Below are 57,671 nucleotides of genomic sequence, written 5' to 3'. Positions count from 1 at the left end.
AGGTTCTATAGTTAAGATAAGAAAGTCAATAGAGCCAGGTTCGGATGCATATCAAGGAGAAGGCATACCTTTTGTTAGAATCTCAAACTTGAATAAATTTGGAGTTTCTACTCCTGATATCTATCTGGATAAACAATTATTTGAAAATGTTATTCGTCCTAAAAAAAATACGATATTGCTTTCAAAAGATGGTTCAGTGGGTATAGCATATAAAATAGAAGAGGATGCAGACTATATAACTTCTGGGGCTATATTGCATTTAGAAGTGACTGATGTAAATATTTTGCCTGACTATTTAACTTTAGTATTGAATTCAATTGTCGTTAAAATGCAGTCTGAACGTGATGCAGGTGGCTCGATTATACAACACTGGAAACCTTCGGAAATAGAGCAGGCTATTATTCCTATAGTTGATCTTAATAAGCAGCAAGAAATCGTTGACCTAGTAAGGGAAAGCTTTAAATTACGAGCTAAAAGTGAGAATCTGTTGAAAGTAGCTATGCGAGCTGTAGAAATTGCTATAGAATACAATGAAGATAAGGCTATTGAGTATGTTGATGAGAATAATCAATGATTATGGCAGGTAATAGATTTAGAAATTGGCAAAATTCCGTAGATATAGATTATTTGTCATTATATATTAAGACTTGGTTCGCTTTTTTATCAACTGTTCATGAATTACATCCTGAAGCTATAAATGGTAGCGGCGATGGTAGTGCTATTTCAATTTATAAGATTAATGTAGGCATTCCTGAAAAATTTGTAGATGTAATGCTTCATCATATTCATAAGGTTTACACAATTGGGAATAATATAATACCTTTGGATATACCGAATAGCTATTACATCAACTACTATAATACAAATAAAGGCTATATCCTAGATAAAGAATGTCAGCTGTCAAAATTTAAGATGGTTAATGGGCAAAGGGTATATTATAAATCATATATAAAAGTAGAATATAAAGATAAGCTCAATGGCCAGACTGCCCCTAATTTACTAATTACTATTAAAAGTGATCAACCTAAATTTATAGAGAATCTTATTCGCCACCATCTTATAGTTAATATCGAACTGAGTAAATTTATTGATGAAACGGGTGTTGACGGTATTAATAATATTTTCAAATCAAAAGATGAATGTATTGAACTTATAGAGGCAAATTTGAAAAATTCATTATATGAGGTTGTTAATGAATTGGAGCTTGAAGATGATGAAAAAGAGGAACGTAAAGGGTACTGCAATGGGCTCCTTGTTCCTCTTGTTCAACTGCTACGACAATATTTTTCAAATGATGACCTGTTTATGCATTTGCCTGTAAAAGGTTTTCCTGATAATTATGATGTTAACCAAAATAAAATAAAGGTTTTGAATTGGTTTATATCTTTTAATTATCAGCTTAGAAACCTACTTTTTCATTCGTTAATTGATCCTTTTAATCCACAATGGTTAAAAATTTTTAAGCACGCATATTTGGCGTTAAAAGAACTGGTTGAACATAACATTGAAAAAATTGAAATACAAGTAGATAATTAGCTTTTAATCTTCGGCATATTGACATTTTATACAGTGTTTGTTTCACAAACCGGTTTCTTAATATTTTTATAGCTTGGCCAATCCAATTGGATATATATGAAAATTATACCCACTTGATTACCCGACTCGAGATAATTGGTTGCGGTTATTCGTGTTTGTTAATATATTATCTAATATTGTAACACTAACTTACTCATTTTGAGCGTCGGAAATTTCGTAATACTTTTGGTCGAAAAATTCACTCAAAGAATAACCGATTGCATTTAAATGTTTAATTAAAACCTTAAGTGTCATATTAGATGAGCCTGCTTCAATTTTACCGTATTGTGCTCTATCAAGGTTATAATCATAGGCGAAGCTTTCGTGACTTGAATATCCCATGCTTTTTCTTATCTGTTTGAAACGTATTCCAATTTTCTTTTGTTCAACATCAAGAATCAATAATCTATTGCTTTTTTGCTCCATTTGATAAAGAAACGGAAGCTGTTTGTAAAAAACCACTCCGTATAATAATACGTATTATTTGGAGTTATTTAATTCATTTATTATATTTGTATTGGTTAAATACAATTTCTGAATTTGATATTATAAAAAAATAAATAGTTAGGGTTAAATTAAAAATAGAATAACGAACTCTCGTAGCAGGATCTGGCGATAAATGTGATACGAAGGGTGAGTAATGCGTCTATTTGTCCTATCTTTGGTAAATATTCCTAGGATAGGATGACGCTTGCTTGATCTTTGGCATCGCCCATTATTAGTTTTAGTAATGGTACTGAAAGTTATTTCCTAGGGTAATGAGTAAAGGTTCCGCCAGAGCCTCTGCTGCTACGACAAGTGAGTAGTCATCCATTTTGACTGTTTCTTGAGTTCGTTTTAACTTACGAATTATGAGAAAGAAAATCAAAAAAGTAAAGTGCCAACCAACATTACGGAGATGTTACGTATTTGGTGCTTTTATGTTTTGGAAGCAAATTACCAAGAACATCATCACAGCCCCCGAGTAGCTCGGCTGGTTTGGCCAAATAAGATTTGGCTTCTCTTGCCATGGAACGCGTAATGCCAATATTATATACCTTGTGACCCCTCATTCAAACGCGTTCTGGCTCCCTTAATGAATTAATTATTACTAATGTGAACTAAGTAACATCAGGCTCCCAATAAAAAGCTGATTTCGATCGGAGAGGGGATGCTATGTACTTTCGGTTACAAAGATTTACTGAAAAATGAACAGGATTTTAGCGCTACAACTTGCTTTTGACTTGATAATTTTTGATGTCCATAAGGTCGATTATGATCCTATAAAGGAGATTGAATCTTTTTGGAATCACTATGCGCTAGAGACTATATCTGCTAATATATTGCAGCTGTTGAGCACGTATCTTGATGTTGGTTTAGAGGAAAATAAACCCCTTAAAGATGCTGATATGCAAGAATTTGCAACTGCTATATATCGTGTATTGATCGCATACTGTGTTGCCAATTATCGTCATATTGATCCTAGCAAAATGCAGCTTTCTGCTGAAACTAAAGTACGCATCAAAAGAGAGATCGAATTGAGTAGAGAAATCGCCGAGTTCTTCAGTAGGTTATCGAAGTAACCACTAACAAAAAAATTATGAATACCCTAAAATTACTAGCCTTTGTAAGGCTATATATAATCTATATATTTAAAGTACCTGTGAAACACTGCTTAAGTGCAGCTATAGCGCAATTTACGCAGCTGTTGCGTAAGCATGTTAGACTAAAAAAGCGCTGTAGCAGTGAAATTCAAAATCAAATTAAAACAGCCGTTTCCTCGGGCAGCCTTCGGCTTCTGTTTGAGGATCGTTCGACACTGCGTCGTATCAACGTCGACTCTTCTTCGGGAACGCTTCGACTGTTGTTCGACTGCGCTTCGACTCCTACCCGAAGCGCAGTCGAAGCCCTGCCGAAGCCGAGTCGAAGAAATGACAAGCCTGTCCCGAATATGTCCCGAATAAGTCTCGAAGCCGAGCCGAAGGCCAGCCGACCAGGGGGAGAGGTATCACCTTCTAGGGGCTTTTTCCTGACCAACTTCGCCCCGGCTTCTGCCTTTCATGCAATTGGCATCAAGTTTTCATTGGGATCTCATCGGACCACACCGATCAAAACCCGATGCCGACCCGATGAAAACTTGATGAAATGTAAAAATTCGGTAGGAATTGCTCAAAAGCTGGTCGACTATAGCTTGGCACAAGAAACACACAGGCTTGACTATAGCGCGACCCTAGGTTCACCCTTGCTAAGCCCTTGTTATACACAAGGACAACTAAACGATTGCACAAGACCCACACAACAAAAGCAAGCTTTTCAGCAGGTGGGAAATGACAGATTGACTTATAGAGTAGAATCTGAACGCTTTGTTTTAAGGTGTTTTAAGTCGATCTGTAAGGCTTTTGTGTTTCGAGTTAATACTTTGGCTGGATCAGTAGGTGTAGTCGTTCAGCGGGCTTTAAAATGCTTTTTATCTGTTGCAGATTATAAATGTGCCTATCGCATCATTTTGACATGCTTGTTTTTATGTTTAGTTTCTATGTTTAGTTTATCAGCTCAGACGCCCAGCAAGAACAGCGGGGCCGATGGGCTATCTGATCTCGTTGCACTAAAATCGGGCGATAAGATCCCGGATGCGGTATGGAACCAGTCGCTCGAACTCCACTATTTTAATGGTCAAAAGAAAACAATCAAATTCGCTGATCTGAAAGGAAAGCTGATCTTGTTAGACTTCTGGTCAACTGGCTGCCCTAGTTGCATTGAAGGAATTCCCGACATGGAATTGATCCAGCAGCGCTTTAAGGATAAGGTACAGGTTGTGATGGTCAATAGTAAACGAAATAGAGATACCCCAGAGCGTATAAAAAAGCGTTTTAAGAAATATAAAGAGGACTTTAATTACACGCCGGTATTACCAACAATATTGAATGACACGTTGTTTACGTCACTTTTTCCGCATAATACGTTGCCAACGATAGGGATTATTAATCCCGAAGGTGAATTTGTCCTCAATTCATACGCAAGTTCTATCACAGAGGATATTATCAAAGATTTTTTGAAAACTGGAGTGTCAAGCCGATTTATTGAAAAATCGGAAATCCAAAATACTGCCCGGATAAACACACGGCCTTTGGTCGATACAACGGGACTTCTATTTTGCTCGGTGATGTCGGGTTATCGAGAAAATTATCTCGGTGTGTATCCCGCTGTGTCCTATAGCGAAGGGAATTCACTGTTTCAGGTGGGGAATTACTTTCTGAATACCTGTTATCAGCTGGCTTTTCCAAATGCATTCAAAGGGGTACAATCGAACCTTTTCGTTTTTGATGATCAGATTAACAAGAAATTTATCAATCTCATATACGATTTTAAAACAACAAAAGGACAGTTTTGGTATCAGCTCTACCTGCGCGATAGTATCACACAGGAGTTAGCATTCGATTATTTTAGAAATGCTTTGATTGAACGGTTTCATGTTGCTGTTGAGCGAAAAAAAGGTACTGTTGCGGCATACGCACTTTCGCTGGATGGATCGCGTCCACTATGGAAAACCAAGGGCGGAATGTATATGAATAGTGTGGATAAAGGCAATGAATCTTTGATCATGCAAAATATGCCCCTAAATGGTGTGATTGGTTTTATCAGGTCTGTTTTGGACAAGCCGGTAATTTTTGAGGGTAAAAGTTCCGAACGGATTGATCTGCGTTTGCCGGGAAACTTTCTTGATCTGTCTATCAAAGAAAAGATAGCTGCGCTGGAACAGCATGGCATAAGGCTTACGCCAACACAATACAATGGTGAATATCCTTATTTCTACACCGTATCTACTAAACATACGAAGTAATGAAAGTGTTGTTGACAGCGCTTTTTACAAGCGTATTGTTTTTCATGGGCAAGGCTCAGGAAAAAATGTGGGTACAGGGTACAATTGTTTCAGCGAAAGATGGCAGGGAGCTAGTGGGGGCATCTATCCGGAACAAAACTTTGCATAATCAGGCTGCAAGTTCACTGAAAGGAAAATTTGCTATTCAGGTAGGTGATCATAAAGATTCTTTATTGATCAGTTGTATTGGTTATCTAGATAGGACAGTAGTAGCCGGATTTTTTGAGAAGAATAAGGTGTTAGCCCTTTCTGTCAAAGAGACTTATCTCGAAGAGGCTATTGTCAGTACCGGTTATCAGACATTGAAAGCCAATGAGGTGACAGGGGCCATTGATGTAGTCGATAATAAGATGCTCAGTCAGCAGGTGGGAACTAATATTCTGGATAGGCTCAATAATATGACAACAGCAATTCGTTTCGACAATCAGCCGATACAAAATGCTGACCTGCAGAAACTGAATATCTCTGTTCGAGGTTTGAGTACAATTAACGGAAATCTGGATCCGCTAATTGTGCTAGACGGCTTTATCTATGAGGGGGATATCAGTAATATTGATCCCAATAATATTGAAAGTGTCTCCATCCTGAAAGATGCTGCGGCGAGTGCCATATGGGGGGCGCGCGCCGGGAACGGTGTTATCGTCATGACTTCAAAAAAAGGTGCTTTTTCCAAAGAGCAGAAGACAAAAATAACATTGTCAAATACAGTGATTTTGAAGGAAAATAGCGATCTGAATAAAATTTATCAGCCCCAAAATGCGGATTTTATCGCACTCGAAAAATATCTTTTTGAAAAGGGGTATTACGATTCGGAATTGCTATACCAGCCGTATCTGGCACAGTCGCCAGTGATCGACCTATTGGATAGACGCAAGCGCAACCTGATTTCTCCGGCAGATTCGGCCAGCGGTATAGCTAAACTCTTGGTACAAAATGGAAGACAAAACTATATGGATGCTTTTTATAATGTTCCGTTTGTCAATCAGCACGCGCTGAATATCTCGGGCGGGGGGGCACGCAATTCGTATGGTTTTGGTATTGGGTATACGGGGAATAAATCCGAACTGGATGCTTTTGATAGAAAGATCAATATCCAGCTGTCCAATAGTTTCAGACCTACCGACAATTTACAGTTGGATCTCCAGGTGCTGTATACTAATCAGGATAGCAGAAAAGGCAAACCTGAATTCTCATCGTTAGGCTATAGCAGTATGCAGGCGCCATATCTTCAGTTTCTAAATGAGGATGGTGGTGAAATCCCATTTGAAAAGGAATATAGGGCCAGTTATCTGAAAGAAAACTATACAAGTGGTTATCTGCCATGGGAATACTATCCACTGTCGGAATACAAATATGCGAAAGACCGACGGCAGACTAATGAATGGTTTTCTAGCCTGAACCTGAAATATAAGGTATTGCCTTACCTACACCTGAATGTCGGTGGACAGATTCAGCAGCAGCGTACAGAAAATAACGAATTGAATACTTTGGAAAGTTATGAAGCACGTAAGTGGATCAATGAATTTACCATCATCGGTACTGGTAGCACAGCTACAAAATATAACATTCCACTTGGTGGTATAAAACGATACTCCGCTGCTGAGGGCAGGTCGTATACGCTACGTGGTCAAATTGATTTTAACAAATCCTTTGGTCGGCATCTACTGGTCGGTATTCTTGGTGGCGAGGCACGGGAGAATAGGTCGAACACCAATTCCTATACGGCCTATGGATACAATGAACTGCCGATGTCGAGCACTTCGGTAGACTTTGTAACTCGTTTTCCAACGCTGCCAGATGATGGGATACGACGGATACCGGGAGCGCCGCAATTTTTTAAAAATGTAAATCGATTTGTATCACTTTATACCAATATAAGCGACCGGTTTATGGACCGCTATGGCCTATCGATGAGTTTACGGAAAGACGGCGCTAATATCTTTGGCGCATCGACCAATGATAAATGGTCGCCGCTCTGGTCCGTAGGCGGATCTTGGGACATTTATAAGGAGGCTTTCTTTAAGCTGGCTCTGTTTGATTATCTAAAATTAAGGACAACCTATGGAACCAGTGGTAACGTCGATCTAAGACGGTCTCCAGATCCAATTGCCTACATCGGTTCGGCAACCTACACCAGCTATCCAATGTATCAGATAAGTACCTTAAACGATCCTTTGCTAAAATGGGAAAGAGTGGCAACTACTAACTTTGGTCTGGATTTTTCAGTAAGAAAGGGAAGATTGTCCGGACGTATTGACTATTATGTAAAAAAAGGTAAAGATCTATATGGATTGAGCGAATACGATTATACGGCGTGGGGCTTACAGGGTACAGTTGTCAAGAATTTGGCAGGAATGCGAGGGCAAGGTTTTGACATTGACTTAAATTTAAAGAATACAAGCGGAAAGGTCAACTGGGATACGCGAATGATATTAAGCCTGAATAGGAACAAAACAACGCAATATTATAACCTGCAAAACAGTGTCACATCCTTTCTATCGAGCGGAAATTCCATCACACCGATCGTCGGTAAACCGCTGAACGCATTGGCGGCTTATAAATGGATGGGGTTGAATGAATTTGGGGAAGCGCAGGGCCTGCTGGATGGGCAGCTAAGCACAAACTATACAGCCATACGTAATCAGGCCGATGCATTACCAGAAGGAAATGAGAGTATCGTGTATTTTGGATCCTCCAAACCGCAGTCCTTTGGGAATATAATCAACACACTGGCTTGGAAGTCTTTGATTTTTTCTATCAATGTCAGTTTTAAGGGGGACTATTACGTCAGGCGTCCCGTGACGTCCTATTTTTCATTGTTTGCCAACGGTACGGCCTACCCAGACTTTGATCAGCGATGGCAGCAGCCGGGGGATGAACAGCTTACGCAGGTTCCTGGTATGAAATTTCCCATAAAATCAATGTCGGATGCATTCTATCAATATGCTGATATCAATGTCTATAAAGGGGATCATTTGCGGCTGGAGTATGTTTCGTTGACCTGGCAAGGTAAGTATACCGTCGGAAATCGTGCATTTAATATGGGGGTGTCGGCAAACGCGGCCAATCTGGGGGTACTATGGCGTGCAAATAAGATTGGTATCGACCCAGAATTTCCGTACCGATTAAGTCCACCAAAGACATTTTCCATCGGATTAAAAATTGATTATTGATCTAATAACGTAAATGATGAAAAGATTTCTTAACATATTGTGGCTAGGGGTAGTTGTTTTCTCCTTGTCCGCCTGTCAAAAATATTTAGAGGTGCAGTCAAACTATGGTTTGGCTGTACCCAATAGCTTGGACGACTTACAAAAGCTACTGGATGATAGCCAGATCATGAATCTGAAGTTTCCTTCTTTTGGGGAAGCTTCGGCAGATAATTATTACCTGAGCCAATCCGCATATGATGCATTGCTTGACTATGGCCAGCAGACTTATATCTGGCAGAATGATCATATGAATTTCGGAAATGACTGGTCCTCCTCTTATAATACGATTTACAATAGCAATCTTGTGTTGGACCGTATAAAAAAGAGCAATCGAAATGAAAGTAATGCTAATCAGTATGATGCCATTTATGCTTCTGCTAAATTTTATCGGGCAAGCCAATATCTGGCTTTATTATGGACTTATTCAAAAGCCTATACCCAAGATTCAAAAACAGATATGGGTATTGTGCTGCGGAACAGTTCGGATTTTCATGAGCAATCGTATCGGTCATCCATAGCGGAGTGCTACGAAAATGTAATTACAGATCTGAAAGAATCTAGTCTTATGCTTCCTGAGAAAACCAGTCATGTCATGCGTCCCAATAAGTATGCGGCTTATGCTACATTGGCTCGTGCTTACCTATCGATGCAGGTCTACGATTCGGCCCATTATTATGTTGATCTAGCCCTAAAGTACAATGCTGACCTGCTCGATTTTAATAATTTATCGGAAGTAAAGATGACAGCGTCCTACCCATTTACGATTTTTAATAAAGAGACTTTATTTTATGCTGAATTATTAGTAAGTATCAATTTGACAAGTTCGCGCGCATTGACCGATACGCTCCTGTATCGTTCTTATGAAAGTAATGATCTGCGCAGGTCAGCATACTTTAAAGTAGCAGCCGATGGAACGACTACTTTCAAAGGCAGTTACGCAGGATCTTCTAAGATGTTTTCGGGAATAGCAATGGACGAGCTGTATCTTATGCGTGCGGAATGCAATGTGAGAATGGGGAATGTAGAGGCAGGAATGGCAGACTTAAACCATCTACTCGGGTATCGCTATAAAACGGGCACATTTATTCCTTATGTGATAAAAGACAAAAGAGAAGCACTGGCTTTAATCCTAAAAGAGCGAAGAAAGGAATTGCTGTATAGGGGGCTAAGATGGATGGACCTAAAGCGGTTGAATGCAGAAGGAGCGGAGATTTTAATAACAAGAAAACTAAATGGGCAACTGATTACTTTACAGCCAAACTCCAACGCTTATGCACTTCCTCTTCCTCAAGATATTATTAGATTGACGGGAATGCAACAAAATCCGAAATAAAGAAAATGTAGATACAAATAGGGAAGGGGCAGTCCGATCGATCTACCCCTTCCTTTCATTTATCCCCTATTGATTGGAGTAAATGTAGTTGAGCTGCTGCCACCGGTTCTAGATGGGATATAGTTTCCTCCAGAAGTTGCGGTAGCGCCAAGTTGAATCTTTGCTGGATTCAGTTGATCTGAAGAATTCAGATCAGATTCATCTACTACCTGAGAGCAAGCCATAACGTTTGCACTGTTACAGTCCTCATCATTGGGCGTGGTATTCCAACGCGAGGCATCTTTAACCTGATTCGCATCTTGAGGATTACCATGGAAGTAAATAGTCACAGGATCTAATTTTTTTCCTGCATAAGCTTCAGCACCTTTAAATGCTGAGAATCCGATAATCATGGCTCCGCCTAATATCATGTAGCCATAATTGTTTAAAAATTTGGTTAGCATAATGCTACCCTCCTTTCTGTATTGCAAGCCAATAATTGATAGTAAAGTTGTTGGCCTGCAAACTTTTGGTAAATAATTGTTTTCGGTACGGTTCTGTGTACCGATCGTATCTGTATGCCAGGCTGCCTACTATAGGCCTACTGACGCTGTCATATACTGGAGAATGGTGTATGCTGTCTGGTATAAACCAGAATTCATGTGTTGGTTTAAATGTTGCGTTTTTATAGCTTACAATTCCTGTTGCTAGAATAACCGTGAGAAAGAGGCCGACAGCGGTCTTATTGCTTAAGTTGTTTCGGCCGTGTAGCAAAACCTTACGATTGAGTATTTGTCCTGCTAGCGATAGGCCAAGAATAACGAGGTTAAAGAACAGATGCGCTGTCCAGGAAATATTACTGAGAAAGCTGGTACACATACAGGGTTTCTTTTCATATACATCGAGGACGCCAAGGGCAATATAAATCGAAAATAAGGTGACCATGATAGTCGATGCTATCCAGCCCCAATGCTGTAAGCGGCGGGCAGGCAACCCAAGCAAAGCTCCGATGCTAATTTCCACCAACGGAAGTAGCCAATAAAGCACTGGTGCCAGATAACTGATCAAGGGCTGCTGCTCAAGAGCGATCTTGAATGCCCCGAGCTGCCAGAGTTTCTCCATCCCCACATAGACCCAAAAAAGTATCATTGCTGCCCGGATGACTTTATATATGATGTGTCCAGTTTTATTCGCTTCCATAACTTTAATTATTTATATCAGGGCATTTATTATTTCCTATCGCTGTTTTTACTATTTTTCGTCGATTTAAAAACAGGGCGCCATACCTATGCCTCCATTGGATATAGCGGCCTGCTCGAGCGTCAGCTTCTACTTTCTCGTACGCTGTAAAACAAAGGTAGTACGGAAAATAGGCTGGCGTAGGTGTACTGAAATGCCTATTTCTACCGGTTGAGCGGCTTCTATTTATTCTAAATGAATTGTGGGGTGTAACGCAGATGTATTTTGCGGTAAAAAGCTGGAGAGGGAATTCTTGGTGAAACAGTCGGTTTTCGCTTCATCAGGACTGTTTTTGATGGGTAGAATGAACACGTTTAGGAGGTGTAGCGGTGGCATACCCCCTGTTTTTTTAACTTTTGTGTTTTATTTATTTAAGTCAGGAAACTGTCTATTCAGTTCGTCAAGCATCGTATTCAACACTTTGCGAATACGGAGCGCTGAATGAAACTCGGCGCTTTTGTCCATACGGATCAGGCTATGCGCTGAAAGTAAAGTGCCTTCACGTGTTTTGACGAGCCTGGAAAATACTTCGGCAACTTCTTTTTTCTCTGACGACCACATAATGTTCGCTTTAACAGATATATGCATCCAAAGTTTGAGCTCTTTGCCATTGAAATTGCTTTGAATAAATTGTTGGGGATAATCCTGCCCTGTTGCTGATGGAGAGTTTTTTTTATCCTCCATATACGCACGCATCAACTTCAGCAGGCTTCTACGGTTGCAATCATACGCAAAGTCTGGGATACAGGAGAAATGTTTGGGGAAGCGTAACAGGGCATCCATAAAGGATGGGGCCGAATTGTACAATTCTTTCCAGCGGTTGAAGAAGCCCATGTGATTAAAATTGAAGTTGACCATCAGAATCAAAAAGCGGTAATGCCAGTTTTTACTCTGGCGCTCGTCTTCAGCCAATTGGCAAAGTGATTCGATCATTTTGCGTAGGTAGTCCTGATGTCGGTATTGAATATAGGGAATCTTACCATTCTCAAATAGGCTGTCCATACCCGAAAGGATCTCGGTGAGATAGGCTTTCGGTATGTTTTTCTGAGCCAACCTATCCAGGATATAGGGCATATGTTCGTATACATAGTTATGCAGCCTCAGATAATAATGCTCCGGCAGCGGCGTACAGGGATCGAGATCTTTTTGAAAGAGCTGTTCGATACGCTCAAGTAATTCTTCTAGGGCAAATATCGCTGCAGAACGCACAATTTTACGCGCGTTACAGAAGCGATTTAACAAGGCGTGTAGCCTCAACAATTGAGTATGGTAGATTTGGATAGCCTGACGTGCATTATTTACCTGAATAATCTCCCGATGGGCTTGTAGTGCCAATGCAAAATTATCATTGCAGGCCTCGGCAATCTCACCCAAACGGTTTGGAATAGCTTTGTTATCAAGATAAACCAAGGCTTCTATAAGCATGGTCAGCTTGTGTAAACTTACGATCATCTGTACCTCCTTTTTATATTTTTATGGTACCATGGCCAGCCAAATCTCCCGGGATGCAGCTGGAGATTGAGCCTGCCGCCTTCTTTTGCTTCTTCATACAGTTTAGGATGCACATCCATTGGGATCTGATACTGCCGTTCTGCATAGGCAAAGGAAAGCAGTAACTCATGAATATCACAGCACACCGGACATTTTTGGACAACAATGGCAGGTATGCGTACAGCTTTTGCATTTGGGATGTTTTGGCAATTCGCCATGATCAGCAGCATGCGGATATACCAGGTACATGCAAGGGTCATGATGGGAAATTGAATTCCATAAAGTTTGACAATGTTTGTCTTTCTCCAGAAAAACAGATGTGCCATCGCGCAGATGATAAAGGCTGTCGGCACCCCTTTTTTTACAGCTGTCCAAAAAGGTTGCGAACTGATCAATAGCTGATAGGGGAGACGGTCAAATAAAGCAATACTACTCATCTGAATACAAACAAAAAAGATAACGAAGAACTGCATGACGCGTTGATGTCCCCGGATTTCCAAGAATGGGATAAGCAATACCAGAATACCTATACTATATACACGCTGATCATGTGTTCGCGCCAAGAAAATCCCATATAGTGTAACTAGCACAGCAATGGCAGTAAATACATAATTGCGGCTAAATGGCAGTTCTTCTTTTTTTATCGTCCTCATGATCTATCAATTAATAATCAGTGAAGTTTTACACTTTAAATTTATCCATAACGGCGCAAAATGATAGTGAATATCCGCTTAATTTCAACGAAGGCCAATTTTTTACAATAAGGGCTGGTTTCCTTACAACGAAAGTGCAATTTAAAACATCAAAGGAGCAAATTTCCATCCGGAAAGGGAATTATTTCATCCATTAAACGACGTAAAAGCATTGATTTAAATGGGTTGGACATTGTTTTAATAAATAATTGGCTAAATTTATATATAAAAATTTCTTCGACAGGGGAGTTTTTTACGCAAGTTCTCCAGCACTAGCCAGTCACGTAATGCCGGATAAACTTAATAGGTGAAAGCTATATAGGAAGAAAGTATAAATCTGATAAGTAGGTGAATTTTAATAGCGTTTTTAAAATGAGGTCTATACATGAAAAGTTTAAGCAAGAATGGATATCAGGATAATAGGAAATTGACCGTGCAGTATCCCGATGGGATCTGGCAGTTGATTGCATCCTTTATTTTTGGAGGGTTCTGTTGGTATCTGGGCTATCGCGGCGACTTGGCGGACTGGCTTTTAAACTGGCCTGTCACTTATAGCTATCTATTTTTTGTATTGATAGTAGCGATTATTTTCTTTTATATCCGATGGGTTATCGTGATATTGGACAAAAAGCACAACTGGCTGGTTCACCCGGAAAAACGCGCCGGTATGCAATTGTTTTTTTGCTGCATACTTCCGACACTTTTATTGTTCTGGATCATTGGCCCCGATCCACAGGCGAAGGATGAATGGCTGCTGTTTCCTTTAATGGTCATCTTTAGTGGCATTTTGGTCCTGAATATGTGCTATACAGTTTACTTCTACGTCGCTGTTTACCATAGGCAAATCATAGTGACTTTAGAACAAAAAGAAACTATCCTGGAGCAGGAATCAAGGATAAGAGATCTTCAGGGACAGATTGAGTTGCTCTCTTCGGGCATCGAACAGCCGAAGCAGATTCATGAACCCGCCGGGGAAGATAGAGATGGAGATCCCATGGATGAAATAGACTTAACCCTGTGCAGATCCATAGATCTGGAGCAGGAGGTATTCCTGCTCAATAATAAAATCATGGTCCAAAAAATACGCTATAAGGATATCGGGATCTTTACGTATAAAAATGGTATGGTCAGCCTTTATTTAAGAAATGCGATGGACGAAAATCTGACTTGTGGCGAGCAGCGCAGCTTAAAGGAAGTTGTTAATATCACTAAGGGATTTGTACAGAAGATTGACCGGGATAAAGCCATACCCTTGGATATGATCCAAGCTTGCCAGCAACTGAAACGGGGCCGGTTGCGTATCGAGCTCAAAATACCTTTCGAGGAACGGCACTATTTTGAGGTGTCAGACAAGATTGCAAAGCATATCAGGGAATGGGTCATGTTGCAGGTGCCGATAGAAAAGGAGCAATGAAATAGAATAGGTAAACTTTAATAGATAGGTTATGGAAAAAGTAAGGGACAATACCTGGAAATGCCGAGCTACTGGTAAAGTTGCATTTCCTTCTTTAATTGAGGCGCGATGGGCAATGCTTCATTTCAAGTTCAGATCTCGGTTGAGGAACAAACTGGATGGTAAACGTATCAAACACAGGATGGGTAAAAACGCCTGCAAAAGGGCTTATTATTGTAAGTTCTGTAAAGGTTACCATATGACCACCTGGGAAAAGGGTCACTTTAATGATTATAAGGCCATAGCCAAAACATGGGAGATACCAAAAGTATTAGGAAATTGGAATTTTTCGATAGAATAATTCTGTCTTCTATTTTATGTGATATATTAAAGAAGGCCATAGCCAAACACTTCTGTAGAAGCCATTAGGATGGCTATTAGAAACCGAAGTGTCGAAGATGGCCTTATCTTCCATTCAGACAGACTTAATGCTCAAACGTTGGTAATATGCATTGAGATTAATATAAGCATTAATGTTCTCCTTGTATCGAAAATTGTTTGTCTTGTCATAATCTTGGCTCGTACTCACCGACCGTTACAAAGAAATATTCAGCTGTGTTCCCTGTTTTTGTACAGTTGGTTTTTACCCCTGTGGAAATCAGAATTTTCTCTGTTAACGGATTCCTATAGTCGGCCTTTATTGAATAGATGTTGATATCAGATTCCAGATCGAACACGAATACCTCAACCACTGGTAGCCTGTCGTTGCATCACTGATGTGATCAGTCCGCATAGCCCATCGAATGATTTGCGCATACTACAGTGGTTTTCGTAAAGGTAAAACCGGTGTGATGAACCCAGCGAAAAGATTATTAAAGCTGTATCAGTTGAGAAACAAGGGCTAGATCGTGCGCTACCTTAATGCATGCTCCGGTGGGATAAATAACTTCAACTTCATGTTTACTGCTGATCTTATCGATGGCTATAAAACTACCGCTGGCTGTTTCTTCCCCTTTGCTGCGCGAAAACCAATAATAAAAAGTGGTTTCGTTAATACCGTTTTCAGCGCAATAAGTCTTCTTGCTCTTGCCGCTAGCTCGCCAGCCTGATATCATAGATAGCATGACAGCTCTTTTTTCTTGCATATTCATAATGTAAGTACACCAAGAGGTAGACAAAGACTTTTAAGGGTTCATATCAATTATGATCATGCTTTTTTATGCTATATTATCTATAGCGTCTGTGTATAGATGGATAGACTAAGCTATTTTACATTTAAAACGGCTCTATATATTTTACTTATTTAATGAGAGCAGTAATAAGACCTACTAATCGTTTTTTGAATTGACTTTGATTTACTTCTTCAATTGAAAGAAAAACTAAGAAGCCTTTCATTACTTGATATATCCGATTGGCTCAGCTGTCACGAACCTTTGACCAAGCTTATCTAGCTCTAATCAACAAATCTGAAATATTCTTAAGAAAAACCAATTGGCAAACCTAGCATGATCATTATGGAAAATATCGTTAGATAGAATACTATACCAGTAAGTTTTTCAAAATCAAGCCTTCTTCGTACAAAAAAACTACCGACCACAACTATTATAGATAGAAAATATAGTATGGCGATCCCCTTATTTATCATTCCTGCAGATTCAACAGATATTCCCCAAATATCTGCTACTTCCTGATTTGGAGTTTCTGAATACATATTTCCATAAAACCCTACTGACGTAATTTTACGGATGATACCACCGATTCCGACGTATGGCAAACATAACCATCCTATCAATTGGGTGACGCAGATTGCAAAACATATATTATAGTATGACTTCATATGGCAAATTAAAGTAAATTATATTTAATTGAAAAACAGACTAATCACAATCAGTCGATAGTGTGCTTAGAGGAGCCTCCCCATTCAATACTTTTTTTACCAAACTCCAATCAGGTCGATGCTTTTGTGAAGCCTTGATAGTTGCACTTCCTCCCCTTTGATTAACAAATGATGTAACTTTACCTTGAAAGGATGCCCATAATGCATCAGCTTGGCTAAACGGCACATCGGCAAGCGACTGTAAGAACGTAGCATCCCAATTTGTAATTCGATCTACTCCCCTCGTATAAAAAGTGTGAGAACCATCTGAATTCACTTCATATCCAAATTTTCTATTTCCGCTGACTGGATGATCATGATATTTGGGGTCATTGATGGTAGTAAAGGTCCATTCTGTAGGTGAGCTGTCCGATACAATTACAGATCCGTTATCTGGCCCCGGAATATCTATACCTATAATTGCACCTGTGGGATTTGAAGAATTCCATAAATAAGTGTCATTCACAGTATAATAATTATATGGTTCAAATATTGAAAGATTGTTATTTACAAACTGATTTAAATTTAATCTTATATATTCTAAAAATGCAGATGGCGTCATCCTTGTTCCGTTTAAAACAGGTAATTGGTCAACGCGTATCGAGAAATCATCCATATTGACGACGGAGCTATAAGCATTATTGATCGACTGGATCCTTGCTTTAATAGGTCCATTTAACCCCGGCACGATATGAGGTGTAGCGAGTAACTCATCTAATTTATTGAAGACATCATTATTTGGAACAAAATCAGCAATTTCTACCCATTTTTCAACAACAGCACACTCTATATTTGGAATAAGGATAAAAGGCTTTTGCGTTATAAAACTTAAGAAATTTGAAAAAGGCATTTGAGTATTATTTGATCCGCCACCACCGTTCTCAGAACCAAGTTCCGAATTACCAGAGCATTGAGAATCGAATGACGTTATCCTAACGTTTATATTTCTGTTTCCAAGACATGGAAAAGGTCTTATCACATATGATCGTATCCATTCTTCAATTAGACTTTTAGTCGAACTTTGGAGTCTGAAATATCCCAAGGGATGTTCAATAGGATGCGTTGTATTCCCGCCTAAACTTACATACGGGGGGGTATAACTTACTCTAGTAATCTGCCCCCCAATTTCTTGGATGTGACTATTTAAATAAAATTTAAGCTCATTAAAAAAATCATACCTAAATGAGCTGAGAGCCATCCACTCATCCTGTTGATCACAATGGGAAACAAACGTGAATTGAACAGCAAAATTCACTGCACATGAGACAATAGTGGATGATCCATTAGCGCGTTTTTTGAGGTTTGGCTTAACGTTAGATTTGAAAAATGATGAACTATCGGCGACATTCGGTTTTTTTTTAATCGCCTTTGCTTTTTTAATATTGGTTATAATGTCAGGTGTAAACTCATATTTATACTCTTTAAATACCTCTATATAGTATTCATAAGTGTCTAATTGTGCTACCGACATATCTTGATCAAGAGCGTATAAAGTCTCTTCAATTATCTCATTTTTTTTATTAAATTTTAAACTTAATATACCCTTAATAACAGTTTTCTCTTTAAAATAAATAGGCGCTAAAACACCTATATAAGTTGTATCTATTAATGATGCAAATTTCACGAGAGGTTTATCAAATAACGTTGCATTAGAAGCTTTTCTTTTATTTAATCCTAATTTAATCTTATTTTTAACATCAGACAACTCTGCATCAGTAATTCTTTCTACGTTTTCATTCCTCAAATTTTCTTTCGAACAGTTAATTAATACAAATAAAATTAAAAATAAGGCAAAGAAACAAATACCTCTTTTAAATAGGTTATATTTCATAAAATCAGTTAATAAATATTATTTTTCAAAATCTAAAGCAGAGATAATATTTATGTAATTGAATAAAAAATAAATCAAAAATAAATCAAAAATTATATTACGTTATTAGCAGAAATAATGATAAACACTGAATTACTTGTATCCTAAAGAAATTTTAGAGGTTTTTTTGTGTTTTTCAAACATAGATTTTTGCCTCATTTGAATTTTGATCCTACTATTCATTCCGGGAAGATGTGCAACTGTCAACTTTTTCCTTTGACCCGAAGCCTGACTGACAAACGGATCATCTATCCATTGCCAGATATTTATTTTCACGAAGATATTCATTCTGATGAATGCCACCAGATTGAAGAGTCTCCAATCATATTTGGCCTTCTTTTGGATATATTTTAACTGTAAGTAATATGCTCATTAGCGAAACAATTCAAACGTATGTCCATTGTTAATATATGAAGCAATCCAAAGTTTTTCTAAGTTTGAAAGACGACCTCCTTTCCAAAAACTCCGAATGATATTGTTGTTCATATTTTTTTATGTATTTAGGGTCTGCTGAAAGTATCCGTCCTATGAAATACGGGCGCTTTGATTTTCTACTACTTTCTTGAAGTTTTGGGGGTAAAGATCCGTTATATTTTTATGATTTATGGATGCTATATTCATTAGCGTATGCTTTAACCACTGAAAAGGATTAACCTCATGTTTTTTACAAATGGCGAAGAAAGAATATATTATTGCTGCACGCTGTGCTGCCTCATGGCTACCTGCGAACAACCAATTTTTTCTCCCTAGGGCAACCGGGCGAATGGCGTTCTCGATAAGGTTATTGTCAATCTGCAGATTTCCATCGCGTAAATATTCCGATAGCATATCCCAGCGTGCGTATGCATAGGACATAGCCTTTCCTATCTGGCTTTTGGGTAATGTGTTTTTTATCTCTTCAAAGATCCATTTTCCCATATCGTTGATGACTGGAAGAGACTCTTTGAGGCGTAACTCCTTGATCTTATCAGGCGATAGCTTTTCTTCTTTGGCTTTTTGCTCGACAGCATATAATTGCTGTATCATCAGTAATGCCTTTTTGGCTCTTTGCGGATCATTCTGTAAGGCTTTCTCAAATTCACGGCGCGCGTGTGCCCAACAGGCCAGATGGGTGATGCTTTTCTTTTTGCCAAACTTTTCGTAGGCTGCATATCCGTCCGTCTGCAGATATCCCTTGAAGTTATCCAGCATGGATTTAGGTACATGACTAGCACGGGAAGGATTATAATCAAACAGCACCGTTTTATCCAACGGCGAATGGTATACCCAAAGATAACCTTGATGGGCAGCACCTTTTTTATCACTGTCCAGTACTTTTATTACCGTTTCGTCTACCTGTAAGTAACCTTGTGCTTTGGTGTCGAAGACCAACTGTTTGTACAAGGGTTCGAGTTTTTCCAGGGCCTGTCTGGTCCATCCGTCGATGGTTGAGGAGGGTATCTGTATATTTTCTCTGGCAAAGATCTGTTTCTGTCGGTATAGAGGGAGATGATCCATGTACTTAGCCGTCAGGATCATCGCCAGTAAGCTCGGCAATGGCTACGGTCGATTTATCTTTAGCCGGATATTTATAACGGATGTAACGTTTGATATAGAACTTGGCAGGCTCGCACTCCAGTTCCTTGCTGATTTCCCTACCGATATATACCATTTCAGACAGATCACCTTCAGGATAGATCTCGATTTCTTCTACAGGAAGGTGTGCCGGTAATTTAGCACGTCCTTTATGATTAGGTCGTTTGCGGATATACTCGATCTTTTCTTTGATTTCATCCTGTTGCTGCTCTACTTCAGCAGGCTCTACTTCAAAGGGGAGCATGGTCTGGTTGGGATCGCCTTCGAAGCGCTCACGCTTCTGTCCGAGCTGCATCCGTCGAAGCATTTCAACCTGAGATTTTAACTGATCGCGTTCCTGAGTAAGGTGTTCTATCCTTTGATTTTTTTCTGAAAAAGCTTGCTCGCGACTGGAAATAACCTTGATAAGATCTTCTTTTGAGAGGTTTTCCAGCGCTGTTTCCATAGTGTAAATATACGAAAAAAGCGGCTTTTATACTACAATAAACCGCTTTTAAGTCAAAGAAAAACGTCTTTTTTGAATACTTTTTACCACCTGTATACCTTCAACCATCAGTACCAGGTCACCCCAAGATAGTTCACCGTTTTTCACTCCCGGCGCCAGAAAAGTTCCCCTCCCCAAACGCTTATAATACAACACAAAGCCTCCCTTCTCCCAATGCAACAGCTAATCGAATGCTGTCTACTACCAAGGCAGGCTGTATGAACGTATCGTTATAAAACACAAAGAGGCAAGATCCTCTCATATGTATTTGAAGTTATAATTTAAGATAACTAATTGGAATTCAAAAAATGAGTATTTTTCTGTAATTTTTAGCATGATTGAAAAGTAAATAAATCAATATGTACCTCTTGTTTGTGCTAAACAAGAGGTACAAATTGTTTATCAACGTGTTATAGAACCGTTAAATAGTTAGTTGTTGAAAAAAAAAGATAAATAAAGTTTTGTAATACAGTGTTTTATATTGAAAAATCAGAGGGTTACCGACATTGATGTCGGTAACCCTCCCATATATACAAGGAAACTGATGTCAAAAAAAGATTTAACAACTTCTATAATTGATAGAAAAAATGTTCTCAATAACAACTTGGCAATTCCGAAGATTTATAAGGCTATCGGTTTTGAGGGAGTAATGTTTGAGAAGAAATTTAGGTTTACGAAGGGGCAACTGGAGTACTTTTATGAAGTCGATTCTAGAACAATTGAGCGGCTATTAGCACAAAATGAAGATGAATTAAGCGCCAGCGGTTACGAGGTGGTGACTGGTGACCGTCTAAGAGCATTTAAGCAAGTTATACAGGGTAGCACATATTCAACTTTATCTAAAAAGGATAAAGAGAGCATCAATACATCCCCTTCATTGAGATTATTCACCTTTAAAGCTTTTCTCAATATAGGAATGCTACTAACCGATTCTCAACGCGCTCCCAATCAACATACAAGATTACCGATTCTGGGAAAAGGTATTTAGAGTTTGTGCAACCGAGAAATTAGCTAATAAAGTTGCCAAAGATAAATAAGACGCCGATTATTCGCTATCCTTCTTAACAGGTTTCGCAGAATGGTTTTTTCGGTATTGTTTATAATTTCCATGTTTTTCATATTCCAAGGTTCCTTCCTCACAGTAACCGCTGAGATAAACAGAGAATTTATTGCTTTGGTCTTTGTTGGCATTCAGCTGTTGGATGATATCAGAAACACGACGGGGTATCTCAAAGAAGTTGGAATTATAAACAAGGTCATCCAGTTCTTTAGTTAGTTCGATACGGCGTTTTGACTCTGGTGGGATATTGTAGAGCGGCGTTAAATCAATCTCTTTTTTGAATATCTTATGTGGTTGGATTTTCAGCGCACGGCAGATCAGAATAAAGTTGTTCAAAGAAGAACCTTTTCCTTTTTCAATAGCTGCAATCGTATTGGTAGTCAATCCGGTCATATTCGCCACATCTTTCAGGGTATAGTATATTTTTTCCCGTTGAATGCGCAATTCCTCACCGATTTCAACCAGTATCTTCTCGTTAATATCTGCCATATACAAATGGAAGACTTATTTGCGCATAATTTGAATAATAATATTTGTATTTTATTTGCGCAAATAATTATTCTTATGTATATTTGTTTCAACGAAAGCCGATAAACTAAATGTGAACTGTGAACCGTACCAATAATTGTGGACTCATAGTGCAAAACTATTATTGTACGATTAAAATGCAAATAATGAGAAAATTAAGTATTAAAAATATAGTAAAGTCACCGGAATAAAACTCATGACTATTTTGTAGATTTGTATCTCGTATCCTATGTTGATAACCCCTATTATTGACGTGTACTGCCATTCAAAGCATAGGGTTAAGAAAAATAAAATTATTTGAATCGTTAAAATAGACTCGGTATTGAGTTTGTTCAAAAGCTGTGTTTGCGCAAAAATAAAGTAATTATTTTGCGTTAAGGATGTTCTTTGACTTATTGGTATTGAAAGGGAGAATATAAAAATTTAGGCTGATCGGATGTTTTGCTGATCGGTTTGATTAGAATAGGAGGCATCTTGTTATGCCGTAGGGTGAGCGCAATGGCGACTCACTAAATGCCCTTTTTAAGAAAATGTTGGGTTACATCCTGTGCTATGTTCTTGATTATTATTACTATAATATGTGGTAGGATGTTAACGATCTCAAAAGGTAGGTTATATACAACAATGTGTTAAGCATTTGTATTATTCGCATAGATGTTAACGATCTCAAAAGGTAGGTTATATACAACTCTTTGTTTAGAACACATAGCGACAACTAGGATGTTAATGGTCTCAAGATGTCGGTTAGTAACAACTTTACAACGCGTAACTTTTTTCAAAGAGAGATGTTAACGATCTCAAAAAGTTGGGTACACAACATTGCTCTATTCAAGCGCTCACAACTTAAGATGTTGATGACCTTAAGATGTATGGTATATTCAACAACGTGAAAAAATCGCAATTGGGGAAACTATTATGTTGATGTTTCTAAAATGTAGGGTATACATAACGGCTCGATAGGGATTGTTTTATCCTTTTGATGTTAATGATCTAAAATAAAGGGTATATACAACTGGACCGCGTAACGACATTATCTTCCATTCAATACCAATAAGTTTTATAACCAGATAACAATTTACACTTACCCAGCTTCGGTTTTCATAAAATCCGTCAAATTCCGCCGGAGCTGCGGTAAATGATTTTCGCTTTAACCAAGAAAGGACGAATTATGAAACTACTTTTACGAAAACAAGAGACCATACGCGCATTAGAAAACCTCCGCCAAGGGGAAGAAAGGGGGCTTAAATTCTTCTACCAAAAATTCTATAAACATTTCCTTTTTCGTGCACACCGCGCAACGGATGACGAATGTACAGGCGAAAGCATTGCCCAAGAGGCCTTTCTACGGCTTTGGCTGTTCCGAGAAAATGTACATTCCGAAACTGAAATCTTCGACTTTCTGAAAGTTCAGGTGAAGTCTGCCATTAAAGCTTTTTACAAAAAATCAAAAAATAAATTTCAGCGAAGCTTGCTGCGGCTCGATAGCATAGAGGATTATCAGGAGTTTATGCTGGGCTATGAACTGGAAGAGGAAAACGAAGACGATGTGCTCTATATCGAGCAACTGGAATTGGAAAAGAAGAAGAGAATGGACCAGCTTAATGCTATTCTTCCAAACCTCAACCGCGATCAACAACTTTTTATTCGTCTCTGCCTCAAATATAGTTTTAACTATGAACGTATCGCGTACTATATGGGGAACATATCAGATTATGAGGTTAGTCTACAAATTGAAAATGCAATCGAATACCTACGTGCCATCGTTCATAGTGAGGAGAAAATGCAGCTTGTAGCCAAGCCGGTCGAATTTAAGTTAAATGGTGAAATGACCGAAGAGGAAGCTGAAGTATTTCGCATGCGCTACGAATTGCAGTATTCCTTCGACAAAATTTCGGAAGCATTGCAGCTGGATGGGGGACAGGTAAGGACGTTGTTTATTAATGCGCACGCAAAAATTAAATCAAAAAAAATAGCATAAAAAAAATAAAAGCAATATGGCAGCTGATACAATGGTGTTGACCCGGAAAATACAGGTGTTCGTGGATTGTGACGATAAAGAAAAACGGTCGGAATATTTTAAAAAACTCTTTGAATGGCAGGATCTCGTATTCCGTGCCGCTAATATGGTCATCACCCACCAATATGTGCAGGAAAATCTGAAAGACCTGATTTATTTGCAAGATGATGTTAAAATTAAACTGGCCGATCAGGCAAAGGATCCGGAAGGTGTATTGAATACTTCACGCATGAACACTACTTACCGCGTGCTATCTAATTATTTTAAGGGTCGAATTCCTACGGATATTCTATCACAGATAAATACGGTTTTAATCAAATATTTTCAGGCAGATCGTCTCTCCTATTGGAAGGGCGAAAAATCACTTCGTAATTACAAAAAGGATATGCCCATTCCCTTTCCTGGTAGGCAAATTAATTTGAGTAAAGATGAGAATACTAGAGATTTTAAATTCACATTATTCAAAATACCGTTTCGAACCTACCTCGGTAAAGACCGGTCGGATAAGCGGGTTCTTCTTCAGCGCGCATTGGTTGGGCAAATCAAAGTCTGCAGCAGCGCAATCAAAATTGTTAAAGGCAAGATCTTTCTGCTGTTGGCCCTCGAGCTCCCAAAGAAAATCCAAGAATTGAAAGATAACATTATCGCCGAAGCGTCGCTTTCAATCGAACATCCCATAGCAGTGACCATCGGAAAGGAGTCCTTTCAGATCGGTAATAAAGAAGAGTTTACTTACCGACGTATGGCCATCCAAGCCGCGCGGCATCGCTTGCAAAAAGCTGCAGCATTTGATAAAGGTGGGCGTGGTCGTAAGCGGAAAATGAAAAGCTTGGAACACTATAACGAAAAGGAGAAAAATTATGTAGACACCAAACTCCATCTCTATAGCCGCCGGTTAATTGAACTTTGTGTGAAAGCACAGGCAGGCACCCTCTTGTTGGTCAACCAATCCAATAAGGAGGAAATTGCCAAAGGCGATAAATTCTTACTGCGAAACTGGAGCTACTACGGTCTTATCGAAAAAATTAAATACAAAGCTAAAATGGTCGGGATCAACATTATCATCGAATAGATCAATCCAATTTTTTCCCTTTATAAAACTTGCTCCATGCATCCCCGGCATAGCCGTTATCCAAATATTCAAAGGTTGAAGCACTCGCTCCTTTCAACTCCTGGCCGCGATAGAAGACCGTCCAGGAGTCTTTTGCATACCCTCCCCCAAGTGCTTTAAAGGTGGATGCCGAAGCGCCGTTAACTTTTATTCCCTGATAATAGACTGCCCAGGGGTCTACGGCATAGCCATTTCCGATTGATTTGAAAGAGTTGGGGCTGCCGCCCTCGACTTTAATTCCACGGTAAAAAAGATTCCAGGCGTCTTTGGCATAGCCATCATCAAGGTATTCAAACGTTGAAGCAGAAGCCCCTTCCACTTTCTGATTTTTATAAAAAACAGACCAATTGTCCTTGGAATATTGACCACCAAGAGGCTGTGTGGTAGGACCAGCAAATCTCTCGTTCTTTTCGCCCCTATAATAGCTGTTCCAATGATCTTTCGCATACCCCCGACCGAGATTTTCAAAGCTCGAAGCGTTTGCCCCATTAATTTCCTTGCCTAAATAGTAGACTTTCCACGTATCTTTGCTGTAACCATTTCCCAGTGTCTTAAAGGTGGAAGTTGTTGCGTCCAACAATGGCTTGCCATAAAAATAAACTCTCCAAGCATCACTAGCATAACCGTCGCAAAGAAATTGGAAAGTAGATGGGCTGGCATCAGTTAGAATTGACCCCCGAAAATAGACTTTCCAGGTGTCTTTTGCATAACCATCACCTAAAAACTGAAAAGAACCGGCATTGGCATTGACAATTTCTTTACCACGATAGTAAATACGACCGCCAATTTTGGCATAGCCGTCTCCCAACTGGTCTTGATGGATATAGGCACTGCTATTTTCGTATTTGCTATTATCAACATAGACATCGCTGGCAGAGCCAAGCAGAAGAAGGGCGAGCATGGTTTTGAAGGAAATAGCTAGTATCATATCGCGTTTGGACTAAAATAGAAGAATTCTTGTTTGTGTACGTGTTAATGAGACCGCAATATAAGGTAAAAGTTTAGTTGTCGATTGATTTTTTGCAGATAATACGCAGTGTTTTTTCCTGCGTTCTTTGGTATTTCTTTGCCTATTCTTTGGTACTTCTTCGCTCCTGCTAGGAGATTGGCTTGGCATTGGTTTGCTCTTTCTCTGCTTATTCCTTGCTGTTTCTTTGCCGTTTCTCTGCTGTTTCTTTGCCGTTTCTCTGCTGTTTCTCTGCTGTTTCTTTGCCGTTTCTCTGCTGTTTGATTGGTGTTTTTTAGCTGTTTCTCTGCTAAAATGGTAACTAAATAGCAACCAGTCGGCAAAGAATAGGCAAACAAGGGGGCTAGTAAGCCCCTAGGATACCTTAAGCGAATACGACCAATCACCCTAGAGAAGGCAAATGCGATCGCAAAAATGCGGTCTATGGGATACAAGGTTGAATAGGTAACACTTATTTTGTTTGCTGCAAATGTATTTCAGGAAAGGAGTAGGTTGAATCCTGTATGGTGGTAAAAAGAGAATAATCGGTGTAATCCGGAACGGCTATCCTTAGAAGATAGCTCCCCTTTTTTAACACCTTGATCTTAAATTCGCCATTGCTATTCCTAACGGTATCCCGACCTAATAAGGCCAAGGGCTCCCTTTCCGTATTGGATACAAAGGTTTCAATTATGAAATAACCAACCGGATTGTACTGGTGGTCAACTAAACGGCCAGTAATACGGTATGCGGGGTTAGTAAGTAGCCCATAAAGTGAACAACAGAATAGTAGTGCTTTTAGCATATTTTTTCAAGTGTGATGCTCGATAACATAAACGTATCCAGCTGATGAATCTTAAAACGGTGACCGTCATCTGATGAATGCAACGACGATCTATGCAAAGATAGCCCCGCTTTGTCAATGGATAGCTATCACAAGTTTATGAAAAACTATCATTTTGCATTTTCTGCTTATAGGCGTAAGGAGATATGCCCGTTAGTTTTTTAAAAAATCTGGAAAGATTATTAGGATCGCTGAAATGAAGTTCAACGGCAATTTGGGCGATAGACTGCTCGTCCAGGAGAAGCCGCTGTTTGATTTCTTGAACTTTTCGGCGTTGGATTAGGTGGATTGGACTGTGGCCCGTATAAGCTTTAATTTGACGATTCAGCTCATTGCGATGTATTTTCAGTAAGTCCGCGTATTGATTGCAGTTCAGGTTGGAGTTGACATGCTCTTCCATGAGCATTTTAAATCGCGTCAGCAAATTATTGTTCGAGCCTTCATTGGCTATATGGTGAAATGCGCGAAATAGCCGATCCAGCCGCAGTAAAATACTGGCAAGGAATGCGCGAATCATATTGGGACTGTCGGATCGAAATGTTCCGATCTCAAAAACAATTTCGGAAAGCAGGATTTTAAATACCTCGAAATCATGAGTTGCTGCGACAATATAGGGCGAAAATGAATAGTTGTAAAAATAGGGTAGTTTATATACAAGTGTCTTATCCTGAAAGAACGATTCCAAAAACTCAGGTTTGAAGATTAAATGGAATCCTTTGACGCTATTTTTATCAAATTCATATTGCTTGATCTGATTGGGAAAAGCGAATAAAATGGTTCCTGGGCATAGATCAATACGTTTTTCATTGGTATATGCCACCCCGCTTCCCTGTTCAAAAAACATGATCTCAAAAAAGTTGATGGTGTGTGGTTCGGCTTCAAAAATCAGGTCGGTATTGTCCTCAAACCGATGGGCATCCATCGCTAAGGGAAAGCCGTATTTACTGTTTTCAAAATCAAAATATCGCATACTCATGTATTCAACTAAATTGCAACCGTTTAAGCGCTCAGGCTGCGGTGATAAAGATAACAGTTTTTATGAAATTGTCGACCCCGACGAAAAAGCGATTATCCTGTCAAATCTTTGTCAATACGTACGGTAAAACTCGGAATATTTGGTCAAGTCGTATTTCTTTTGTATATTGCTGGTTATGAGTTTTAAAGAAAAATTAGAGAACTGGCGCACGTCAATCAATCGCGCCGGTAGTGGTGAGGAATTGTATATTTTGCTTTTGAACTACAAAAAGTTTATCAATAAAAATTGGATGGACGATTTTGGCGATCCGGGCAACTGGAAATCGGAATTAAATCAGGTCATCAGCAAAGTAAGAACGAAAGTGGATGTGGCAGAAATTCAAAATTGCGACGATCTCTCGTCCTACAAAGACGACGCTCGGCAAACAGCCCATTCGCTCAATCATACATTAAGATATCATCACTCATTGACGAAAGAGTAGGCTAGGCCTACTCTTTTTTTGTTTATAGGGCATTACTGTAAAGGAATCAGGACATTCTGTTCCAAGCGTACAGGTACCTGCTTCACCGAGGTGAAACCGTCTTCCTTGGAAATAATATTAGAAAGATCAAGTCCCCTTTTTGAAAACGTACTGATCAAAGCTGTCCTGAAGGTAGCTTTCGATGATCCCCAGCCTTGTCCTAAAATGGTGTCGTTGTTGAGCTGGATCAGTTCATCTGTGGAGTAATAACTGAATTTTTCCAGTAAATGTTGGTAAAGATTTGTTGTAGTAGCCATACAATTTAAAAATTTAAAGGATTAAACCATAAACTGTATCCAGATCTTATTGGGAAAATAATCGTTCTGCGACGTTTATTTTGGTCGAAACCCGTATTAATTTACCACCGCGGTGCCTCCACTCGGTTGGTATTGCATCATGCAATTCTGAATACTCTACAAATATAGTAGATTATTTTTTATAATGAAATTTTTTTTTGTTTTTAAGGTTAAATGGGCGTTAGCTACAGAAATAGGGAGGTCAAAGCGAGGCGGGGTGTTGGCTGTGATTTGGTTATAAAGCGGTTAGCTGGATGGGAAATTTATCATGTTACTGTAATCTCATCGAAAATACTTTAAAAAGCAGAGATAACACAATACTTTTGCGCCATGAATAGAATTGCGGAAATTAACGAATACATTGCTGCTGAACGCGAAGTATTATTGCAACACCCTTTATACCGTAAAGTCAAAACGATCAAAAATTTACGTTCTTTTACCGAAGGGCATGTGTATGCTGTATGGGATTTTATGTCTTTATTAAAAGCTTTACAGATCAAATTAACCTGTACCACACTTCCATGGTTCGCCAGTGAACATCCTTCAACGCGCTATTTGATTAATGAAATTGTATTGGCAGAAGAGTCGGATGAATATATCGATGGACGTCGATTAAGCCATTTTGAGATGTATCTCGACGCCATGTCTGCTATGGGGGCCGATCTCCATTTGATCAATAAATTTATTGCCAATGCCAAAAAATCGGATAATATATTCGATGTTATAGCAATGACAACATTGGATAAGCGAATCAAAGATTTTCTGAATTTTACATTTGAAGTGATTGCCGAGGGCGAGGTGCATAAAATTGCGGCGGTGTTTACCTTTGGACGTGAAGACCTCATCCCCGGAATGTTTACGTCTATTTTAGAAGAAATTAAAGCGAATTTCCCCACAGCCAATTTAGACAGTTTTATTTATTATTTTCAGCGGCATATTGATTTAGATGGTGACGAACACGGTCCATTGGCGATGCAGATGATTACAGATCTTGCGAAGGACGATGAGGTTAAATGGACGGAAATGAAGGAAATTAGTAAAGTTGCGCTGCAAAAAAGAATTCAACTGTGGAATGCAATTGAAGATTCCTTATATGGATAATACGCTAAGCAGATGTTGGAGAAATGCCTTTCAAATCAGCATTTGAAAGGCATTTCTGTATACTGTATAACAAGTCTTATTTATCCGTTATCTTGCAATATCATGCACGAGCTGTTTATTGAAGTCGCGTTCTTTCGAAAGCCAGTCGATTACTTCAAAAAGTCTGGCGATTGATAGGCTGGATTGGGATAGGTATAAAACCCTTCCCCGGTAGCGACGCCTAATTTGTTCTTGTCTATAAAATGTTCTTTGAGATAGGCTACAGTTTTTATCTTTATGGGATCATTGGTTGCCTCGGCACTCATTTTGTTAATATTATAGGCTGTTGTGATGCCAACGATATCGAGTATGCCAAAGGGGCCTGTTGGCGCTCCCGTGGCAACCATCCAAGTCTTGTCGATCGTTTGGGCATCGGCTACTTCGTTGACCAAAAGATCCGTTGCTGCCGAAAGTAATGGGACAAGTAAGGAGTTTACAATATAGCCAGGCTGCTCCTTATGCAGCGGTAGGGCAACCATGCCAATGGATTTTGCAAAGTTTACAACCTGCTCAAATACCGTTTTGTCTGTACCCGGATGGCCCATAATTTCTGCTGTATTGTGCTTCCAGATTTCATTGGCAAAATGTAGCGCCAGGAACTTCTCTGGACGGCCAGTTTCTTGGGCAAACTGACTTGGTAGTAGGGTGGAGGAGTTTGTCGCAAAAATGGTTTTCTCTGGAGCGACTTTCGCTAACTCCTGATAGAAACCAATTTTAATGGCAGGGTTTTCGGGAACAGCTTCGATCAGAAAATCTGCGTTTGCTACTGCCGAAGCAAGGTTTGAATCGTAACTGAGTCTGTCGAAGGTTGAAGCCAGTTGTTCCTGACTGGCATGAAGATCTTTCTCAAATGCCTGCGCCATAAGATCAAATTTAGCTTTTGCTTTTTCAAGTACCTCATCGTTGATGTCATATACGGTAACATCATAGCCATGAAAAGCAGTTTGGAAAGCGATCTGATAACCTAAAACACCGCTTCCTGCAATTGTTATATTTTTAAAGTCCATCTTATTATTATTATTATTATTATTATTATTATTATTATTATTATTTAAAATCATTGCTGTTCTTTTCTGATTTTTATCCTTATCCTTTGATTCCCTTTAACCAATCTTTGAATTTGCTGATCTGCTCTGTGAGAAAGGATTCATGCTCTTCCTCGTCCGCGGAACCAAGTGGCAGGATATGTTCAAAGTAAGTTCCTTTAAATAGTTTACGCAGTAAACCTTCTCCTATAAACGGTTTGTCGTCATTTAACGTTTTGGCTGCTTTTAAGAGATGACGGATGTCGTATTGAAGGGGATTGATATCTGGAACCTGTTTATTTAAGTTTAAAAGTTCATATACGGCAATCCGAGCTGTGCGTACTGAGCTTTCCATGGTAAAAACCACATCGTTATTAGTTTCGACAAACTGACCGACCAAGCCAAGATTTTTGCAGCCCTCAGGGACAACTCTTGGACGGTCACCCTTTGCTCTAGGCATAAACATAGACGTAATGTAAGGCATAAACGCCGTACGTACAATGGTATTTGTGATAACATTCTCCAGTTGATCAATGATGCCTAGATGGTGGCATAACTCGGCTAGAATTTCATCTCCGGTACATTCGGGCATGGGCTTTTTGATGTAATTTCCTTCTTTATCCATAAATAAGGCATATACCCATAAGACAAGAACATCATCCGGTTGTCCAGGGAAATGTGGCTGTCTATTACAGGTGAAACTCATCAACCAATCGGAATCGGTAATGGTGATGATACCGCCAGTAACTGTTTTACCCGAATAGGGGTCATTGACCGCATATGCTTTGAGTTTTTCAACCAAAGCCGAAGGCTTACAAGTCAGTGTTGCAGACTCCCATGCTGATTTTTCGATGTTACTGCAGAACTTTTCGGGTTTACCAAATATGGCTGACTTGGCGGCGAGGTTTTTCCAGAGCTTCCAGCCCGCGCTTTGACCGCTGCTGCTGTTGTCGATACCGATAATCGGCGCGTTTTTATTGTCCCCGTAGAAGGTATCTTCTGTCATTGATCCAGTTGTCATAATGACGAAATCGTCTTTCCCGATTGGAATTTTTACTTCTTTGCCATCTTGTTTTGTAATTAGGGCCTCCACAACTTTTCCATCAGTATTGCTTTGGATGTCCAGATCTTTGACCAATACATTGAATCGAATGTTTACACCTTTGCTTTGAAGTACTTTACGCAAAGGGGTCACAAAAGTGTCGTATTGGTTGTATTTTGGGAATACAAGTGATGAAAGATCATTCAATCCGTCTATCGCATGTAAAAAGCGGTGCATGTACAATTTCAGCTCAAGTAAACTATGCCAGTTTTCGAAAGCGAACATGGTACGCCAGAAATTCCAGAAATTGCTGGATAAAAATGATTCGCTGAAGTAGTCTTCGATGGTTAAGTCATCTAGATCTTCTTTATTTTTAAGGAGCAATCGAATGATGGCCAGCTGATCCATTTTGCCCAGCCCAAACTTGCTGAAGTCTTTTATCTCGCCCAGTTTATGAATGAGACGGGCTTTCGAGTAATTGGAATCATTATCATTGATCAAACGGTACTCGTCCAACACACTGTAAGGGGCAGGCATCTCCAATGCAGGGATATCCTGAAACATATCCCAAAGATTTTCGTAGGTCATATCCATTTCCCTGCCACCGCGGATGATATAACCATCGGTAGCATTACCCGCCCCATCTAACGAGCCACCTTCCACATGGAGCTGTTCGAGAAATGTGATGTTCTCCGCAGGAACATGTCCATCGCGGATAAAATAATAAGCAGCAGACATCCCTGCTATACCACTTCCGACGATGTAGATTTTACTGTCTTTATATGATTTTGGGGGAATGCCTTTATTGCGCTGATAATTACCGATCTGATCAGAAAAAGGCATCGATTTCTTTGGTGTATTACGTTGTTGTTCTTTGCTTGAATCAGGTTCATGATTTACATTTCCATATTCAGCAGATGTATTTAATACTTTGTCGAATTTTGAGGTGATTTCTTTCATGATTCTGATGTTTTTTAATCCTTGACTAAAGTTACTAAGACAACCTTAATCATTTGTGCCCTCAAATTCGCTATTGTTCTACCGAATTTCCGCTATCTACATATTTTGTCGCTTTCGGTACTCTGATGGCGATAAAGTAGCGTATTTTTTGAAAAAACGACCAAATGCTGAGATGGAATTAAATCCGATTTCATAAGAAATTTCTGAGATAGTCTTTTCGGGATTTCCGAGCAGCACATAGGCTTCTTTAAGTACATGCTCATCAATAATTTCATGTGGTGTTTTACCTGATGCTCTTTTAACAACCTGAATGAGGTATTTGTTTGAAATAAATAACTGGTCGGCGTAATATTGTACGTCTTTGTATTGGTTGCTATGTCGCTGTACCAGATCTGTAAACTTATAGAACAAGTTGTTGGTCTCCTGTACACTCTCCATTGGATCTTGGTCTTTAGATGCCAGTTCGTCGGCAATTTCTAACAGGAGATTAAAAATAACCGTGCGGATGATATCTGCTGTAAAATGCGTTGTTCTTAAAGAAACTTCTTTGAGGTAGTCTATTAATTTTAAGAGCTTGTCAATTTGTTTGTCTTGGGAAATGACTATGGTAAAAGTCGAGTTCTTAAAAAATCCCAGTTGCTCAATAAAAAATGGATTGACAATATGTTTGAGAAGAAATGCTTTGTCAAAGAAGATCAGCTTCATTCTAAAGTTGGCACTGACTTGTGAGAATTTGATAATTGTTGTCGGTGCCGATACGAGAATCCTATTTTTTGAAAAATGGTATTCCTGATTATCGATTTCAATCGTGATATCTCCTGCGGTACAGATACAGATCGCATAGAAGTCGATACGAAAAGCATTGCTTGGGTATTCAAAAATGGGATTACCGGAAGAAATGTAATAGGGGCGGTGGCAATTTACGCCAAAGAATGATAAGGTATCTTGAAGACTTTCGTGTGTGTAACAGTTTTTCTTCACCTTAAGCTTCATGGATTTTTTGTTTGACTCGGACATGGGCTGAGAAGATTATTTCTAATAAACAAATGGGCTTTGCTTATTCGGATACTGTTCGTTTAAGGATAAGCTTCTCGGTCGCTAAAGCATCCTCTAACCCAACGAAGAAACTTTTGAATCCGAACTTGTTCAGTAGTCGTTTCGATGCGGTGTTATCGGGATCAATAATACCGATCACATCTTTATCTGGATTTAATGTTGTGGCAAGGGCAAGCATCGACTCGCAAATCTGTGTTCCCAGCCCCTTCCCCCAATGTTCTTTGCGGAGCAAATAACCAATTTCGAATACACTTGGATCTTTTTTGTAATTAACAAGCTTACAGTCGCCCAAAAGCTTTAGCGTATCCGCTTCGATTACTTTAAAATAACCTAAATCAGGATCCTGGTTGATTTCTAGAATCGAATCGAATTTTTTCCGGGCCTGTTCTTTGGGCAATCCTTTACCGGTAATGTATTTCATGACATCATCCGATTTAACCAAGTCGTGGAAAGCGTCAAAATCTTCCGGGAGATATTTTTTGAATAGAAGTGTATTATACATGGCCAATGCGTTTACTTACAAGATAAGGTTGTTTTCTCTGAAATCAAATTATCGGAACCTAAATCATCATCTTTCTGTCTTATTAAGCTTTTTTTATGGATTCAGTTCTGCAATTGAGTTAAATTGCCTTTCTGTAAAGCGGAAGGGAAGCTTTTATAAGAATGCTATCCCGTAGCGATATGGTGTAAATAAGAATTTTTAGAGGGAGATAATAGGTATGGAAATAAGAGCGGCAAGTGAAGCGGACTATGCGGCAATCCTGCGCATATGGGAAAATTCGGTTCGGGCAACACATGATTTTTTGAAGGAGGAGGATCTTCAGTTGTATAAGAGACTGATCCCAACCGAGTATTTACCACAATTAAAGGTATATGTAATGGATGACGATGGACAGCCTGCCGCTTTTTTCGCTGTCTCTGATGATAATCTGGAAATGTTATTTGTGGATTCAGCCTACAGGGGAAAAGGTATTGGGACTGTGGCACTGCAGCATGTACTCGATAAGCTGGAGGTGTATAAAGTTGATGTCAATGAGCAAAATCAGCAGGCTGTTAATTTTTATCTGAAAAAAGGATATCAGCTTATGGGGCGCTCAGCTGTAGATGGTATGGGCAAACCCTACCCGATCTTGCATTTACATCACGAGAGCACTATCAATGGATCGAAATAATTTTAAAATGAAATAACTTATGATACAAGGTTTATACGAAACGCATATTCAGGTGCGTGATTTAGCTAAATCTGTCGCATTTTATACAGAGGTATTGGGATTACGAGTGGCGCATCGCGATCCGACACGTCCCATTGTTTTTTTATGGATTGGATCCGGGAAAGAATATATGTTGGGGTTGTGGCAGGAAGAAACAAACTTTCAACCGAGACATTTTGCTTTTAGAGCGGATAAAGAAGATATCTTAAACTATGCCGTGGACTATCTGAAAACTCGTGACCTGACACCTTATAATTTTTTAAAAGATGGGATCGAAGCACCGATGGTCTTTGCATGGATGCCGGCATTGGCCATTTACTTTAATGATCCGGATGGCAACCAATTGGAGTTTATCGCAGTTTTGGAAGGGGAAGGTAGGCCCGAACTAGGCGTTCTGTCTTACGCGGATTGGATCGATCGTACAACACAATAAGTCGCTTTTTCGCGACTTATTGTGTTGAATTCCATTCTTCGGCAAGGATAGCAAAGACCACGTCATCTTCCCATCGACCGTTATGGAAATAGCTTTTTACAAAATGAGCTTCCTTTCGGAATCCCAAGCTTGTTAAAAGCTGTATGGATGCCTTATTTTCTGGGGCTACCGAGGCCGTGATCCGATGTTTATGATACTGACGGAACAGGGCCTCCATAACTGTTTTCAGTCCTTCTTTCGCATATCCCTGTTGCTGGAATTCTTTTTTTATGGTACAGCCCAATTCCACCTGTAGATGTTCAGCACCGAAGAAATGCACACCAATATCACCGATTACAGTATTTGCACTTTTGTCGGTCATAACAAGCTGAAACCACGACTCTGGAAGATTGAATGTACCCGGATTTTTTGCAATAAATGCATCGACTTCTGCCAAGGATTTTGGAATCCAGCCCTGGTATTTATTGGTTTCTTTATCCGAGCGGTAACTCAATACGGCCTGACTATCCTCCGCCATAATGGGCCGAATCGCTAATCTTTCTGATTCAATATGCATGGTTTAACGTTTTGAAAATCTGGCTATCGCTTCTTCACGCGTACCTACAAAATTGATTTTCTTTGATTTATTGCTTTCGTAGATAAAATCGTTTAGACTTTTGCTGTTGTATCTGGAGAAATCGCCAACGATGGCAATGTCAAACCCATACTGCGTATATTTCTGAAGAATTTCACCGGCAAGTTTTGTTTTAAGTTCGAAGAAATCGTCTGTGATGTTCTCTTGATAAATAATTGCTTTGTATGCTTCTTGCGCGCCACAGTCGACCATAATCTGTAGACCATCATCGAGATTATGGATAAAGACGCCTGAACTTTTAACTTCAGCAATGTTTTCGTCACCTAGCTGAATAATAGTGATTTCCATTTTTTTTTGTTGTGTCGTTTTAAAAATAAATTTGTGGGACCATACTCCATGATTCAGTGCTCTACGTTGGGATACCCTTTCCCTCCATTAAAGCAAAATGAAGACTATGGTTGCCTACATTGCTCATGGTATCCCTGAGCTGTGCTTTTACGGCCAACCCGGGGAGTGTCAGTAGGAGGAAAACGGATAAAAGGAGATTATATTTTAGCCCGTACATCGTTCATTTTAAGTGTCATGCTTGTCGCTTCTATTTCTATCCATCTTGTATATTCCTCAATAGCCTGCAAGCGAAGTTCGTCAGTAATATAACCTTCGATGACCATTTGTCGCGACTGGGCCACTTTGTTCCAGATGGCTAAGTTTACTCCAAAATTGTCTTCTCCTCTTTTATAAACTTGATCAGCATTGATCACCTGAATTGCATTGAACCCTGCTTCCTGTAGAAGTGCGGCTACTGTATCGGCAACTCGATTATTCATGCCTGCATTTTCTCGCCATCTAAGGAAAGTACGATAAAATTCAAGCATGCTCTCTGGTGAGCGGGATTCCACTCGATCGTGGTATGGTTGTAATCTAAAATAGAAATTTGCCCAGCAGGCTTTAGCCAGGATTTGAAAAGATCCAGTGCTTTAGGAATATCGCTTAACCACTGCATGGTGCGCGCTGTAATAATCAAGTCAAACTCATGTGGCGGCTGGTAGTCGAAAATATTACAGCAGACAAGACTTAAATTTCTAGTGCTAGCATACAGCTCCTTTCCACTGTCTATAAAAGCGCCAGTGTTATCCAGACCGATTATTGTCCCGTCACCGATATGTGCCGCAACCTCATTGGTCAGTGTACCTGTACCGCAGCCTACATCCAATATTTTCATTCCCGGAGACAGTAAGGGAATAATCGTTCTATAATCGGAAGATAATGTCCTTCTTTCAAATATCTTATTGGCCTGTTGATCCTTTCTGTCGATAAATTTCTCTTTAATGAACATGGGTTTAGGTTTTTGTAAATATAGCTTTTGCATTCGTTTTAAAAAAGTCGCTATGCATCACTAAAATTCCATGATTTCTAAGCAATAGTAAAAGCACCCTATTATTTACTTGATACCAAAGCTATACCAATACCTACATTAACCGTGATATAACACGAAGACTACGCGGGGATAGCAGGGGGTTAACAGGAATATACCCCTGTTAACCCCCTGCTATCCCCCTGTTAACCCCCTATAAATACCTGGTTAGTTTGCCAGTTGGTATTGTTTTAGTATTAATTGGTGCACAACACAATAGCATCCCTATTAATACAGAAAAATGTCCTTTTAAGAGAGAAATAATCAGATTTTTTTATATTATTTCACTGTATTCTTTAGAATAATTTTTATATTGTTGGACAACGATTCTATAACCGTTATAGTTGCACTAAAATATCCTGATGTTATGCGAAAAGTATTTAAAATGCTCATGCCAATTTATTGTGCTGTTTTTCTTTCAGCCTGTTCTTCTAATTACCTCATGACATTCAACGGCGAGAATGTAAAGAAAGATGAAGACAAAGGAACATTTTCTTTTGATAATGATACGCTACAAATCGATTATTCCTTTGCCGACCGAGATGGTCGAATTTATCTGCGGATAGAAAACAAAATTGATAAGCCGATCTTATGGGATCTTAAAAGTTCGGCCTTGGTTATTAACGGTAAAGCGGTAGGCTATTCAGCCGAAAAAGCCGATTTTAACGGAAAGGTGAACGCCTCTGTTTCCAATATAGATACTCGAAATACAACGTTATTCAACGACGCATGGGTTAATGGTTATATTACGGGATCGGTAAGTTTACCTAAAGATGTGGTACTTATCCCACCACATGCCTATGTGGATGGGCATTATTTTGATTTTAAAAATGATGTTAAAGCCATTGTACGATCATCTCGAAAAGAGAAAGTGTATATGTATGATATGAATGGGGAGAGTTATGCAGTGAAACTTGCGCGATTTGAAGGTGCTGAATCACCATACAGTTTAAGGAGCTATCTAAGTTATTCTATTTTGGAAGATGGTAAAGCAGTTCCTAAAACTACGGAGCAAAGATTTTATGCTGCCCAGCTTTGGCAGACGGGTGCTGTAGCGCTTAACAATATAATTGAATTATATAATAGGCGTGGGGATGTGGTGGCTGTTAAAGAGAAAAAAGGACAAGGAGCGATGATTGTTGGGGGAGCCTTGGCGCTCACTGCAGTGGCTGCCGCAATTGACCCGAAAGAAGGGCAATAGCATCCAGACTTAACCATGAAAGCTAGATTGACCAATAATAAAGGCACTCCGATTTGTTGAATTCGTATAGCCATTTCAATGTATGGAACTTTAGGAAATTTTAAGAACCGAACCCGTCTCAATCGGGTTCGGTTTTTGTTAGTTATGAGAACTTCAAATTCATGAGCGTCTTAGTTGACCGACGTACCATCTATAATCTCTTCATCTGCTTTGCTGACCAGCGTAACGCCCCCCTTTAAGTCACCAAAAATTTCGGTCTGACCATTTATGCTGCGCCCTTTCTGAACCGGGAGACGTTGTGTTTTGCCAGCAACGACAGCAATTACAAAACTCCCTTCACCGGATGTAAATACCGCTGATTTCGGCACAACGAAAGTGCTGTCTTGGGAAGTCAAAGGCAATTCGACCTCGGCGACCATACCGGGCAATAGCTTGTTGTCTGTATTGATAATATCAATTTCTACCCGTTCAGCTCTTAACCGGCTGTCCAATGCCCCCGATTTACGTGCGATCTTACCGGAGAATGTTTGTCCAGGCAATGATTTGACCGTAAATTGTAAGGGCTGGTTTTCCGCTAAAAAACCGGAGTATTGTTCAGGAACAGCAACGGCTAACCGGAGTTTACGTTGTTGTTGAATGGTCATGATCGGCATTTCCGAACCACGGCCAGCTGGACCAACATAGGCGCCCTGATTGACATTTCTTGTTGCGATGACACCGTCGAAGGGCGCCCTGATTTCCAAATAATTCAAGAGGTTTTGTACTTCTGCATAGGCTGATTTAGCGGCTTGGTACTGGGCAAAATCAGCATTCTTTTTTGACTCAGCAACCTCAAGATCGAGTTTAGCCACCGTTCCCTCGACTTTACTGGTTTCAAAGAGTCTGTCGTAAGTGCTTTTGGTCGCCATATAGATGGCCTCCTGGGATTTGAAACGTGATTTTGCGGCTGATAGTTGTGAACTTAATTCGGGAGCCTCCAATACAGCTAATAGCTGACCGGCATGCACTTGACTTCCGATGTCCACATTGAGGCTCTTGACATAACTGCTTGTCGGTATTACTTTCCGTCGGGAATTGCAGGAGCGGCTAGCGAATAAATAGCGCCAAGCTAATGGTGATCTTATCGCTATGAACGAGTCAGTTGACTACCATTTCTCCTTTAATAGCGTTTCCAATTGACCGATTTCTTCCTGGTACATGGTTTTCTTTCTCGTTCCGAAGTAAAGGATATTTTCGACAGGCGATGTCCCTTCCCAGATTAGTTTTATTTTCCCGGAAGCAAGTGCTTCAGCACATAGGAAATCGGGAACGATGGAAAAGCCAGTATTGTTGCTTAAGCAGCGTATGATGGAGCTAATATTAGGAACGATATAATTGGGGCTAAAGTCTGGATGCTCGCCAAAGTGTGTTGACCAGTAGTTTTTTAAATGATCCATATCGGCAGCCGTGCTATACCATAATTGTTTTTTAAGGAGTTGAGCTGCTTCTTTAATTTTATTGTCGCTCAGCAGTGCTTCCAGTGTGGATGTGTCGGTCTGACACCCCGCAATCAAGACAATGCGTTCTTTTGAGAACGCTTCGTATTGCAGGTTCTGCTGGTTTCCTTTTTGAGGCGTAATAATAAGGTCCAATAGGCCATTATCAAGATCCTGCTGCATCTGCGAGTATTCTCCAAATTTGATAATTAAATTGAAGGGGAGCTGGGCAATATGTTCTTCCAGGGTGTACTGAAAAGTCTCAAAACACATTCCGATACTGATCGTTATACGTTCGTCCAATGCACGTTTGTGAAAATGCTGTTCACCAGTTTCTAGTTTTTTAAGCGGATCAATCACATAGTTGTACAAGATTTTCCCCTTTTCGGTCGGCACCATTCTTCGCGCAGAGCGATCAAAAAGCTTGTGCCCCGTAAACGCTTCCAGGGAATTCAGATGTAGGCTGACACCAGGTTGGGAAATAAACAATTCCTGTGCAGCTGCAGATAATGTTCCGGTTTCATAGATTGCCTTAAACGTACGAAGCCATTCTAAGTTCCATTTCATGGTTATTATTTTTATGATACAAATATATAATTTAAATTATTTTTATGATATATAAAAATGATAGAAATTTGTATTATCAATAAGAAAACTTATAGAAATGAACATATTTATTATTAATGGCGGACAGAAATTCGCACACTCGGGAGGCTCTTTTAATACGACGATAACAAATTGGACCCTTGAAACATTGGGTGATAATGGATTTGAAACAAGGGTTACCAATATCAACGATGATTTTGATCCAATGGTTGAAGTTGAAAATTTTAAATGGGCAGACATTATCATTTACCATTTTCCTGTATGGTGGTTTCAGGTTCCGAATCGTCTGAAGCTTTATATCGATGAGGTTTTTACGGCGGGTCACAACAATGGTATCTATAAACATGATGGTCGTTCACGTAACAATCCGGCCATTAACTATGGTACCGGTGGTTTGATGCAGGGTAAAAAATACCTGGTGACTTCGAGCTGGAATGCTCCTGAGACAGCCTTTACAATGGAAAATGAGTTTTTTGATCAGCATTCCGTTGATGCCGGTGTTTTATTCGGTTTTCACAAGATGAATCAGTTTGCCGGATTGGAACATCTGGGAAGTTTCCATTTTCATGATATGGAGAAAGGTGCGTCTCAAGAACGTATTGACAATTACGAAAAGGAATATAAACAATATTTGGAAGAGGTGTTCCATTTGGAAACCACGATGAACTAAAATTTATTGATCGATATATCGCTTTATCCGTGGCAGTATTGTGATGAGAAAAGATGGTAAAAAATAGCTTGTATTGTAGGCCGTGCGCAGGAGGAAGGTATTAACTAGAATTGAGGTATTGCGGTGGGTGCCAAAATCATTTGTGTTGCCTTGAATAAGCTTGTTTTATTCTGATTTAGTGACACGAATGATTTTGTTGGTACCTTGCTGAACAGCGACATCAACTTTATTTCGTTGCGTGTAGCTCTGTTGCAGGAGTTTTAATTTTTTGGTCAGTTGACCATCCTGATTATCTAACCAGAAGGTAACTGCCATAATACCAATTTGAACTCTATAACTGGAGTCCGTTTCTAGAACAAGCTGCTCGATAACCTGATGTTGATAACAAGTGATGTTTTTGTTTTCTTTTTGGGAAACACAGGCGTGTAAAAGAAATGCCAGAAGGGCTAGATAGCCGATTTTTAAAAGTTGACTGTGTATTAGGTTCATCACTAGTTTTTTTGTGTTGCACCAAATCTACTATTTTTGCCCAAATAATGAATTAACGTTGTGAGTTTTTACGCTCCCATTTAGACAGATACGCTTCATGTATTGACTAGGCTTTTCGCGTATGCGCCTTCAAGTAAATCTAAAAATGTATGAAGTTTGCTGTTCATTTCGCTGTAATCATAAGCCTGAATTTCGTCAGGTGATTGCACAAACTGGAGCGATTGGCTTTGAAGAAAGAGATCTTCTTCTGCAGCGATCAAAAGCCGGACGACTTCAGGTGTGAGTTCCATATGGCATTGAAATCCGTAGACGAGATTTGTATAGCGAACAATTTGCCGAGGGCAGCCGACGCTGCTTGCTAAGATTTTACTTTCTGGACGAAGTCCAGGCATATCGCTGTGCCAATGTCCGACCGGTATCGGGCTGCCAAAATGAGCTATTTTGCTGTCTTGAATTCCTTCTGCTGTGAGCATGATCGGGAAAACTCCAATTTCTTTTTGCGGACTGTGTTCGTATGTTGCCGACAGCGCTTCGCCAATCAATTGTGCGCCCAGGCATATACCGACAACAGCCTTGCCTGCATTGATACATCGGCGGATAAAAGCGATTTCGGCTTTAGCGTCGAAATAAGGATATTCGATTTGGGATGAATCTGGACTTTGCGGTCCGCCCATAATGATCAACACATCGATGGAATCGATTTGTTCTGGCAAATGGTCATGTCTATAGACGTGGGAAAAGGTGACCTCATGCTGTTTTTTTTCTGCCCAGGCTAAATAAGCTCCGGGTGCTTCGAAAACTTCGTGTTGTATAAAATGTATCCGCATTGCTTTTTATCTTATAGATTCTCATTCCAGTAATAACTATCTGGAGTAGGGCGCTGTCCAAAAATTGCCGTTCCTACCCTGACAATCGTCGCGCCTTCCGCTATCGCTATTTCTAAATCCCCGCTCATGCCCATCGACAGTTCTTTCATCGATACATCAGGAATAGCTAGGGCTATAATTTGTTGTTGAATATGTTTAAGCAATTTGAAACAGGCTCTTACCTGTTCGGCCTTGGCACTCAATAGACCTATCGTCATCAGTCCTTTAATTTTTAGTGTGCTAAATGTGGCTATTTGCTGAACCAGATCGATGACTTTCTCTGGAGCAGCGCCATATTTGCTCTCTTCGAAGGAAGTGTTTACCTGGATGAGCACTTCCATGGTTTTATTTTCTTTTAAAAGGCGCTGATGCAATTTTTCGGCAAGATCTACACGATCTATTGAATGTATGCAGGATACATTGTATTTGAGCAGATCCTTGATTTTATTGGTTTGCAGGTGACCAATAAAATGATTAACATGGGGAATAGCTTTTAAATACTCAAATTTGTCTTTCAGTTCCTGCACTTTATTTTCGGCAATTAAAGTTTGACCAGTTTGCAATGCAATTTCGATACGTTTGGCAGGGACAGTTTTGGTTGCCAGCAATAATTTTACTTCTCGGGGATCGCGCTGGTTTGCTTTGCACGCTTTGTCGATACGCTGTTGTATGATGCGTATATTTTCTGTTATAAACTCATCCATGTTGCGGTTGTATTACTTTTTATTGCAGTCAAAATTACAGCTAATTATTAGGAAAAAGCTAGTCCAATTGAGCTAATACAAACTGGTCCAGCACAAACGTCTATACACGGGTGCTTTTAGGTAAACTGCTCGATAGGCAGAGCGGCTATTGCTGAGGTTAGTCTTCTTGCGTCTTGCCAGGTTTATTTGGATTATATTGCTGTACATGTTCTGCCTTAGCATAGATATGAGGTCCATTCATATCGATTCCTGCGGCTAAAAAGTCGTCAAGAATGAACTGAAAAATTTCAGATTTTGCAAATTCAATTTCCGCAGATCTTTCAATAAAGACATTCAGCTCATAGAGTACATAAAAATCATCTAATTTTTTTTGTAGCACAAATGGTGCGGGATTAAGTTTAACTCTTTTTACGCGCGGTGGTATGTTTAAAAGCAACTCATGGATCCGTTGCCAAGGCTCTTCATAACCGACCGTTAATTCCACCTGAAAACAGATTCCATCTGCCGAAAAGGTCGAGTAATTCACTGTATTTCCAGAAAGAACAGAGGAATTGGGGATTGTAATCTCTTCATTCTTTATGGTTCGAAGCCTCGTTACCAAAGGTGATTTTTCGATAACAACACCTGTTTTGTCAGCAATGGTGATGCGGTCTCCGATCCGGAAAGGACGCATATACGTGATCACAAGACCTGCAATGATATTGGAAATCGCAGAAGATGACCCCAAAGAGAACAGGATACCAATAAATACGGATATTCCTTTAAAGATATCTGAATTGGCTCCGGGCAAGTAGGGGAATATGAGTACCAGCGTAAATGCTTGCAGCAGGAAGCGGACGATGGTAAAGGTTGGCATGGCAAAATCACGGTGAAAGCCATTGATTTCTAATTTGCCCTTGTCAATTTCGCTGAAAATATATTTTATAAATCGAATCGCATAGCGCATGACGGCAAGTATCACTAAAATGGTGATCAGATTTGGAATATAATGCCATATGGCCAACACAGCCGTTTTAAGTGGTTTTGTGAAAAGTCCGATCAGATTGGACGCCCAGCTCTGTGTAAATGGAAAAACACTGAAAACAATAGGCAGCACGATAAAGGCGATTAGGATGATCAATCCCCAACGTAAAATATTAATCGCATGAATAAACATCCGTGTTTTCTGTACCGAAGTAACGAGTACGTAATTTTTGATTTTAATGTCTTTAATCCGCTGCGTTCGTTCCGTTAGTATGCGTCGTGTACCGTATGCTTTTAACCTATTTATTAATAGGATCAAAATAGAAAAAACAATGAGAATAAGAAGTACGAGTCCAATTCGGGTAAGAAGTTTTGTGATGCTGTTCGCTTCACGTTCAGCTGTAATGCTATCTTGAATCTTTTTTAGATAGTTTGCCGCAATTTCTTCTTTACTTTTCCCTTCAAGAAGTGCATCAAGTTCGGTGATAGAGGTAATCACCAGATCTTTATAAACAATGTCAGCACTGATTTCGTTGTTTTCGATTTTAAATGAATCTACTTTCACAAAATCATCTTCATAGAGATTGTGGATTCTGCTCACAACGTTGAAAGCGCGATCTTTGGCTAACGATGATCCAAGCTTATTGTAGATATAGAATAAAGTGTCTTGAAACGGCGCGACCGCGTATCTTTTTGTGTTTTTTTTTATGGAGTCTACTTTGACTTTCAGTTGCTGCTGCCGAATAGTATTTTCTTCATCAAACTCATTGAGCTGCTGTTTTAAGTTCTCCTTTTTGGGGCTATTTTGACTTTTAAGGTCGGCAATTTCATGCTGAAGCTTTACCCGTTCCAGCGAATCATTGATTTGCTGTTGCCTGATTCCATTTAGTAGGGAACTCAGATCCAGCTCTTTTTTATTGACCGAATCCATTTCTTGTGCATAGAGCTGTAAGCTTGTTGACAAAAGATAAGATAGGGTTATGAAGAAATAAATAGAAATACTTCTCATTGTGTTGTTGGTAAAATTGAATGCCGATGTTTATTAGGTCATTGTGCACAAAACGATCGGGCGGGTTCTCAAAGATAATAATTATCTTGATTAGATGGCAGATTGTCAAATATGATATAAATTGAAGGTAAAATGATACGATGCGACAGCTGAATCCCAATTATTCCAACTTTCTTTGTTAAAACGATTGGGCAAATGCTCAATAGGGAAAACTGTATAGCTAATTTTATCCAAAAAATATGATTAAACCTTTTCAAAAATCTATTTATGCAATGAACAAACTTGGGAAGATAGGTCTCTGTATTATTGTGGCCTGCGTTTCCGCTGTTTTAGATGGGCAAGCCCAAGAACGCAAAGCTCCAGCTTATCCATTGATTACACACAACCCCAATTTCAGTATATGGTCCATGACGGACCAGCTTCATTCTTCGACAACGAAACACTGGACAGACGCTGATCATTCACTGTTGGGTTTAATTGATGTTGATGGCAATACTTATCGTTTTCTTGGCAAAGAAGAGCCTAGTTATGCGGTCATTCTACCGACTTCGGAAGATAAATCTTATACGGTACAGTATACTGAATCAAAGCCTCAAGGCGGCTGGGAGTCTTCCACTTATCATACGGATACGTGGAAATCGGGACGTGCACCCATCGGTGATGATGCGCAGCAGGTAAAGACACTTTGGAAATCAGACGATATCTGGGTGAGACGTGAGTTTTCCGTTGCGGATCTGAAGGGTATCAATGAGCTGTTTCTAAAACTCAATCATGATGATAATATCGAAGTATTTTTGAATGGGAAGAAGGTGTACGAAAAGGTAGGTTGGACCAACAGCTTTCAATATTTGCCGATTGACAAGGCGAATTTAAAGGTCGGGCAAAATCATATTGCCATCCATTTGAAGAATACTGCTGGCGGTCGTTACCTGGATTTTGGATTGGTTGACAGGCTTAAAGAGCGTGGGCCACGGATTCAGGAAGCGGTGCAAAAAGATGTGGAAATAACAGCGACGCGTACGGTCTATAATTTTCAGGCCGGTAAGGTGGATCTAAAATTAACCTTTACGTCGCCTTTGCTGATGGATGATCTGAATGTATTGGCTCGCCCCGTAAGCTATATCACATACAACGTAAAAGCAAATGATGGCAAGCAGCATGCGGTGAAAGTTTTTCTAAGTGCATCCGCTAATATTGCGGTGTATAAACCTTCACAGGAAGTAACCGCCGAAAAATATGAGACAGAAAAATTGTCTGTCCTAAAAACGGGAACGGTCGAACAACCCATTTTGCAGAAAGGGGCCGATGATATGCGGATAGACTGGGGGTATTTTTACGTTGCTTCGCCGAAGCGGGATAAAACGCAACAGTTTATTAGTCCGAGGGCCGGAGCTGTAGATGCCTTTAGAAAGGGAACGACGACCGCTGCAAAAACCGTTAAGGGTACATCACTTGCGCTGAACACGGTCATTCCATTTGGAACTGTGGGGGCGAAAGCGGAGGAGCGTTTTGTTGAGGTTGGCTACGATGAGATTTATGCGATTCAGTATTTCAACAATAATCTGCGGCCATGGTGGAACAATTCTGGCAAAGAAACGATGGAAAATCAGCTGACTTTGGCAGCAGACCAGTACCGTAGCGTGCTCGATAAATGCCTGGCATTCGACAAAGCCGTATATGCAGATGCGCTCAAATCGGGTGGAAAGGAGTATGCACATCTTAGTATACTGGCTTATCGTCAAAGTATTGCAGCCCATACCTTGGTAAAAAGTCCGCAAAATGAACTATTATGGCTGTCGAAAGAAAATAATAGTGGGGGATTTATCAATACGGTGGATGTCACTTATCCTTCAGCCCCCTTGTATTTGATCTACAATCCGGAGTTGTTGAAAGGAATGTTGAGTGGAATATTTCATTTTAGCGAGAGCGGGAAATATCCATACCCTTGGGCCGCGCACGATTTGGGTACTTATCCACTCGCGAATGGTCAGACGTATGGCGAACCGATGCCGGTGGAAGAGTCAGGAAATATGATTATTCTCACTGCGGCGATCGCGAAAGTGCAGGGCAACAGTGATTATGCTCGAAAGCATTGGAAAACCCTTACTACCTGGGTAGATTATCTTGTTAAAGATGGTTTTGATCCTAAGACACAGCTTTGTACAGACGATTTTGCCGGTCACCTTGCTCGAAATACGAACTTATCTGTCAAAGCAATTGTTGGTATCGCTTGTTATGCGCAGCTGGCCGAAGCCATTGGTGAAACAGCCATTGCAAAAAAATACCGTGCAATTGCTGAGGAAATGGTTCCAAGATGGATGGAAATGGCAGATGCCGGCGACCATTATGCGCTGACATTTGATGATAAAAATACTTGGAGTCAGAAATATAATTTGATCTGGGATAAAGTGTTGGGGTTAAATCTATTTCCTCAAAAAGTCTACGATACGGAAATTAAGTATTACCTAACCAAGCAAAATAGATTCGGCATACCATTGGACAGCCGCAAAGCCTACACCAAAAACGACTGGATTCTTTGGACAGCATCATTTGCTCCATCCAGAGAGGCATTTGAAGCTTTGGTAAAACCAGTGTATAACCATGCAATTCAAACGGAATCCCGCGTCCCTTTGAATGATTTTTATGATTCCAATACCGGGATTCGTGAAAATTTTAAGGCGCGTAGTGTAGTTGGAGGTTTTTATATGAAACTTTTAGCTGATAAGATGAAACAAAAATAAATGAGACCAATAAGCAAACTTCTAACGTAGTGTTTAGTTTATGTTGTGATTAAGACGGCGGGCAATCAAAGAATTGCCCGCCGTTTTTTCGATAGATTGAATTTATCATTTAATTTCAAATAGCGTGTAAAATCTTTATATTTAGTAGGGCTAAGGCTAATAGGGATATGGAGATTCAAAAGTCATTAAAATCGGTTTTTGCTGGTAGCATTGGTTTAGTCACTCTATTTGCCCTTGTTGGGCAATTTATATTAGGTGCTTTTATTTCAAAGCTTGGCACAACCGATTATGTAATACAGTTTTTTAGCTATTTTACAATTTTAAGTAATGTGTCGGTACTATTATGTTGTTTTTTTACTGTTTTCTCGGCAAAAAGCCGAATGGGCTTATTCTTCACTAAGTCCCAAACAATTACTGCCGTCACACTCTATATACTTATTGTTGCACTTATTTATAATGGCTTACTTCGTTTTTTATTACATCCAAGCGGGTTACTCAGTGTGATAGACGAAATACTGCATGTTGTCACGCCTTTGAGTTTTTTTATCTTTTGGTGGCTATTCTGTAACAAAAAAGCGCTTTTTTGGAAACAGATTTTCTATTGGTTGATTTTCCCATTAGGCTATTTATTGTATACCTTGTGGCATGGATCGGTTTCTGGATTTTATCCTTATCCTTTTATGAACGTTTCTGCGTTGGGCATGGGAAGAGTTATTTGGAACAGTTTGGGAATGACTCTGGTATTCGTCCTCATCGCGGTGCTATTGATTGGATTGGGAAAATGGCAAAATAAATGGCGTACTCATTGTATTGAAAAATAAGAAAACTCAAAGCTGTTCGATATTGTTATATGACAGAACAGTTTCTATTTTATACTTTAATTGAATTGAAAATGGTTATACGATTTTTTATCTGTGTCTCTCTGGTGTTATGTACGATATGTTGTTTTGGACAAGTCGATGTTGATAAGATGAGATCTGATTATGCGAGCGCCGTTCAAAACAAGAAGCTTTGCGAAACGAATCTGAAATTATTGGAAAAATCTGCCAATTCCGCAACGGAAAAGGGGTACCTGGCTGCTTATGAAATTTTATGGGCCAAACATATGGGCAACCCGTTTTCGAAATTGGGTCAATTTAAAAAAGGAAAGAAGCTTTTAGAAGAAATGATCATGAAATATCCCGACAATATCGATTTACGTTTTATTCGATGGTGTGTACAGACACACGCACCCTCTTTTTTAAATTATGGTAAAGATCGATTGCGTGATAAGGAATATTTGGTGAACAATTTGCATAAATTGCCCAACCCAAAGGGTAGGGAAGTAATCTACAAGTATTTAAAAGAAGCCAATAGTTATCTTAAAGGCGATCATGCATTTTCACAGTCCGAACTGAATCAGCTTGCAAAATAGCATGTAAACTGTCCTGTTAAGATTCTTAGTCGTATAGTATACGATATACTGTAGACATATATACGAGCGCAAAGTATTTAGCAAAATAACTGAACATATGATAGAAAGACCCCGTCATTTTTTGGATGTCGGGGTTCTGTTTTAAGAGGGCGGGATAGGCTTATTTCCTGAGGATAGTTGATTTAATACCTATATATCGTCTTAATGAGGTCAATTTTGATGGTCGATCACGCGAATATTAAACCACCTGCTGCGAATAATAACTATGTATTGTCAGAACCTAGAGGATACTTATTTTTGTCGACATATCCGTTTGTAGTTTTAATAACGGATTGGTTACTAAATCATAAAAATTGACAGATGTTTAAAAATAGGAGACTCAGCAAAAATCCGCTTCATTATATATATGCGGTATTATGGATCGTTTTATTTGGTTCAATCGCTTACTACATTTATTCGGGAGCAGCATTTAAACCCGACAATGGTAAAATTCATTTGGTAGCTATTCTTATCGCATGGTTGGTAGAGTATTTGGGACTTACCCTGACAAGTCTGCTCTTCTTAATTTATGGCATCTATCGAGCTATGATCACCGTATTTGACAAAGAAAACACTCCTACTTCTGATTGACATCGTTCTACGGGATTGCTTTTAATCCAACAACATGCTGATGGGGCTCTCGTGATACTTATAGGTTGTAAGTTTAACAAGAGCTCTATTTAGGTAAGCTGCATATACATATGGTAATATTCACTACCTGCAACGTACGTTTTCTTCCCAATGTTAAAACCAATCCTTTCATAGAGTTTTCGCGCATTTGGATTCGCGAGGCCAACAAGCAGACCAACCTGATTAAAGTGATTTTCTTTAGCATGTGCAATGGCATGGTGTAAAAGTTTGGTTCCGATTCCTTTACCTCTTGCACTGGGGGTAACGGCGATGGAATCGATATAAAATTCACCACCGGCTGTTTCAGTTTCTGGAATCAAATTATTTGCGTAGTGCTCCGCGATAAGATCCAGAATAGGCTGTCTTAATGCAATAAACCGGTCACCATCATAACCTGTCAACGAGCCTATAATCCGGTCATCCATGTCAACGGCCACAAAAGTGTTTTCATAACTGTATAGATTTCCTTTTTGTTGGAAAAGCCGCCTTAAAAAATTTACGGCTGCCTGTTGATCTTTTCGTAGGATCAAGCGGAATATCATATCCTCCATTGCCTGAAGCATAATTTCAGGGACACGGTGCGAATCGCTTGCTGTGGCTTTTCTAATTTTATAATAAGTATCCATGATGGTAACAATAAAAACGAAGGTAGTAAACTTGATTGACTTTACTTAAAAGATTTCATTTTCCTGCTTTGGGTCGAATATTGGATCAGGACGGTAGAATATTGATCTGCTCATATTCCTAACATATTTCTTACTATTTTTAGAATGTGTTGTTGTATCTGGATAGAAGACAATAGCTTTTAGGATTAAAACAAAATATAATGATTGTAAGAGTTACAGTTTGTGCTTTTTTGGTTGCTACTTTTAGTCTCATCGCGACGCTACTTGTACATGAAGCGGATTTAAATATGACGTATGCAGCTTTCTGCTGTTCGCCCTATTTTATTATGCTCACATTGATTTATTTTCATTTTGATGTCTTTAGGAAGAAATTTAGTGGGAAAGTGAAACAAAAAATCGTTTTTGAATTTGCTTACGGATTCTTATTTTATTGCTTTTTTTCTTTCTTGCTTCCAGTATTACTGTATTTATTTACGTTGGATAATGCGTACGAACATCGTTATTATGCGGATTTAGTTGGGGTAATTAAGGAAATGCTGCCTTGGATGTTAACAATCAGTGCATTCCTTTCCTTATCCAGCGGCATGATGATAACCTGGGCTTTAACATCGTGGAAATATGTAATATTTACGCTATTTGGACTCTTGGTTTCACTTCCGGTTATATTTGCATTATCGACGACTATAAGAACCTTTAATGAACTCCGGGAGGAACGTCTCACACAGGAAGATAATATTAAGAACGGACGCTATACATGGTCCTGCGCGATGAGTAATCCAACAGCTTATCCGGTTCAGCTATATAGAGGCCGTTTTGTCTTTCCAAAAGATGAAGATTACGAATTTACGTTTAGCGAGGGCAATATTGTAAACTATCGTGGCATGTGGGGACAAGCAGGGGGCGGTTCGTATGAGCAAATGATGGCATTGCCTAAAGCATTGGATGTAACTTGGTATTCATTCGTTGAAGATGCTTTTTATCGGATGGAGGGTGCGATTGATTACAACACATTGCGGACACTTTTCAGCACGTCATTTCAAGAAAAAGGAGCGAACAAAATTAATGAGGAACATTATAATAAAATTATTTTGGGTTTTGCTCCGGGGGGCGTACTGGTGATATGGGTCACAGGCACAGGACGTCGTCAAATTGAAATCGGCCGATATCAAGCTAAGAAAGTAGTGATCAAAGCTACGGATCAATACAAGGGAAATGGGGCGTATGGAAATATTTTTAATAAGCAATGGCGAGAAACGGTTTTGTCCGACACTTCAATTATTCCTTCGGAGATTCAGCAAGCAATTGCAACCAAACCTATTCCGTATGGCTATTGGGATAAATTGCGTATGCGCTATCAGTTGCAGCCAAAATTTATTTTTTCTTCCGACATTAAAGCTTTCGATGCAGACTTTGAGTTTTATAATGCAGAGCGTTTAGTCTTTGATGAGAGCCGCCGGTATATGGATATGGAAGCTCGAGGCCTTCCGAAAGACATTTACATCAAATGGTATGATCGGCATAATAACCGTTGCGCCGCCCGGTTTATGTTTGATGAAGATGAAACTTTTAAAAACTTTGCTTCATTTTTCAGTGATAAAAGGCGGGATAGCGCCGAAATAGCGATCAGTGTCGATACAAAAACTAAAATAGCAACAGCGACACTGAGCAATCATAGTGGAAAAAAAATACTTTTAAAAACCGAAATAATCGATTATGGAGAGCATTTTTAGTGCGTTAAGCTACCTCACAAGTATCCTTGCGACATCCAGTATATCTCAACAGGTTAGGTTACTGGACCTATCCTGTATTCAAGAAAATTTAAATAGGCGTCTGAGGAACCTCTCGTCGGGGATGATCCGTTTTATTGAAACTTTAATACTATTGCATACCAAACATTCTTTTGTTTTACTTGATGAACCCTTTCTCGGGCTTAGTCCTATTTTTATTGAGCAGATTAGCGCGCATATTGAACACGTTAGACACCGCAAAGGAATATTGATTGCTGACCACAATTTTAGGCAAGTGATGGATGTAAGCGATCGGTTATATCTCCTGAAGGATTCGCATTTGATCGATGTGTCTACTCAGGAGGATCTCGTATTTGAAGGGTATATAAAAGAAATAGATTAATCAGGTAAGTTCTACCTGATTAATCTATTTGATGTCATGAATGACTTATTGCTATTAAAAATTATTTAGCATTTTTTGCAGTTACATTAAGCTCGATGTCAACGTTTTGTGCAATCATCCAATCTTGTGGGTTACCTTCTGTACCGTAAGTAAGTCCCCAATCTTGTCTTTGGATTGTAAATTTCGAGTAGAATGTTACCTCGTCACCATTGAAAGTAATTTTTGCAGGGAACGTTACATTCACTGTTTTATCTTTGATTGTCAAATTACCACTAACTGTATTTGTTGCGTCAGCAACAACACTTTTTCCTTGCGCCGCATCGAATGGACCGACTTTGGTGATTTCAAATTTCGCAGTTGGATATTTGGCTACGTCAAAGAAATCAGCACTTTTTAAATGCGCGTCCAAATCTGATGATTTTTTACCACCTGAAGTTGTAGGATCTACCGAAGCAGAATCGGTAAGAATAGAATTCACATCGATGGTGAAAGTACCACCAGTGACAGCATTATTTTCGACGGATAGCGTACCTTCGCTTTTCAGAACACCATATCTTGGATTTAAGCCACCTTTGTGGTATCCAGTCCATTTCACTGAACTTTTATCTGCTTCAACAGTGTAAGTTTGTCCTGTTTGTTCAGTTACTTCCTGTGCAGTTGTTGTTGTTGCTTTATCACCATTTGTGTTTTGACATGACGCCAACAATAAGATAAGGGCTAAACCCGAAATTAATTGCTTTTTCATTTTTTTATCGTTTTATTGTTAAATGTTATATACGATTTAAACTTTGACAGCATCAAAGCTGCCAATCTGAGCTTTTGATGCTGCTGGTACAAAGGTAAAGTATAGATAGTTTATTTTTGGTATTAGTTTCCTTAAAGAAACTACTTTCCAAAAAGATAGTGCCTTATCACTTTATAAATCTGTATTTTTGTTGGAAATTTAGGCCAACGAAACAGAGACGCTCGAGTCAACTGATCTAAGAATGCTCGTCTATGGAATTAAAAATACCACTGACGGCCGGCAATAGAAGAATAAAAAATAGTGAAATGAAAAAGGAAGCAACTTTAACGTCATCGGGTGTATGCAAAACACGCATGTTAGCCATCAATGATAGCATGGAAATTTTGGCAGGAAAATGGAAATTCCACATCATCGGTACTTTATTGTTAGTGGAGAAGTTGCGTTTTATGGAACTATTGCGCGAAGTCGATGGGATTGGTGCCAAAATGTTATCTAAGGAACTTCAGGATCTGGAAATGAATCAATTGATCAGAAGGACAGTGCTTAACACTAAACCTTTGACTGTTGAGTACGAATTGACTGAATGTGGTAAAACTTTGGGACCCATCATCGACGAAATTGCCAAATGGGGGATTACCTACCGCAGCAAGCTGCATACGAAACAGGAGGATGTTGTGTCGGAAATTTAGTGCTTGAAATCTAAATGGCAATAGAAATGTGCTCTTTTAAAGTAAACTGCTGCCAGATAGCGCATCCTAAAATCTACTAACAAGTTCTAAGCGGGGAAGGCTTTTCCAGCAGTTCAGCTATACGATTTTCCAGGTCTTCTAAATCGAACGGCTTGGCAAGGTAGCTGTCGGCTCCAGCCCGCTGTGCAAGCGTTTCAATCTCGGTATTTGCGGATAAATAAATTACTGGGATATCGCGATATAAAGGATGACTTTTGAGTAACCGGGTGGCCTCAACACCCCCTATTTTTGGAATCCAATTGTCCATCAGAATTAAATCTGGACGTACCTCTTCCACTTTTTCAATGATGTCATGAGAGGTTTGTGAAACCGCTATATTATAACCATTTGTTTCAAGAATTATTGTACATATTTCTAGGACATGCTTATCATCGTCCAACATCAGTATAGTTTTGCTTCCCATGGTATAGCTTAAAAAAGTGGTGCTAAATTAAATAAAAAGGTTTATGCAAATTGAAAGGTAAAATACCGATTCGAATAAGTAGAAATCCGTATTTTAGTATAATTTGTAACTTAAGGTGACTCTGAGGTTACCCATTTTGCTGCTGCATTTTTTTGAAATTCACTTGGAGTTAGTCCAAAAGCTGTTTTAAAGCAGGTGGCAAAATAACGGGGATCGGAGAAGCCTATTTCAAAGGCGACTTCACTAACAGCAATGGATCGGTCTTTTTCCATGATCTGACACGCATGTTTTAGCCGTATATTTTTAATGAATTCACTGGGAGATACGTTCAGCAGGACTTTGGTCTTTCGATATAGCGTTGATTTGGATAGGCCCAATATATCCCCCAGTTTGATCACGTCAAATTGGTCATCGGCAAGATGTTCTTCGACAACTTGAATCATCTTCTGAACAAATTTTTCATCTAAAGGTGTATGATCAAGTGTCGAAATATTAATCTGCGTGTTATGCTGAAAAACAAGTTGACGACAACGTTTATTAATAATAAAACTTTGGATTTTGGCCTCCAGAACTTTAATCTCAAAAGGCTTGCTAATGTAACCGTCGGCACCCGCTTGATAGCATTCAATACGATCTTCGATACTATTTTTGGCAGTCAGGAGCAAAATAGGGATATGATTGAACTCTGCATTGGATTTGATCGTCTTGCACAACTGAAGTCCGTCGAGTTCAGGCATCATGATATCGCTTACAATGATATCTATTTCCGTATGTTCGAGTACTTCCAGACCTTTTAGTCCATTGTCAGCAATATGTACCTGATAATTTTGGGCTAGAATTCGCGCCATAGTCGAACGGAGCTCTTCATTGTCTTCCACCAATAGCAGGTTGAGCTTGGATTGTGTTGCATTTTTGGGTGTACATTCATCGACAGTATTCGATTCTATAATGGTAGCCTTAATTTCTTCAACAAAAGGTTGTTCCATGACAGCGATCCCTTGGTTATGGTAATACACTTTATCTACCGGAAACGTGATTTGGAAGTTACTTCCGATATGGGGCTGGCTTTCAACATCGATTTTACCGTGATGCGCCTCTATCAGCTGTTTGGTCACGGATAGTCCTATACCATTACTTTCAAGATGTTTTGTGGAAGTATTGGTGTAGAAAGCTGTGAAAATTTTCTCCATATCTTCGGGATAAATTCCTATACCATTATCGCGAACATAGATGAATAGTCTGTTGCAACCCATGCTTTCCGCTACATGATACGAGAGTGTAACCTTTCCACCTTCCTCTGTATATTTAAATGCATTGGATAATAGATTGAATAAAATTTTATCAATTTTGTCAACGTCATAGAAAAGGATTTCAGGACAATCTCCATGCTGAACTTCAAAGTCGATTTGTTTCTTTTTGGCAATGGGGCCAAAATGCATGTCACCCAATTGGGTGACAAAAGAAGGGAAATTAGACGCGCTGATTTGCAGCTTCATGCTGTTATTTTCCATTCTTCGGAAATCTAAAATTTGTTGGAGCAACCGTTTAAGGCGACTGAGGTTAAGACGCATTTTATCGAATTGCTCCAAATTATTCTTTGTAGTCATCTGCACATCATCAACTAAACAGGAGATAATGGTGAGCGGCGTCAGCAGGTCGTGTGAAATATTGGTGAAATAACTGAGCTTGGACTGCGCGAGTTCTTTCGTTTTTTCCTTTTCAATCTGCGCTATCTTTAAATCACCACTCAATTTAAAACGTTTGACAGAATAACTAATAAAAAAGAAGGCAATCCCGGTAAACGCACAGGCGTATAGAAGATACGCTAAATTGCTCTCATAGAAGGCAGGCTTTTTTATGATTTCAATTTGAGTAGAAGCTGTATTCCACTTATTGTACAAATCGGTCGACTTGACTAAAAACCGATACTTTCCTTTACTTAAATTGTTGTATGTGGCAAAAATACGATCTCGCGGAGCGTAGATCCATTCTTTATCTACACCCTCCAATTTATAAGCATACCGTATTTTTCCATTTTGGTTAAAAGGTAGGGCAGAAAAAGATATTTCGATATTTTGGTCTTGGGGATTCAGTGTTAAACTAGCCATATCGTCGCTAAACAGATCCTTTTCTGATTCCAAAACAATGGATCTATTGTTGATTTTTATATCCGAAATAAGCACTTTTTCGTTAAAATTCGGTAAGATGCTGTGGTCATCCAGTTGAACAATCCCATTGTACCCGCCAAAGTAGATGGTATTGGAGCTCCTGTCTACAGCAAAAGCCCGTTTTGAGAACATGTTGACTTGGAGGCTGTCAGCTGCTGAAAATTCACTTATACGCTTGTTTGCATGGTTGATCTTGTATAAATTTCGTGTTGTAGACAGCCAGGTGTAGCGATCGAGACAGACGACATCAAGAAGCTGGTTTTTCTCAAATAATGTGCTGTTGGCGATCTCTGACACTTTTTGGTCCGCGAG

The 57,671-nt window shown here is 39.4% G+C and carries 58 protein-coding genes, 1 pseudogene and 1 riboswitch (2 of these 60 only partly in view); of the genes and pseudogenes, 24 read left to right on the top strand and 35 right to left on the bottom strand.

Annotated elements, in window-relative coordinates; all coding sequences use genetic code 11:
* Together VXM68_RS21960 and VXM68_RS21955 are read left to right on the top strand one after the other, a co-directional pair.
* Positions 1-574 carry the 3' end of a restriction endonuclease subunit S gene (locus tag VXM68_RS21960; RefSeq protein ID WP_367210061.1) on the top strand. Its footprint begins 824 nt before the window's first position, so only the last 574 of its 1,398 coding nucleotides appear in the window; its start codon lies off the left edge, out of view; its stop codon occupies positions 572-574.
* Between the two features lie 2 nt (positions 575-576).
* Positions 577-1,536, top strand: a complete 960-nt coding sequence (locus VXM68_RS21955; protein ID WP_367210060.1) for a hypothetical protein — start codon at positions 577-579, stop codon at positions 1,534-1,536.
* Between the two features lie 189 nt (positions 1,537-1,725).
* On the opposite strand, the gene VXM68_RS21950 is transcribed toward VXM68_RS21955, so the two are convergent.
* Complete coding sequence (locus VXM68_RS21950; RefSeq protein WP_367210059.1) at positions 1,726-2,001, bottom strand: helix-turn-helix domain-containing protein; 276 nt, start codon at positions 1,999-2,001, stop codon at positions 1,726-1,728.
* A 761-nt stretch (positions 2,002-2,762) separates the two neighbouring features.
* Between VXM68_RS21950 and VXM68_RS21945 the strand changes: the two genes are divergently transcribed.
* From VXM68_RS21945 to VXM68_RS21930, 4 genes are all read left to right on the top strand, one after another.
* Complete coding sequence (locus tag VXM68_RS21945) at positions 2,763-3,137, top strand: hypothetical protein (RefSeq protein WP_367210057.1); 375 nt, start codon at positions 2,763-2,765, stop codon at positions 3,135-3,137.
* An 80-nt stretch (positions 3,138-3,217) separates the two neighbouring features.
* Complete coding sequence (locus VXM68_RS21940; RefSeq protein WP_367210056.1) at positions 3,218-5,395, top strand: TlpA family protein disulfide reductase; 2,178 nt, start codon at positions 3,218-3,220, stop codon at positions 5,393-5,395.
* Positions 5,395-8,607, top strand: a complete 3,213-nt coding sequence (locus tag VXM68_RS21935) for a SusC/RagA family TonB-linked outer membrane protein (RefSeq protein ID WP_367210055.1) — start codon at positions 5,395-5,397, stop codon at positions 8,605-8,607. The genes VXM68_RS21940 and VXM68_RS21935 overlap by 1 nt, the downstream gene beginning before the upstream one ends.
* Before the next feature lie 13 nt (positions 8,608-8,620).
* Positions 8,621-9,979, top strand: a complete 1,359-nt coding sequence (locus VXM68_RS21930; RefSeq protein WP_367210054.1) for a RagB/SusD family nutrient uptake outer membrane protein — start codon at positions 8,621-8,623, stop codon at positions 9,977-9,979.
* A gap of 59 nt (positions 9,980-10,038) precedes the next feature.
* Here the strand turns inward: VXM68_RS21930 and VXM68_RS21925 are convergent, their stop codons facing one another.
* The 4 genes from VXM68_RS21925 to VXM68_RS21910 all read right to left on the bottom strand — a co-directional run bounded on the left by VXM68_RS21925 (position 10,039) and on the right by VXM68_RS21910 (position 13,341).
* Positions 10,039-10,422, bottom strand: a complete 384-nt coding sequence (locus VXM68_RS21925; RefSeq protein WP_367210053.1) for a hypothetical protein — start codon at positions 10,420-10,422, stop codon at positions 10,039-10,041.
* Positions 10,423-10,426: 4 nt separating this feature from the next.
* Positions 10,427-11,158, bottom strand: a complete 732-nt coding sequence (locus tag VXM68_RS21920) for a MauE/DoxX family redox-associated membrane protein (protein ID WP_367210052.1) — start codon at positions 11,156-11,158, stop codon at positions 10,427-10,429.
* 402 nt (positions 11,159-11,560) lie between these two features.
* Complete coding sequence (locus VXM68_RS21915; RefSeq protein ID WP_367210051.1) at positions 11,561-12,649, bottom strand: hypothetical protein; 1,089 nt, start codon at positions 12,647-12,649, stop codon at positions 11,561-11,563.
* Positions 12,646-13,341, bottom strand: a complete 696-nt coding sequence (locus VXM68_RS21910) for a hypothetical protein (protein WP_367210050.1) — start codon at positions 13,339-13,341, stop codon at positions 12,646-12,648. Before VXM68_RS21910 ends, VXM68_RS21915 begins: the two co-directional genes overlap by 4 nt.
* A gap of 424 nt (positions 13,342-13,765) precedes the next feature.
* On the opposite strand from VXM68_RS21910, the gene VXM68_RS21905 reads away from it, so the two are divergent.
* Both VXM68_RS21905 and VXM68_RS21900 read left to right on the top strand, forming a co-directional pair.
* A complete protein-coding gene (locus tag VXM68_RS21905; RefSeq protein ID WP_367210049.1) occupies positions 13,766-14,794 on the top strand; it encodes a hypothetical protein in 1,029 nt (342 codons plus the stop codon).
* A gap of 31 nt (positions 14,795-14,825) precedes the next feature.
* Entirely contained in the window at positions 14,826-15,134 is a 309-nt protein-coding gene (locus tag VXM68_RS21900) for a hypothetical protein (RefSeq protein ID WP_312365153.1), read from the top strand.
* A gap of 205 nt (positions 15,135-15,339) precedes the next feature.
* Here the strand turns inward: VXM68_RS21900 and VXM68_RS21895 are convergent, their stop codons facing one another.
* The 6 genes and pseudogenes from VXM68_RS21895 to tnpB form a co-directional block, all read right to left on the bottom strand.
* Positions 15,340-15,510 (bottom strand): outer membrane beta-barrel protein, encoded by a 171-nt coding sequence (locus tag VXM68_RS21895; protein ID WP_367211315.1) that lies wholly within the window; start codon positions 15,508-15,510, stop codon positions 15,340-15,342.
* A gap of 135 nt (positions 15,511-15,645) precedes the next feature.
* A complete protein-coding gene (locus VXM68_RS21890) occupies positions 15,646-15,897 on the bottom strand; it encodes an IS66 family insertion sequence element accessory protein TnpB (protein WP_293889467.1) in 252 nt (83 codons plus the stop codon).
* A gap of 353 nt (positions 15,898-16,250) precedes the next feature.
* A complete protein-coding gene (locus tag VXM68_RS21885; protein ID WP_293889468.1) occupies positions 16,251-16,610 on the bottom strand; it encodes a hypothetical protein in 360 nt (119 codons plus the stop codon).
* Between the two features lie 40 nt (positions 16,611-16,650).
* Positions 16,651-18,480 carry a hypothetical protein gene (locus tag VXM68_RS21880; protein ID WP_312365147.1) on the bottom strand — a complete coding sequence of 610 codons (1,830 nt, stop codon included), beginning with the start codon at positions 18,478-18,480 and terminating at the stop codon, positions 16,651-16,653.
* 564 nt (positions 18,481-19,044) lie between these two features.
* Positions 19,045-20,539: pseudogene (locus VXM68_RS21875) on the bottom strand (IS66 family transposase).
* A gap of 48 nt (positions 20,540-20,587) precedes the next feature.
* Complete coding sequence (tnpB, locus tag VXM68_RS21870) at positions 20,588-20,758, bottom strand: IS66 family insertion sequence element accessory protein TnpB (protein WP_367210048.1); 171 nt, start codon at positions 20,756-20,758, stop codon at positions 20,588-20,590.
* Positions 20,759-21,122: 364 nt separating this feature from the next.
* Here tnpB and VXM68_RS21865 point away from each other — a divergent pair, with 364 nt between their 5' ends.
* Positions 21,123-21,566, top strand: coding sequence for a hypothetical protein (locus VXM68_RS21865; protein WP_367210047.1), 444 nt, complete (start codon positions 21,123-21,125; stop codon positions 21,564-21,566).
* A 57-nt stretch (positions 21,567-21,623) separates the two neighbouring features.
* Here VXM68_RS21865 and VXM68_RS21860 read toward each other — a convergent pair whose 3' ends face one another.
* Positions 21,624-22,127 (bottom strand): helix-turn-helix domain-containing protein, encoded by a 504-nt coding sequence (locus VXM68_RS21860; RefSeq protein ID WP_367210046.1) that lies wholly within the window; start codon positions 22,125-22,127, stop codon positions 21,624-21,626.
* A gap of 1,207 nt (positions 22,128-23,334) precedes the next feature.
* Between VXM68_RS21860 and VXM68_RS21855 the strand changes: the two genes are divergently transcribed.
* Positions 23,335-24,144, top strand: a complete 810-nt coding sequence (locus tag VXM68_RS21855) for an RNA polymerase sigma factor (protein WP_367210045.1) — start codon at positions 23,335-23,337, stop codon at positions 24,142-24,144.
* 16 nt (positions 24,145-24,160) lie between these two features.
* Complete coding sequence (locus tag VXM68_RS21850) at positions 24,161-25,255, top strand: hypothetical protein (protein ID WP_367210044.1); 1,095 nt, start codon at positions 24,161-24,163, stop codon at positions 25,253-25,255.
* A 1-nt stretch (position 25,256) separates the two neighbouring features.
* On the opposite strand, the gene VXM68_RS21845 is transcribed toward VXM68_RS21850, so the two are convergent.
* From VXM68_RS21845 to VXM68_RS21830, 4 genes are all read right to left on the bottom strand, one after another.
* Positions 25,257-26,222, bottom strand: coding sequence for a DKNYY domain-containing protein (locus VXM68_RS21845; RefSeq protein ID WP_367210042.1), 966 nt, complete (start codon positions 26,220-26,222; stop codon positions 25,257-25,259).
* A gap of 44 nt (positions 26,223-26,266) precedes the next feature.
* On the bottom strand, positions 26,267-26,695 hold the full coding sequence (locus tag VXM68_RS21840) for a hypothetical protein (protein WP_367210041.1): 429 nt from the start codon (positions 26,693-26,695) through the stop codon (positions 26,267-26,269).
* A 17-nt stretch (positions 26,696-26,712) separates the two neighbouring features.
* Entirely contained in the window at positions 26,713-27,045 is a 333-nt protein-coding gene (locus tag VXM68_RS21835) for a hypothetical protein (RefSeq protein WP_293952077.1), read from the bottom strand.
* Between the two features lie 136 nt (positions 27,046-27,181).
* Entirely contained in the window at positions 27,182-28,060 is an 879-nt protein-coding gene (locus VXM68_RS21830; protein ID WP_367210040.1) for an AraC family transcriptional regulator, read from the bottom strand.
* A gap of 175 nt (positions 28,061-28,235) precedes the next feature.
* Here VXM68_RS21830 and VXM68_RS21825 point away from each other — a divergent pair, with 175 nt between their 5' ends.
* Positions 28,236-28,541: a hypothetical protein gene (locus VXM68_RS21825; RefSeq protein ID WP_312365088.1), complete on the top strand. Its 306-nt coding sequence runs from the start codon at positions 28,236-28,238 to the stop codon at positions 28,539-28,541.
* A 32-nt stretch (positions 28,542-28,573) separates the two neighbouring features.
* On the opposite strand, the gene VXM68_RS21820 is transcribed toward VXM68_RS21825, so the two are convergent.
* Positions 28,574-28,837: a 5-oxoprolinase gene (locus VXM68_RS21820; RefSeq protein WP_121125014.1), complete on the bottom strand. Its 264-nt coding sequence runs from the start codon at positions 28,835-28,837 to the stop codon at positions 28,574-28,576.
* Between the two features lie 66 nt (positions 28,838-28,903).
* A riboswitch (SAM-I-IV-variant riboswitch) is annotated at positions 28,904-28,997 on the bottom strand.
* 209 nt (positions 28,998-29,206) lie between these two features.
* Between VXM68_RS21820 and VXM68_RS21815 the strand changes: the two genes are divergently transcribed.
* Positions 29,207-29,977 (top strand): DUF3050 domain-containing protein, encoded by a 771-nt coding sequence (locus VXM68_RS21815; RefSeq protein WP_367210039.1) that lies wholly within the window; start codon positions 29,207-29,209, stop codon positions 29,975-29,977.
* Between the two features lie 149 nt (positions 29,978-30,126).
* Here VXM68_RS21815 and VXM68_RS21810 read toward each other — a convergent pair whose 3' ends face one another.
* The 4 genes from VXM68_RS21810 to VXM68_RS21795 all read right to left on the bottom strand — a co-directional run bounded on the left by VXM68_RS21810 (position 30,127) and on the right by VXM68_RS21795 (position 34,601).
* Positions 30,127-31,023, bottom strand: a complete 897-nt coding sequence (locus tag VXM68_RS21810; RefSeq protein ID WP_293952083.1) for a 3-hydroxyacyl-CoA dehydrogenase — start codon at positions 31,021-31,023, stop codon at positions 30,127-30,129.
* Positions 31,024-31,102: 79 nt separating this feature from the next.
* A complete protein-coding gene (locus VXM68_RS21805; RefSeq protein ID WP_367210038.1) occupies positions 31,103-33,043 on the bottom strand; it encodes an oleate hydratase in 1,941 nt (646 codons plus the stop codon).
* A 96-nt stretch (positions 33,044-33,139) separates the two neighbouring features.
* The gene (locus VXM68_RS21800) at positions 33,140-34,036 is read right to left on the bottom strand and encodes a helix-turn-helix domain-containing protein (protein ID WP_367210037.1); all 897 of its coding nucleotides are present in this window, start codon (positions 34,034-34,036) and stop codon (positions 33,140-33,142) included.
* A 64-nt stretch (positions 34,037-34,100) separates the two neighbouring features.
* A complete protein-coding gene (locus VXM68_RS21795; RefSeq protein ID WP_312331811.1) occupies positions 34,101-34,601 on the bottom strand; it encodes a GNAT family N-acetyltransferase in 501 nt (166 codons plus the stop codon).
* Positions 34,602-34,818: 217 nt separating this feature from the next.
* Between VXM68_RS21795 and VXM68_RS21790 the strand changes: the two genes are divergently transcribed.
* Both VXM68_RS21790 and VXM68_RS21785 read left to right on the top strand, forming a co-directional pair.
* Positions 34,819-35,271, top strand: coding sequence for a GNAT family N-acetyltransferase (locus VXM68_RS21790; protein ID WP_367210036.1), 453 nt, complete (start codon positions 34,819-34,821; stop codon positions 35,269-35,271).
* A 19-nt stretch (positions 35,272-35,290) separates the two neighbouring features.
* The gene (locus VXM68_RS21785; protein ID WP_293952092.1) at positions 35,291-35,743 is read left to right on the top strand and encodes a VOC family protein; all 453 of its coding nucleotides are present in this window, start codon (positions 35,291-35,293) and stop codon (positions 35,741-35,743) included.
* 16 nt (positions 35,744-35,759) lie between these two features.
* On the opposite strand, the gene VXM68_RS21780 is transcribed toward VXM68_RS21785, so the two are convergent.
* The 4 genes from VXM68_RS21780 to VXM68_RS21765 all read right to left on the bottom strand — a co-directional run bounded on the left by VXM68_RS21780 (position 35,760) and on the right by VXM68_RS21765 (position 37,686).
* A complete protein-coding gene (locus VXM68_RS21780) occupies positions 35,760-36,299 on the bottom strand; it encodes a GNAT family protein (protein ID WP_294346522.1) in 540 nt (179 codons plus the stop codon).
* 3 nt (positions 36,300-36,302) lie between these two features.
* The gene (locus tag VXM68_RS21775; RefSeq protein ID WP_367210035.1) at positions 36,303-36,665 is read right to left on the bottom strand and encodes a DUF4180 domain-containing protein; all 363 of its coding nucleotides are present in this window, start codon (positions 36,663-36,665) and stop codon (positions 36,303-36,305) included.
* Positions 36,666-36,862: 197 nt separating this feature from the next.
* Positions 36,863-37,144 carry a hypothetical protein gene (locus VXM68_RS21770; protein ID WP_367210034.1) on the bottom strand — a complete coding sequence of 94 codons (282 nt, stop codon included), beginning with the start codon at positions 37,142-37,144 and terminating at the stop codon, positions 36,863-36,865.
* A complete protein-coding gene (locus VXM68_RS21765) occupies positions 37,141-37,686 on the bottom strand; it encodes a trans-aconitate 2-methyltransferase (RefSeq protein ID WP_367210033.1) in 546 nt (181 codons plus the stop codon). Before VXM68_RS21765 ends, VXM68_RS21770 begins: the two co-directional genes overlap by 4 nt.
* A 412-nt stretch (positions 37,687-38,098) precedes the next feature.
* Here VXM68_RS21765 and VXM68_RS21760 point away from each other — a divergent pair, with 412 nt between their 5' ends.
* The gene (locus VXM68_RS21760; protein ID WP_367210032.1) at positions 38,099-38,932 is read left to right on the top strand and encodes a hypothetical protein; all 834 of its coding nucleotides are present in this window, start codon (positions 38,099-38,101) and stop codon (positions 38,930-38,932) included.
* A 170-nt stretch (positions 38,933-39,102) separates the two neighbouring features.
* Here VXM68_RS21760 and VXM68_RS21755 read toward each other — a convergent pair whose 3' ends face one another.
* Entirely contained in the window at positions 39,103-39,990 is an 888-nt protein-coding gene (locus VXM68_RS21755) for an efflux RND transporter periplasmic adaptor subunit (RefSeq protein ID WP_367211314.1), read from the bottom strand.
* A gap of 87 nt (positions 39,991-40,077) precedes the next feature.
* Entirely contained in the window at positions 40,078-40,974 is an 897-nt protein-coding gene (locus VXM68_RS21750) for a LysR family transcriptional regulator (RefSeq protein WP_367210031.1), read from the bottom strand.
* 97 nt (positions 40,975-41,071) lie between these two features.
* Here VXM68_RS21750 and VXM68_RS21745 point away from each other — a divergent pair, with 97 nt between their 5' ends.
* Positions 41,072-41,683 carry an NAD(P)H-dependent oxidoreductase gene (locus VXM68_RS21745; RefSeq protein WP_293938823.1) on the top strand — a complete coding sequence of 204 codons (612 nt, stop codon included), beginning with the start codon at positions 41,072-41,074 and terminating at the stop codon, positions 41,681-41,683.
* A 165-nt stretch (positions 41,684-41,848) separates the two neighbouring features.
* Here the strand turns inward: VXM68_RS21745 and VXM68_RS21740 are convergent, their stop codons facing one another.
* From VXM68_RS21740 to VXM68_RS21725, 4 genes are all read right to left on the bottom strand, one after another.
* Complete coding sequence (locus tag VXM68_RS21740) at positions 41,849-42,172, bottom strand: hypothetical protein (protein WP_367210030.1); 324 nt, start codon at positions 42,170-42,172, stop codon at positions 41,849-41,851.
* A 95-nt stretch (positions 42,173-42,267) separates the two neighbouring features.
* A complete protein-coding gene (locus tag VXM68_RS21735) occupies positions 42,268-42,999 on the bottom strand; it encodes a glutamine amidotransferase (RefSeq protein WP_367210029.1) in 732 nt (243 codons plus the stop codon).
* Positions 43,000-43,010: 11 nt separating this feature from the next.
* Positions 43,011-43,742 (bottom strand): YggS family pyridoxal phosphate-dependent enzyme, encoded by a 732-nt coding sequence (locus VXM68_RS21730; RefSeq protein ID WP_367210028.1) that lies wholly within the window; start codon positions 43,740-43,742, stop codon positions 43,011-43,013.
* Between the two features lie 157 nt (positions 43,743-43,899).
* A complete protein-coding gene (locus VXM68_RS21725) occupies positions 43,900-45,714 on the bottom strand; it encodes a mechanosensitive ion channel family protein (RefSeq protein ID WP_367210027.1) in 1,815 nt (604 codons plus the stop codon).
* A 239-nt stretch (positions 45,715-45,953) separates the two neighbouring features.
* Here VXM68_RS21725 and VXM68_RS21720 point away from each other — a divergent pair, with 239 nt between their 5' ends.
* From VXM68_RS21720 to VXM68_RS21705, 4 genes are all read left to right on the top strand, one after another.
* Positions 45,954-48,455: a DUF4965 domain-containing protein gene (locus VXM68_RS21720; protein ID WP_367210026.1), complete on the top strand. Its 2,502-nt coding sequence runs from the start codon at positions 45,954-45,956 to the stop codon at positions 48,453-48,455.
* 167 nt (positions 48,456-48,622) lie between these two features.
* Positions 48,623-49,276, top strand: coding sequence for a Pr6Pr family membrane protein (locus VXM68_RS21715; RefSeq protein WP_293952120.1), 654 nt, complete (start codon positions 48,623-48,625; stop codon positions 49,274-49,276).
* Between the two features lie 149 nt (positions 49,277-49,425).
* Positions 49,426-49,869 carry a hypothetical protein gene (locus VXM68_RS21710; protein WP_293952121.1) on the top strand — a complete coding sequence of 148 codons (444 nt, stop codon included), beginning with the start codon at positions 49,426-49,428 and terminating at the stop codon, positions 49,867-49,869.
* Positions 49,870-50,229: 360 nt separating this feature from the next.
* Entirely contained in the window at positions 50,230-50,499 is a 270-nt protein-coding gene (locus tag VXM68_RS21705) for a hypothetical protein (protein ID WP_367210025.1), read from the top strand.
* A gap of 89 nt (positions 50,500-50,588) precedes the next feature.
* Here the strand turns inward: VXM68_RS21705 and VXM68_RS21700 are convergent, their stop codons facing one another.
* The gene (locus tag VXM68_RS21700) at positions 50,589-51,164 is read right to left on the bottom strand and encodes a GNAT family N-acetyltransferase (protein ID WP_367210024.1); all 576 of its coding nucleotides are present in this window, start codon (positions 51,162-51,164) and stop codon (positions 50,589-50,591) included.
* A 200-nt stretch (positions 51,165-51,364) separates the two neighbouring features.
* Between VXM68_RS21700 and VXM68_RS21695 the strand changes: the two genes are divergently transcribed.
* The gene (locus VXM68_RS21695) at positions 51,365-52,894 is read left to right on the top strand and encodes a DUF2931 family protein (protein ID WP_367210023.1); all 1,530 of its coding nucleotides are present in this window, start codon (positions 51,365-51,367) and stop codon (positions 52,892-52,894) included.
* On the top strand, positions 52,878-53,294 hold the full coding sequence (locus VXM68_RS21690) for a hypothetical protein (protein WP_367210022.1): 417 nt from the start codon (positions 52,878-52,880) through the stop codon (positions 53,292-53,294). Before VXM68_RS21695 ends, VXM68_RS21690 begins: the two co-directional genes overlap by 17 nt.
* Positions 53,295-53,355: 61 nt before the next feature.
* Here the strand turns inward: VXM68_RS21690 and VXM68_RS21685 are convergent, their stop codons facing one another.
* On the bottom strand, positions 53,356-54,039 hold the full coding sequence (locus tag VXM68_RS21685) for a YceI family protein (protein ID WP_293952131.1): 684 nt from the start codon (positions 54,037-54,039) through the stop codon (positions 53,356-53,358).
* Between the two features lie 251 nt (positions 54,040-54,290).
* Between VXM68_RS21685 and VXM68_RS21680 the strand changes: the two genes are divergently transcribed.
* Positions 54,291-54,728 (top strand): helix-turn-helix domain-containing protein, encoded by a 438-nt coding sequence (locus VXM68_RS21680; protein ID WP_293952133.1) that lies wholly within the window; start codon positions 54,291-54,293, stop codon positions 54,726-54,728.
* A gap of 76 nt (positions 54,729-54,804) precedes the next feature.
* On the opposite strand, the gene VXM68_RS21675 is transcribed toward VXM68_RS21680, so the two are convergent.
* Complete coding sequence (locus VXM68_RS21675) at positions 54,805-55,191, bottom strand: response regulator (protein ID WP_312378828.1); 387 nt, start codon at positions 55,189-55,191, stop codon at positions 54,805-54,807.
* 110 nt (positions 55,192-55,301) lie between these two features.
* A protein-coding gene (locus VXM68_RS21670) for a response regulator (protein WP_367210021.1) crosses the window boundary here: on the bottom strand, positions 55,302-57,671 show its 3' portion. Its footprint extends 1,701 nt past the window's final position; only the last 2,370 of its 4,071 coding nucleotides appear in the window; the start codon falls outside the window, past its right edge — the gene reads right to left on this strand; its stop codon occupies positions 55,302-55,304.

Origin of the sequence: Sphingobacterium sp. R2, from assembly GCF_040760075.1 — a bacterium.
GTDB lineage: Bacteria > Bacteroidota > Bacteroidia > Sphingobacteriales > Sphingobacteriaceae > Sphingobacterium.
Note: the sequence above shows the minus strand (reverse complement) of the source record. Positions and strands in the feature narration are given on the sequence as shown.

Coding starts and splice junctions, on each gene's coding strand:
- VXM68_RS21955 (WP_367210060.1), top strand. CDS start 577: ATGGCAGGTAATAGATTTAGAAATTGGCAAAATTCCGTAGATATAGAT.
- VXM68_RS21950 (WP_367210059.1), bottom strand. CDS start 2,001: ATGGAGCAAAAAAGCAATAGATTATTGATTCTTGATGTTGAACAAAAG.
- VXM68_RS21945 (WP_367210057.1), top strand. CDS start 2,763: ATGAACAGGATTTTAGCGCTACAACTTGCTTTTGACTTGATAATTTTT.
- VXM68_RS21935 (WP_367210055.1), top strand. CDS start 5,395: ATGAAAGTGTTGTTGACAGCGCTTTTTACAAGCGTATTGTTTTTCATG.
- VXM68_RS21930 (WP_367210054.1), top strand. CDS start 8,621: ATGATGAAAAGATTTCTTAACATATTGTGGCTAGGGGTAGTTGTTTTC.
- VXM68_RS21925 (WP_367210053.1), bottom strand. CDS start 10,422: ATGCTAACCAAATTTTTAAACAATTATGGCTACATGATATTAGGCGGA.
- VXM68_RS21920 (WP_367210052.1), bottom strand. CDS start 11,158: ATGGAAGCGAATAAAACTGGACACATCATATATAAAGTCATCCGGGCA.
- VXM68_RS21915 (WP_367210051.1), bottom strand. CDS start 12,649: ATGATCGTAAGTTTACACAAGCTGACCATGCTTATAGAAGCCTTGGTT.
- VXM68_RS21910 (WP_367210050.1), bottom strand. CDS start 13,341: ATGAGGACGATAAAAAAAGAAGAACTGCCATTTAGCCGCAATTATGTA.
- VXM68_RS21905 (WP_367210049.1), top strand. CDS start 13,766: ATGAAAAGTTTAAGCAAGAATGGATATCAGGATAATAGGAAATTGACC.
- VXM68_RS21900 (WP_312365153.1), top strand. CDS start 14,826: ATGGAAAAAGTAAGGGACAATACCTGGAAATGCCGAGCTACTGGTAAA.
- VXM68_RS21890 (WP_293889467.1), bottom strand. CDS start 15,897: ATGCTATCTATGATATCAGGCTGGCGAGCTAGCGGCAAGAGCAAGAAG.
- VXM68_RS21885 (WP_293889468.1), bottom strand. CDS start 16,610: ATGAAGTCATACTATAATATATGTTTTGCAATCTGCGTCACCCAATTG.
- VXM68_RS21880 (WP_312365147.1), bottom strand. CDS start 18,480: ATGAAATATAACCTATTTAAAAGAGGTATTTGTTTCTTTGCCTTATTT.
- VXM68_RS21865 (WP_367210047.1), top strand. CDS start 21,123: ATGTCAAAAAAAGATTTAACAACTTCTATAATTGATAGAAAAAATGTT.
- VXM68_RS21860 (WP_367210046.1), bottom strand. CDS start 22,127: ATGGCAGATATTAACGAGAAGATACTGGTTGAAATCGGTGAGGAATTG.
- VXM68_RS21855 (WP_367210045.1), top strand. CDS start 23,335: ATGAAACTACTTTTACGAAAACAAGAGACCATACGCGCATTAGAAAAC.
- VXM68_RS21850 (WP_367210044.1), top strand. CDS start 24,161: ATGGCAGCTGATACAATGGTGTTGACCCGGAAAATACAGGTGTTCGTG.
- VXM68_RS21845 (WP_367210042.1), bottom strand. CDS start 26,222: ATGATACTAGCTATTTCCTTCAAAACCATGCTCGCCCTTCTTCTGCTT.
- VXM68_RS21835 (WP_293952077.1), bottom strand. CDS start 27,045: ATGCTAAAAGCACTACTATTCTGTTGTTCACTTTATGGGCTACTTACT.
- VXM68_RS21830 (WP_367210040.1), bottom strand. CDS start 28,060: ATGAGTATGCGATATTTTGATTTTGAAAACAGTAAATACGGCTTTCCC.
- VXM68_RS21825 (WP_312365088.1), top strand. CDS start 28,236: ATGAGTTTTAAAGAAAAATTAGAGAACTGGCGCACGTCAATCAATCGC.
- VXM68_RS21820 (WP_121125014.1), bottom strand. CDS start 28,837: ATGGCTACTACAACAAATCTTTACCAACATTTACTGGAAAAATTCAGT.
- VXM68_RS21815 (WP_367210039.1), top strand. CDS start 29,207: ATGAATAGAATTGCGGAAATTAACGAATACATTGCTGCTGAACGCGAA.
- VXM68_RS21810 (WP_293952083.1), bottom strand. CDS start 31,023: ATGGACTTTAAAAATATAACAATTGCAGGAAGCGGTGTTTTAGGTTAT.
- VXM68_RS21805 (WP_367210038.1), bottom strand. CDS start 33,043: ATGAAAGAAATCACCTCAAAATTCGACAAAGTATTAAATACATCTGCT.
- VXM68_RS21800 (WP_367210037.1), bottom strand. CDS start 34,036: ATGAAGCTTAAGGTGAAGAAAAACTGTTACACACACGAAAGTCTTCAA.
- VXM68_RS21795 (WP_312331811.1), bottom strand. CDS start 34,601: ATGTATAATACACTTCTATTCAAAAAATATCTCCCGGAAGATTTTGAC.
- VXM68_RS21790 (WP_367210036.1), top strand. CDS start 34,819: ATGGAAATAAGAGCGGCAAGTGAAGCGGACTATGCGGCAATCCTGCGC.
- VXM68_RS21785 (WP_293952092.1), top strand. CDS start 35,291: ATGATACAAGGTTTATACGAAACGCATATTCAGGTGCGTGATTTAGCT.
- VXM68_RS21780 (WP_294346522.1), bottom strand. CDS start 36,299: ATGCATATTGAATCAGAAAGATTAGCGATTCGGCCCATTATGGCGGAG.
- VXM68_RS21775 (WP_367210035.1), bottom strand. CDS start 36,665: ATGGAAATCACTATTATTCAGCTAGGTGACGAAAACATTGCTGAAGTT.
- VXM68_RS21770 (WP_367210034.1), bottom strand. CDS start 37,144: ATGAATAATCGAGTTGCCGATACAGTAGCCGCACTTCTACAGGAAGCA.
- VXM68_RS21765 (WP_367210033.1), bottom strand. CDS start 37,686: ATGCAAAAGCTATATTTACAAAAACCTAAACCCATGTTCATTAAAGAG.
- VXM68_RS21760 (WP_367210032.1), top strand. CDS start 38,099: ATGCGAAAAGTATTTAAAATGCTCATGCCAATTTATTGTGCTGTTTTT.
- VXM68_RS21750 (WP_367210031.1), bottom strand. CDS start 40,974: ATGAAATGGAACTTAGAATGGCTTCGTACGTTTAAGGCAATCTATGAA.
- VXM68_RS21745 (WP_293938823.1), top strand. CDS start 41,072: ATGAACATATTTATTATTAATGGCGGACAGAAATTCGCACACTCGGGA.
- VXM68_RS21740 (WP_367210030.1), bottom strand. CDS start 42,172: ATGAACCTAATACACAGTCAACTTTTAAAAATCGGCTATCTAGCCCTT.
- VXM68_RS21735 (WP_367210029.1), bottom strand. CDS start 42,999: ATGCGGATACATTTTATACAACACGAAGTTTTCGAAGCACCCGGAGCT.
- VXM68_RS21730 (WP_367210028.1), bottom strand. CDS start 43,742: ATGGATGAGTTTATAACAGAAAATATACGCATCATACAACAGCGTATC.
- VXM68_RS21725 (WP_367210027.1), bottom strand. CDS start 45,714: ATGAGAAGTATTTCTATTTATTTCTTCATAACCCTATCTTATCTTTTG.
- VXM68_RS21720 (WP_367210026.1), top strand. CDS start 45,954: ATGATTAAACCTTTTCAAAAATCTATTTATGCAATGAACAAACTTGGG.
- VXM68_RS21715 (WP_293952120.1), top strand. CDS start 48,623: ATGGAGATTCAAAAGTCATTAAAATCGGTTTTTGCTGGTAGCATTGGT.
- VXM68_RS21710 (WP_293952121.1), top strand. CDS start 49,426: ATGAGATCTGATTATGCGAGCGCCGTTCAAAACAAGAAGCTTTGCGAA.
- VXM68_RS21705 (WP_367210025.1), top strand. CDS start 50,230: ATGTTTAAAAATAGGAGACTCAGCAAAAATCCGCTTCATTATATATAT.
- VXM68_RS21700 (WP_367210024.1), bottom strand. CDS start 51,164: ATGGATACTTATTATAAAATTAGAAAAGCCACAGCAAGCGATTCGCAC.
- VXM68_RS21695 (WP_367210023.1), top strand. CDS start 51,365: ATGATTGTAAGAGTTACAGTTTGTGCTTTTTTGGTTGCTACTTTTAGT.
- VXM68_RS21690 (WP_367210022.1), top strand. CDS start 52,878: ATGGAGAGCATTTTTAGTGCGTTAAGCTACCTCACAAGTATCCTTGCG.
- VXM68_RS21685 (WP_293952131.1), bottom strand. CDS start 54,039: ATGAAAAAGCAATTAATTTCGGGTTTAGCCCTTATCTTATTGTTGGCG.
- VXM68_RS21680 (WP_293952133.1), top strand. CDS start 54,291: ATGGAATTAAAAATACCACTGACGGCCGGCAATAGAAGAATAAAAAAT.
- VXM68_RS21675 (WP_312378828.1), bottom strand. CDS start 55,191: ATGGGAAGCAAAACTATACTGATGTTGGACGATGATAAGCATGTCCTA.